The organism is Mesorhizobium subarcticum, assembly GCF_055456085.1.
In genome coordinates this window covers 3,570,909-3,626,378 of record NZ_CM144237.1, presented here as the reverse complement: position 1 = coordinate 3,626,378, position 55,470 = coordinate 3,570,909, and the positions used below count along the sequence as shown (strand labels likewise).

Here is a 55,470-nt window from a genome sequence, read left to right as displayed (position 1 = left end):
GGCGCCCGCGCCGTGGCGACGGCTTGCGCCGCCAATGCGATTGCACTCGGCATTCCCTGCCATCGCGTTGTCAGGGCCGACGGCACGCTGTCGGGCTACCGCTGGGGCGTCGAACGCAAGCGCGCGCTGCTGGACCGAGAGGCCGCGATATGAACGCCCACGCCAAGGTTGCCACGGCGGCGGTGGGAGCCGCCGAGACACGCGTCGCCGCTTACGACTGGCCGGCCCTTGCCGCCGAGCTTGACGGCTTCGGCTGCGCGGTCATGCAAAAGCTGCTCTCGCCTGAAGAATGCCGGCAGATCGCCGGCCTCTACCCCGAGGAAAAACATTTCCGCAGTCACATCCACATGGCCAGGCACGGTTTCGGCAAGGGCGAATACCGCTATTTCCGCTATCCCTTGCCCGACCTGCTTGGCGGGTTGCGCAGCGCGCTCTATCCGAGGCTTGCCGAGGTGGCCAACCATTGGAACGAACGCATGGGGATCGCCCTGCGCTATCCCGGCACGCATGCGGAGTTTCTCGACCAGTGCCATGGCGCCGGCCAGGTCAGGCCGACGCCGCTTCTGCTGCAATATGTGCCGGGCGACTTCAACTGCCTGCATCAGGATCTCTATGGCGACCTCGCCTTCCCGCTGCAGGTGGCGATCCTGCTCTCCGAGCCGGGCAAGGATTTCAACGGCGGCGAATTCGCGCTGACCGAGCAGCGGCCGCGCATGCAGAGCCGGGTCGAGGTGGTGCCGCTGCGCCAGGGCGATGCCGTCGCCTTCGCCGTCCACAACCGGCCGGTGCAGGGGACCAAGGGCAATTACCGCGTCAATCTGCGCCACGGCGTCAGCCGCCTGCGCTCAGGCATGCGCCACACGGTCGGCATTATTTTTCACGATGCGAAGTGAGGCGCCTCTTCCTTCTCCCCTTGCGGGAGAAGGTGGATCGCCGCGTAGCGGCGAGACGGTTGAGGGGTGTTCCAGCGGAGTGAGACATCGGTGTTCCCTGGAGCACCCCTCATCCGACCTCGCTTCGCGAGGCCACCTTCTCCCACAAGGGGGAGAAGGGAAGAGCGCGCTTCATCCTGCGTCGGCAGCCACCATCTCCAATATCCACGGGCACGCATAATAGTCGGCGATGCGGTCGATGACGCCGCCATCGGCATGGACGCGCACCAGATAGGCCGGCCGCCAGACCGCGTCTTGCCGCCTGTCGACAACCAGAACGCCCTCCCCTTCGACCATTTCTGGCCGTATGCGCCAGGGCTCGCCGCGCTCATATTCGACGAAGTAGGGCGAGGCCGACAGCAGGCCATTGTAGCAGTCCGAAACCCGCAGCCGCGCATCGGCGCTGGTCAGCGCCCGCACCCCGTCCCAGTCCCTGGCATTGAACAGTTCGACATAGCGGCCGAGCAGCCGCGCCAGCTCGGGGTCGTGTGCGGGCGCCCCGACAGGTTGCGCCGGCAGGGCGGCTAGCTTGGCGCGACCACGATTGAGCGCCGATTTGACACCGCCCGATGTCGAGCCGACCAGGTCGGCGATCTCCTCCAGCGAATGGTCGAATACATCCTTGAGCAGCACGCAGGCGCGCTCCTTCGGCGGCAGGTGCACCACAAGCCGCTCGATGGCGCGACCGGCGCCGGAACCGGCGGGCTCAATGGGCAGCACGATCTCGTCGCTGGCATAGCCTGCTTCGGCCTTGAGCCGCGTGCGACGGTTGCGGATGAAGTCGATGCACCTGTTATGCGCGATGCGAAACAGCCACGGCCGCAGCGCCTGCGCATCGTCGAGCAGCCCGATCTTGCGATAGGCCTCGAACAGCGCCTCCTGCATGATGTCCTCGCCGTCGAGGGCCGAGCCGGTCATGCGCGCGCAATAGCGGTGCAGCCGGACGCGCAGATGCGAGACCGTCTCCAGGAACGCCCTGTAGCGCAGGTCGAACAGGCCTTCGGGATCGAGGCGCGGCTCTATGCCTTGCCTCGTTTCATGGGGGTTGCGGATCTGCTGGTTCATCGCGGCACGTCGCTTAGAGCAATTCCAGGAAAAGTGTGTAGCGGTTTTCCGTTCGGAATTGCGTCAAAACAAAGAGCTAGAGCAGTTCGCCGTTTCCGTGAAACGGTGAACTGTTCAAGCGTCATCCCAGCATCGCGCAAGTGCCGCACATCCACAAGCACGAAGCTCGCCACGAAAAGCCGGCGCAAAGTCAGGCCGCCCTGTTGTCGGCAATTTTGCCGCCGGCATCCGGAAGCCCAAGCTTCGGCCGCACCCAGGCGGCGAGACGGCCGATCGCATCGTCGGCCTCCGGCGCCCGGCCGGCCATCATCTGGAAGGAGTGCAGCATGCCGTCGAAGACGTCGAGCCGCGTCTCGACACCAGCCTTTCTGGCACGCTCGGCGAACATGCGGCTTTCATCGACCAGCGCTTCGTCGGCGCCGGCCTGCAGGAAGACCGGTGGAAAGCCGCTCAAATCGGCATAGAGCGCGCTGACTTCCGGATCGAGCCGGTCGGCATCGCCGATGAAATTGGTCACCAGCCAGTCGACGGACTCCCTGGCGAAAGCCGGGTCCTTCTCGCGGTTGGTCTCGTAGCTGGCGCCGGTCAGCGCCATGTCGAACCAGCCGGAGATGATCAGCGTGCCGGCCGGCAGCGGCCGGCCTTGTGCGCGCAGCCGCTGCAGCACGCCATAGGTCAGCACCGCGCCGCAGGAATCGCCGGCAAGCGCGATCGCCTTGGCGTCAAAACCCTGGTCGACGAGCCAGTTCCAGGCCGCCATCGCCGCCTCGGTCTGGGCCGGGTGCTTCGCCTGGTGCGCCAGCGGATAGTTATAGAGCAAGGCCCGGCAACCGACGGCCTTGGCCAGATGGCCGACCAGCTTGCGGTGGGTGTAGATCGAGCCGCCGAGGAAGCCGCCGCCATGCGCGTAAAGCAGCACCCGCTGTTCATCCGCGCCCTTCGGCACGACCCACAGCGCCGGAACGCCGCCGGCATCCACCTCGATATAGTCGACGCCGCCGGGTTCGCCGGTCAGCGCCGTCCAGCTGGTGTCGCTGAAATCGATCATCGCCTGCGGGCTGGCAAACGTGCCGGTATTGGCGGTGATCGCCGCGTAATGGTTCCTGTTTGCCTCGCTCTCGATGCTCGCCATGATGCTCTCCTGGGTTTGCGGATCGCGGTTGCGCGACCTTCAAAAGCCAAGGACGGACGGGCTGAGAAAAAGGATACGTCAGACCAGGATTTTTCTCTCCCTCAACCCGCCGGCGCGTAGCGGTTGACCACCATGCCGCAGGCATAGGCCTTCGAGCCCAGCAGCCGCAGTTTGCCAAAACCGCCCTGGTCGAAGATACGGCGCCCCGCGCCCAGCACAGCCGGGTTGACGAACAGCTGGAATTCATCCACCAGCCCGGCGGCGATCAGCGCCGAGGCAAAGCCGGCGCCGCCGAAGACGACCATGTCAGCGCCCTCGCCCGCTTTCAGCGCGGCGACCTCACGCGGCAGGTCGCCGCTCACCACCGTCGTGCGCTCCCAGCGCGAGGTTTTCAGCCTGTCGCTTAGCACCACTTTCGTCGCGTCGACGATGCGCTGGGCAAAGGCATAGAACGGATCGCGCGGAAACTTCTTCGCCGCATTGCCCCAGTGGGTCAGATACCCCTCCTCAGCCATCTTGCGGCTGAGCAGGATGGTGTCGATGCCGGCGAAGACGGTGTTGAAATCCCGCTTCAGTTCCTCGTCCCAGCCGATGTCGTCGCCCCATTCCCAGAGCTGCCAGGAATGGTCCTCATCGGCGCCGACAAAGCCGTCGACCGACATCTGCATCTGAAGGATCAGCTTTTTCATGCGGTTCCTCGTTTCCCTGGCTCAAAGAAAATTGGTTTACTTTTGGAACCGTTGACGCAAGGGGAAAACGATGTCAATAGTAAAGTGATTTAAAAATGGAACCATAGACATGTCGACACGCGAGAGATCCGGCTGCCCGATCAGCATGTCGCTGGAACTGCTCGGCGACCGCTGGACGCTGCTCATCATCCGCGACCTGGTCTTCGCCGAAAAAAAGCATTTTCGCGAATTTCTGCAGTCCGACGAAGGCATCTCCTCGCGTACCCTGGCCGAGCGGCTGCAGACGCTGCAGGACGAAGGCATCCTTACCCGCAGCGACGACCCAACCCACGGGCTGAAAGCGATCTACCGGCTGACCGAGGCCGGCATCGACCTGTTGCCGGTGCTGGCCACGCTCGGCGCCTGGGGCAGCAAGCACCGCAAGGCCGACGACAAGCTCGCGCGCATCGCCGACGAACTGGCCGCCGGCGGCGAGCCGGCACTGGAACGGATGACGGCGGCGCTGCGGGCCGAGCATGTTATTCAGGCGACTGCGCCTGCTTGACAACAATCACTCTTTGTTCTCTATTTGTTCCCATCTATCAGCAACTGCGGATGAGCGGTCGGGATGGAAACGACAGCCACCATCCTGCATGCCGATCTCGACGCCTTCTATGCCTCGGTCGAGCAGCTTCTCGACCCGTCGCTGCGCGGCAAGCCGATCGCCGTCGGCGGCGGTGTGGTGCTGGCGGCCTCCTATGAAGCGCGCGCCTTCGGCGTGCGCGGCGGCATGCCGGGGCGCAAGGCGCGCGAGCTTTGCCCGCAATTGATTTTCGTCGGCGGCAATTTCAGCCACTATCAGCGGCTGGGCGACGCTGCGATCAAGGTGCTCGACGATTTCACGCCGGTGGTCGAGCGCATTTCCATCGACGAAGCCTTCGCCGATGTCGCCGGCTGCACGCATCTGTTCGGGCAACCGGAAGAGATCGCCACGACAATCCGCCGCCGCGTGCGGGCCGAACTCGGCCTGCCGATCTCGATCGGCGTTGCCCGTACCAAGCATCTGGCCAAGATCGCCTCGCAGGTCGCCAAGCCCGACGGGCTGGTGGTGGTCGAACCCGGAACCGAGCTTGCCTTCCTGCACGACCTGCCGGTCGGCCTGATGTGGGGCGTCGGCCCGGTAACCCGGGCGCGGCTGGCCGAAATCGGCATCGAGACCATCGGCCAGTTGGCCAGGACACACAGTGGCGCGCTGACCCGTCTGCTTGGCCCCGCCGCCGGCGAAAAGCTGTCGGCGCTGTCGTGGAATCGCGACCCGCGCAAACTGGAGACCAAGCGCCGGGCGCACTCGGCCGGCGCCCAGTCGGCGCTCGGCCAGAAACCGGCCGTGGCTGATGTCATCGTGCCGACGCTCCTGCATCTGGCCGACCGCGTCGCCAGCCGTCTGCGCGCCAAGGCACGGCCAGGCCGCACGGTGACGGTGCGCGTTCGCTTTGCCGATCTCAGCGCCGTCACCCGTTCCATCACCCTCGACCAGCCGATCTCGGCAACCACCATGCTGGCCGAAATCGCGCAAGACCTGGTGCGCGGCGTGCTTGCCGATAACCCGCATGAGAGAACCATCTCGCTGCTGGCGATCTCGGTCTCGCATCTCGAGGAAAGCGCCGAACTGCAGCTCGACCTGCCGCTCGGCCTCGCCGACGAGAAACACCGGCCCGGCAGCCAGAAAGGCCTCGCCCGCTTTGGCGCCGACCGCGCCATCGACAAGATCCGTGAGCGCTTCGGCAAACAGGCGGTCGGTTACGGCACGGTTGCGCTGGAAGCGGCCCGCTCGGTGCCCGACGAATTCAGAGAACTGGCGGAAAAAGAGTTGTAGGGCTGGTTCGTTCAACCCAAAACGGCATCGCTCTGTCCGGCGTGAGGTGGGGCATAGAGATCAGGAGCCGAGATCAGCGGCGCGCAATATGGCGTTGAGCTTCACCGAGGCAGAGGCGAAGTCTCGCCAAGGAGCCGCATCCGTGATGCGGCTTCACTCGCTCGGCAGACTGCACCTGGCAACCACAGTCTGGATCTCTGGCGTCGACAACAGGAGGAACCATTCTGCTTCCGTGAAGAATGTGCCGGAGTTTCCCGTTTCGTGCGAAATTACAAAACACAGCCCTTTGACATGCGGGGCATTGCCCGGGATGGTCGCGCTGACGGTGTGATCCTCTTCGGATATTTGGCAATTCGTGCCGCCGCCAGCCTCAATCGCGCGGCACAACTTCTCCGCTGACGCCATGTCGTCCGCATAGGCCGATGTGAGAGAGCAAAGCACCAGCAAGCCGGCGATCGCAAGAAGCCGCATAATCAAACCCCCATTCCTGTAACCCCGCTTCGAGGGAACCACAGATGACGCCTGGCTACAAGCAAACCAGCCATCCCTGCCGTATGCAGCCGCAAATGCTTGCCAAAGCCCGCTGTGCCGCCCATACAGCGGCTTGGGCTGATCGCCTGTCCGTGCGCCGAGAGGCCTCAGCTCACACTTCTTGTCAGGGACATTGTCCATGTCCGCGACGCCACACCCTTGGTCAAAGCCATGACGTCCCTTGCACCGACAATATCCCTCGCAAGCCTTGGCTGGACGGATTTCTTTGGTGATCAGCTTGAGCCCGATGACGCAGGCCTGATCCCGACGCGCATTGCCATGGTGCATCGCGATCGCCTGAGTGGCCTGTCCCAGTCCGGCCAGATCGACCTGACATTGCCGCCGAATGCCAACACCGGTGACTACGCCGTCGGCGACTGGGTGCTGGTCGAGCCGCAGGATCAGCTTGTGAAGCGCCGCCTGACCCGCAAGACGGTGCTGGAACGCCGCACCCAGGGCGGCAGGGTGCCACAACTGGCCGCGGCCAATGTCGACACGCTGTTCATCGTCACCTCCTGCAATGCCGACTTCAACATCGCCCGGCTCGAGCGCTATCTGGCGCTGGCCAACGAAGCCGGCACGACACCGGTTATCCTGCTGACCAAGGCCGACACGGCTGAAGACGCCGAGACATACCTGAAGCAGGCCACCGCCCTGCAGCGCGGACTGGCCGTGGTGATGCTGAACCCGCGCACATCAGATGCGGCGACCATGCTCGCCGCCTGGTGCGGTGCTGGCCAGACGGTGGCGCTGATCGGTTCCTCCGGCGTCGGCAAATCGACGCTGGTCAACACGCTTGCCGGGTCAGGCCAGCAAGCGCCACAGCAGACCGGCGCTATTCGCGAACACGACGCCAAGGGGCGCCACACCACCACGGCGCGCTCGCTGCATGCCATTGCCGGCGGCGGTTGGGTGATCGACACGCCGGGCATGCGCACTTTGCAGGTCAGCGATGTCGGCTATGGCATCGACACGCTGTTTGCCGAGATCACCGAGCTTGCGCCGCTGTGCAAATTCCGCGACTGCACGCATGTGCACGAACCGGGCTGCGCGGTGCAGGCTGCCATCAAGGCCGGCACGCTCGACCCCGAGCGCCTTGCCCGCTGGCGCAAACTGTCCGACGAAAACCAGCACAACACGCCGGTGGTGAGCGGGCCGCGCGGTAGCAAATCACCCGGCGGCCGCGGCAAGCGGCGCTGAACCGCTGCCCTACTGCCCTACTGCCCTACTGCCCTACTGCCCTACTGCCCTCAAAGCCGCGCCGTGCGGAAAACCCTATCCCAGAATATCGACGTCACGCCGAAATTGGCGTCGTCGTCGATATGGTGGTGCACTGCGTGGCGGCGCTTGAGCGTGTAGAGATAGCTGGGATGGCTGGGGTGCCAGTGGTGGATCATGTGGTGGACGCTGACGTACCAGAGATATCCCAGCATCAGGCCGCAGCCGACCGCGCTCGCGATCGCGAAATCCGAGATCAGCCAAACGGATACCGCGATCAGCGCATGCACGCCCAGGCTAAGCCAGGTCGGCGTACCCACCGGACTGCGCTCCTCGACATGGTGGCGATCGTGCAGATCCTTGATGTAGGGAACGTGATGAAGGACGTAGCGGTGCAGGACGTATTCGATCAACGTCCACAGGCCGAGACAGACAAGCACGGTGCCGATCCAGCCCGGCGAACCCTCTTCACCGGCTTCGATCAGCCCGGCTACCCCCAATATGGCAATCACCAGCGGATAGACCACGAAGTCGCTGTAGTAGCCGATCAGACTGAGTTGCATTCGGACGCCCCAACTGGCTTTCGACGCCGCCCCAAAACGATTCTATCAGATTGCCGAACTCTGCGGTGAGGTGCAATGCAGATGCATCAGACATAGCGTCGCAATTTTTTGGTGCAAGATCGGCGCTTGTTATCCCTGAAGAATCAGGTGCGGTCGACTTCGCATCAACGCCGCAAATGGACATGCAAAAATGGCAAAACGCAGTGTGGGCTTGCTGATTTATCGTCGAAGCGACAGGGAAATCAGGGTGCTTCTGGTTCATCCCGGCGGCCCGTTCTGGGCGAAGAAGGACGACGGCGCCTGGTCGATCCCGAAGGGCCTCGTCGAGGAAAACGAGGACGAACTGGCGGCCGCACGGCGCGAGACCGGGGAAGAGCTCGGCGTCACGGTCGACGGCCCTTTCGCGCGCCTCGGCGACTACAAACAGCCGGGCGGCAAGATCGTCATCGCCTGGTCCGTCGAGGCGCGAGCCGAGATCGATGTCGCCAACATCAAAAGCAACAGCTTCACCATGGAGTGGCCGCCACGCTCCGGGTCGATGAAGGAATTTCCGGAAGTCGACAGGGCCGGCTGGTTCACCTTGGCCGAGGCAGAGGTGAAGATCCTGATTGGGCAGCGGCCGATGCTGGCGGATTTGGCGGAGCGGCTGGATATTAAGTGATCTCCCTCCTCGTGGGGGAGATCGGCTCATCCTGCAAACCGCGCAGCCGTCCAAGCCCCTCCGGCCGCATTCGACTCCACCGCCGCCGCGACAAACTTCACACCCCGCGCGCCATCGACAACATCCGGCACCTGCGCAGCGCGTTCCGGATCGACCACGCCACCTGACCGATGCGCGCGGATGATGTCGGCGGCGTCGCGGTAGAAATTGGCGAAGGCCTCGATGTAACCCTCGGGGTGGGCCGCCGGCATGCGTGACACACGCTGGGCTTCCGCCGTCGAACCACGGCCGCCGCGCACCAGCGTGCGGGTTTCCTCGCCATAGGGCGAAAAGCGCAGTTCCTCCGGCCGCCCGCCCGACCATTCGAGGCCGGCCTTGTCGCCATAGAGGCGCACGGACAGATCATTGTAGTGGCCGGGCGAGGTCTGGCTGGCCAGGATCGTGCCACGCGCGCCGCCTGTCCAGCGCACCATCACATGCGCATTGTCGTCCAGCCGCCGCCCGGGCACGGCGGTGAACAGGTCGGCCGACACCGCCTCGGCCTCGCGGCCCGAAATGTAGCTCGCCAGATTGAAGGCATGCACGCCGATATCGGCCAGCACCGCCGACTGCCCTGCCCTGGCCGGATCGGTGCGCCATTCCGCCTGCTTCTGGCCCTCGGCGTCAATCGGTTTGGTGAGCCAGTCCTGGATGTAGGCGCCATGCACCGACACGATGCGCCCGAGCGCGCCCGCGGCCACCATCTCGCGCGCCTGGCGCACCATGGCATAGCCGGTGTTGTTGAGGGTGACGACGAAGCGGCGCTTCTTCGCCTTGGCCAGTGCCACCAATGCCTCGGCGTCGCTGAGCGTCGTCGACAGCGGCTTGTCGCAGATCACGTCGATGCCGGCTTCGAGAAAAGCGGTGGCGATCGGCGCGTGCAGATGGTTGGGGGTGACGATGACGACGGCCTCGATGCCATCCGGCCGCGCGGCCTCGGCCAGCGCCATGGCATGGTAATCGGCATAGCTGCGCTCGGGCGCGATGCCGATCTCGGCGGCGGAAGCCGCTGCGTTCTCCGGATCGGACGACAGCGCGCCGGCGACCAGCGCGATCTGGTCGTCAAGGCGCATGGCCAGGCGATGCACGGCGCCGATAAAGGCATTGCGGCCGCCGCCAACCATGCCGACCCTCAGCCGCTTGCCCGCCGACCCGTCCGATGTTGCGTAGACCATGTTTTCTCCTCCAACCACGTGCGAGCGCCAGTGCCAGGACGCGGCTAGCACTTTCGAACAAGATTTCCAATTTTCATATTGTAATACAATTGTGCCACGCTAGCCTGAGGCTCATGAGTGGGGCAAGCAAATCATCCGGACGATCCCGTGCCGACGAGGCGGCGACGCGCAAGCGCGGGCGCTCTCTTGCCGCGCTCGGCTACATCCAGCCGCAGACCTATGAGGAGCTGCGCGCCGTGCTGTCATCGGGCACCGTGCATTTCCCCAAGCGGCTTCGGCAGGTCGCGATCTTCCTGTGGCAGCATCCGAGCGACGTCGCGCTCGGCACCATCGCCCAGGTGGCGGCACAGGCGGGCGTGCAGCCCTCGACGCTGGTGCGCTTCGCCCAGATTTTCGGCTATTCCGGCTTTTCGGATTTCCAGGGCCTGTTCAAGGAACACATCAAGGGATCGTGGCCGGACGGGCGCGGCGAGCCGCGTGCCGAGGCCGAGCCCAACGCCGCCACGCATTTCCTGCACGGCATGGTCGGCGCCTCGCAGGCCTCGCTCGGCCGCATCGAGGCGGGCTTCGATGTCGAGAGCTTCGAGACGATGGTGGCGCTTCTGGCCGACGCGGACCTGATCTATGTCATCGGCTCCAAGCGTGCCTTCCCCGTCACAGCCTACCTGTCGCTGACACTGTCGCAGCAGGGCGTGCGCAACGTGCTGGTGGACAATGTCGGCTCGTCAGCACTCGACCAGGTCGGCTGCATCGGCGCGCGCGACACCGTGCTGGCGGTTTCCTTCAGCCCCTACAATTCAATCACGCCCGACCTGGTCGCCGTGGCGCATGAGCGCAAGGCACGCATCGTCACCCTGACCGACAGCACCTTCAGCCCGCTCATCCCTTTGTCGGACAGCTGGCTGGAAGTGGTTGAATCGGACTTCGGCGGCTTCCGCTCGCTCGCCGCGTCGCTGGCGGTCGGCATGGCGCTGGTCCAAGGCGTAGCGGCAAAGCGTGGCGCATGAGGTGTTGCTGGCACAATTGACTATCGGGAATTGCCGTTCCATATTTTAGAAAATAGAAACTTTGTTCCGGGAGGAGGAATGGAGATCAGGCTCGACGGCAAGGTGGTGCTGGTCACCGGCTCGACGCAAGGCATCGGCCGCGCCATTGCCGAGACCTTGGCGCGCTCCGGCTGCGCTGGCCTGCTGGTGACCGGCCGCGATAAGACGCGCGGCGACGCGGTGGCAGCGGAGCTTTCCGCCATCGGCACGCCGACCATCTTCGTTGCCGCTGATCTCGGAGACCCGGCCGCCCCTGCCCTTTTGGCGCAGGCCTGCATCGAGCGCTTCGGCCACATCGATGGCCTGGTCAACGCCGCCGGACTGACCGACCGCGCCTCCTTCCTCGATGCCGGCCTCGACGACTGGGCCTCGCTGTTCGCCGTCAACGCACGCGCGCCGTTCTTCCTGATGCAGGCGGCGATTGCCGACATGCGGAAGCGCGGACAACCCGGCGCCATCGTCAACATCCTGTCGATCAACGCCCATTGCGGCTCGCCGGAGCTCGCCGTCTACTCCGCCACCAAGGGGGCGCTGGCGACGCTGACCAAGAACGCCGCCAACGCCCACCGCTTCGACCGCATCCGCGTCAACGGCATCAATGTCGGCTGGACAGACACGCCGGCCGAACGCGTGATGCAGGCCGAGACGCTGGGTCATGGCCCCGGCTGGCTCGACGCCGCGAACGCCGCGCAGCCATTCGGCAGGCTGCTGACGCCACAGGACATCGCCAACCTCGCCGTCTTCCTGCTGTCCGACGCAGCCGGCCCGATGACGGGTGCGGTGATCGACCAGGAACAGTCGGTGATCGGAGCAAACCGGTGAACGCTGGTTCGACATCGCTGGAGACACTCGGGCCAGCCTTGCTTGGCCGGCTTCCGGCCCTTGTCCAGACACCGGCCTATGAACGCGCAGCCCTTCAGCCCGGCATGGCGCATCTCGGCGTCGGCGCCTTCCACCGCTGCCACCAGGCCGAATACACGGATGATCTGCTGGCGCTCCGGCTCGACCGTTGGGGCATTGTCGGCATCAACATCCGCCCGCCTGCCCTCGCCGATACGCTTGGCCGGCAGGGCGGCCTCTACACCAGGCTGATCCGCGAAAACAGCCATGTCGACGCGCGCGTCATCGGCAGCATCGTCAAAGTGGTCGACAGCCAGGAAAGTGCCGCACCCGCGCTCGATGTGCTCTCGTCACCTGACATCGAACTGGTGACGATGACGGTGACCGAAAAGGGCTATTGCCACATCCCGTCCAGCGGCGCGCTTGATCTCGATCATCCCGACATCGTCCATGACCTTGCCAACCCGGAAACACCGCGCAGCGTGCCCGGTATTCTCACACGGGCGCTGGAGTCGCGCCGGGCGAGCCATGGCCAAGCGCTGACGCTGCTCTCCTGCGACAACATCCCGACCAACGGCGCCATCCTCGGAACTGTCGTGCGGACGTTCGCCGAACGGCGCGGCAATGGTCTTGCCGACTGGATCGCAGCCAACGCCGCCTTTCCCTCCGCCATGGTCGACCGCATCGCGCCGGCGGTGACGCAAGATGATTTCGACAGCGTCGAGCAATGGTTCGGCTACCGCGATGGCGCCGTTGCCGTCTGCGAACCGTTCCGGCAATGGGTTATTGAGAAAAAGTTCGCTGGCCGCATGCCGCGCTGGGACCTCGTCGGCGCGACCTTCGTCGACGATGTCACGCCGTTCGAGCATCTCAAGATGCGGGTGCTGAATGGCGCCCAGACGACGCTCGCCAAGCTGGGCGTGCTGGCCGGGCTGGAGCACACATCGGATGCCATCGCCGACCCGCTGCTGTCGGCCTTCGTCAGGCGCATGCTGGTCGAGGAAACGCTGCCGACGCTGATGCCGGTGCCCGGCATGGATCCATTAGCCTATGTCGAACAAAGCCTTGGCCGGCTGAAGAACACCGCGATCCGCCACCGCAACCACCAGATCGCCACCGATGGCTCGCAGAAGATCGTCCAGCGCCTGCTCAACCCGATCCGCGACCGCTTGAGCCAGGGCGCCAGTATCGGCCTGCTGTCGGTGCCGGTCGCCGGCTGGATGGCCTACCTCATCCAGGCCTCGGCCCGCTTCGGCAAGCGCTGGCCGGTATCCGATCCCTATGCCGCCAAGGTCGCCGCAATCGCCGACGCGACTGGCCACGATGCGCGGGCGCTGGCTTCGGGCATCCTCGCCATCGATACGATTTTCGAGGGCGGCCTCGCCGCGAACGCTGCATTTCGCGCGGCCGTCACATCAGCGCTTGATGAGTTGCTTTCGGGCGATCCGATGGCGGCTATCAGGCACAGTCTCGAACAAGATGAGGTCGCGCGGTTGAAGCGATCCAAACAATCGGCATTATAGACATTGGGAGGCACTATGAAACTTGGACTGCTCACCGCGCCGTTCGCGGAGACGCCGCTTGCCGATGTCGCCGGCTGGGCAAGCTCTGCCGGCTTCGAGGCGCTGGAAATCGCTTGCTGGCCGAAAACGTCCGGCGCGACCCGCCGCTATGCCGGCACCAGCCATATCGACGCCGACGGCACCTCCACCGCGCAGGCCAAGGAGATCGTTGCCTCGCTGGCGGAAAAGAACCTCAGCGTTTCCGGCCTCGGCTACTATCCCAACCCGCTGCATCCCGATGCCGCGCATCGCGAGGCGGTCATCGGCCATCTGAAGAAGGTGATCGTGCTGGCCGCCAATATGGGCGTGTCCGTCGTCAACACCTTCTGCGGCGGCGATGCCTCGAAGACGGTCGACGTCAATTGGCAGGACGCGCTGAAAGTCTGGCCCGAGATCGTCGCTTATGCACGCGGCCACGGGGTGAAACTCGCCTTCGAGAATTGCCCGATGATCTTCAGCTATGACGAATGGCCGGGCGGGCACAACATCGCCTATTCGCCGCAGGTCTGGCGCCGCATCCTGGAAGCCTGGGGCGGCGAGGTCGGCATGAATTTCGACCCCTCGCATCTGGTCTGGCAGATGATCGACCAGGCCCGCTTCATCAGGGAATTCGGCCCCTACATGCTGCATGTCCACGCCAAGGACCTGATGATTGATCATGATGGTTTGTACGAGCGCGGAGTCCTCTCTTCTGGGATAGGCTGGCAGGTGCCGCGCATGCCGGGGCTGGGCGATGTCGACTGGAGCGGCTTCTTCTCCGGCCTCTACCGCGCCGGCTATGACGGTTCCGTCATCATCGAACACGAGGACAGGCGATTTGAAGGCAGCGACGATCAGGTCAAGCGCGGTTTCCTGCTCGCCCGCGACGTGCTGCGCCCCTTCGTCAAGTGAATTAGAGCGCGCCGTTGACTCACCTTGTCAGCGACGCGCTTTAACGGGTTGGAACTGAAACTGAAAAACAATGTGGAGGAAGTCTGAAATGAAGAAAATACTGACCATGGTCCCGCTGCTTGCGGGTTCTGCCTTGCTGGCCTCTGTGGGCGTATCGGCCGCCGCCGGCAAATACACGATCGGCATTTCCAACACCGTCCAGGGCAATGGCTGGCGCGAGGAGATGGTGTGCGCCATGAAAGCGCAGGCGCTGGCTTCCGGCGAAGTGACAAAACTCAACATCGCCCATCGCAACACCGATGCCGCCGGCCAGCTCGAAGACATCCGCAACCTGATCAGCGCCAAGGTCGACGCCATCGTCGTCAACCCCGCTGATCCGGCCGGCATCAAGGCGGGTCTCGAGGAAGCCACCAAGGCCGGCATTGTCGTCGTCGCCGTCGACCAGGCGGTCACCGAGCCGTCGGCCTACATCATCTCCAACAACCAGGAACAATATGCTTATCTCGGCGCCAAGTGGCTGTTCGGCCAGATGGGCGGCAAGGGCGAGGTCTTCTACATGCGCGGTGCCGCCGGCGCTTCGGCCGATAGCGATCGCGACAAAGGCTTCAAGAAGGCGTTGGCCGAATTCCCCAATGTGAAGGTCGCGCAGGAAGTCTTCACCGGCTGGCAGCAGGACCAGGCCAAGCAGCAGATGCTGTCGTTCCTGGCCACCGGCACGCCGTTCAACGGCGTCTGGACGTCGGGCATCGACAACGTCATCGTCGACGCGCTGACGGAATCGCAGGCCCCGCTGGTGCCGGTGGTGGGTGCCGACAATGCCGGCTTCGTCGGCCAGCTGAGCTCGGTCAAGGGCCTCGTCGGAGCCGCCGTCACCAACCCCGGCTCGATCGGCGGTGCCGGCGTAACGCTGGCACTGCAGATCCTCGACGGCAAGAAGCCGGCCCAGCAGACCGTGCTGGTCGACCCGCAGCTGTGGGACAACGCAACCGACGAAGGCAAGGCCAAGCTGAAGGCCGCCGCGGACCCGTCGCTGAGCCCCGAATGGCCGGTCTCGATCTCGATCCCCGGCTGGACGACGTATACGAAGGACCAGATCGTGGCGTGCAAGGGTCCGGGGGAGTAAGTTGGACTTTCGCTGACCACCATTGGTCGGCGCCGCCCCTCACCTGCCTGCCGGCATCCTCTCCCCGTATAGTGACGGGGAGAGGGACGCTGTCGTCTCCGGTTTCGCCAATCTTCAACGTGGCAGGAAGGGCACCGGCGCCGCAACAGCTTCTCTCTCCCCGTTTACGGGGAGAGATGTCCGGCAGGACAGTGAGGGGCGGCGCCGACATTCGAAATGATTTGAGCACACAAACCGAGACCCAAACCATTTGACCACCAGCCCCCTCCTGGACGCCACCGGCGTCGCCAAAAACTACGGCGCGGTCGCGGCCCTGCGCAGCGCGTCGCTGTCCGTCCTGCCTGGTGAAGTGCACGCGTTGATGGGCGCCAATGGTGCCGGCAAATCGACGCTGGTGAAGATCCTGACCGGGGCGATATCAGCCAATGCCGGACGCATCCTGATCCGGGGCGAGGCCCGCGACATACGCTCGCCCGCCGCCGCCCGCCGCGCCGGGCTGCTGCCCGTCTACCAGGAGCCGTCGCTGATCCCCGATCTCGACATTCTGTCCAATCTTCGGCTCACCGGCACGCCGGTCGAGCCGTTCCGCGCCTGGGTGCGCGAGCTCGGCATTCCCGACCTCGATATCCGCGACACCGCGCGCGACATTCCGCTGGCCGTGCTGCGCGTGCTCGACCTGGCGCGCGCGCTGGCCGTCGAGCCCGACGTGCTGCTGCTCGACGAGATGACCGCCGCATTGCCCGCCAACCTCGCCGAAAAAGTGCTGGAAGTGGTGCGCCGCCAGGGCGATGCCGGCCGCGCGGTGATCTTCATCTCGCACCGCTTCGTCGAAATATCGGCACTGTGCGACCGCGCCACCGTGCTGCGCGACGGCGAGACCGTCGGCGTCGTCGACATCGTGCCCGGCGTCGAGGAGAAGATCGTCGAGCTGATGCTCGGCACCCGCATCGTCAAGACCCATGTCGCCGCCCGCAGCGCTGCGGAGAAGGCCACGCCCGCATCCACACGGCCGCGGCTTTCCGTGCGGAACCTGCGCGTCGGTACCAAGCTCAGCGACGTCTCCTTCGATCTCGCCGATGGCGAAGTCGCCGGCGTCGTGGCGCTCGAAGGCCAGGGCCAGGATGAGCTGTTCGCGGCCCTTGCCGGCTCGATCAAGCCGTCCGGCGGTACGATCGAGGTCGACGGCCAGCCAGTAAAATTCTCGCACCCGATCGACGCCATCAGGTCAGGCATTGCCTATGTGCCGGGCGACCGTTCCGAGGCGCTCGCCATGCAGCGCTCGGTGCGCGAAAACATCGCGCTGCCCTTCAGTGCCGCGCTGCGCAACTGGGGCCCTATTCCCATGCGCCGGGAACGCGCCAAGGTGCTTAGCGCCATCGAGCGGCTGCAGATCGACACCCGCGCGCAAGGCGAGGTGCAGCGCCTGTCCGGCGGCAACCAGCAGAAGGTCACCATTGCCCGCTGGATCGCGGCCGACGCCCGCACCATCCTGTGCTTCGACCCGACGCGCGGCATCGATGTCGGCACCAAGCAGGAGATCTATAAATTGCTGCGCGAGCTCGCCGGCAACGGCAAGTCGGTGCTGTTCTACACCTCCGAGCTTGAAGAGGTGCAGCGTGTCTGCGACCGCGTCATCGTCATCTTCGGCGGCAGACTGGTCGACATCTTTCCGGTCGAGGAAGCCGATGAGCCGGCCCTGATGCGCGCCGCCTATGGCCTGCCGCGCGGCGCCAAGGCTGATATCGGTATTCTGGCCGACCCCACGGCCAACGCTTCCGATGCGCCGGAGGCGACGCCATGAACCACTTCCTGCGCCGCCAGGGCTGGGTATCAGGCCTGCTCGCACTACTGGTCGTGCTGTTCATCGTGACAAAACTGATCCAGCCGGCCTATGGCAGCAATGATTTCGGCTCGCTCGCGCGCGCCGTTCTGCCCTACGCTTTCGCCGTCGCCGCGCAGACAGTGGTGGTCATCGCCGGCGGCATCGACCTGTCGGTCGCCGCCATGATGGCGCTGACCAGCGTCACCGCCGCCTCGATGATGGCGGGTGCCTCCGAGGAATACGCGCTGTTCGTCGTCCCCTTCGTGCTGGCCATGGGTTTTGCCCTGGGCGCGCTCAATGGCCTCTTGATCGTCGTGACCCGCGTGCCCGACATCGTTGTCACGCTGGCCATGCTGTTCGTGCTGCAGGGGGCTGCCCTGCTGGTGCTCGACGCGCCGGGCGGTGGTGCGGCCGAATGGCTGAAGGCGCTGATCTCGGGCACGGTGCCCATTCCCGGCCTGCCGGACGCCATCGATGCCTGGCTGCCCAAAGCGCTGCTGGTGTTGGTCGTCTGCCTCTGCATCATCTGGATACCGCTCAGGCGCTCACGCCTCGGCCTCTCCATCTACGCCATCGGCTCGAGCGAACTGGCGGCGTTCCGCTCAGGCGTGCCGGTCAAGCGCACCCGCATCATCGCCTATGCGCTGTCTGGCCTGTTCGCCGCCTTTGGCGGACTGGCGCTGACGCTCAGCACCGGCATCGGCGCCCCCATCCCCGGCCCCTACCTGCTGGCCAGCGTCGCCGCAGTGGTACTGGGCGGCGTGGCGCTCGGCGGCGGCAAGGGCGGCCTGCTCGGCCCCATCGTCGCCGTCTTCGTGCTGCGCCTGGTGCGCACGGACCTGACCCTGCTCGCCATCGACCCCAACGTCACCGCCATCATCGAGGGCCTGATCATGGTGGCGGTGGTGATGTTGGGCGCGTTTATTACGATGCGGGGGCGGCAGTGATGGGGGAGAGTAGCGCTCTACGAGGCCCCCCTCTGTCCTGCCGGACATCTCCCCCTCAAGGGGGGAGATTGGCAGCTTCGGCGCCTCGCGCATTCTTGCAACGCCGACAATTGGCGAAAGCCGTCGCGCCATCCGATCTCCCCCCTAGAGGGGGAGATGGCCGGCAGGCCAGAGGGGGGCGCCGTAGGGCGCAATCCTCAGAGAACATCGGACCCACCCCATGAGCACTACCGCGATCACCCCCTCGCCCATCCCCCTCGGCCGTCGCGTAAAACGCTTCATGGCCGACCGGCCGCTCGTCCCGCTGATCATCCTGCTCATCATCCTGGTGGTGATCCTGCAGATCCTGCGCCCCGGCATCGTCAACGAGCGCTGGATCGGCAACACGATCAAATTCGCCATTCCGCTAGCGATCCTCGCCGGCTGCCAGACCATGACCATGCTGACCGGCGGCATCGACCTGTCGGTCGGCACGGTGGCGACGATGAGCGCCTTCATCATGGCGACGCAAGTGGTCAACCAGGACCCGGCGGTGGCTTTCCTGCTGGCGATGATGCCGGCTGTGCTGATCGGCCTCGTCAACGGCATCGGCGTCGGCGTCTTTCGCGTCCACCCGCTGATCATGACGCTCGGCACCAGCCTGATCGGCACCGGCTGCCTGCAGGTCTACCAGCGTACGGTGATCGCATCGGGCGCCAAAATCCCCGACTTCCTCGCCTGGCTCGGCACCGGCGTCACCTCAGGCTTCCCAAACGCTTTGCTGCTGTTCGTGCCGCTGGCTGCCCTCATCGTCTTCACGCTGGCCCGCACCGGCTTCGGCCGCCTGCTCTACGCCGTCGGCGACAACGAACGCGCAACGCGCCTCTCCGGCGTGCAATACTGGCAGGTCATCACTGCGCTATACATCACCTCAAGCGTGCTCGCCGGCATCACCGGCCTGCTCTATATCGGCCTGATCAAGGCCCCGTCGCTCTCGCTGGCCGAACCCCTGGTGCTGCCCTCGGTCGCCGCCGCCGTCATCGGCGGCACCTCCATCTTCGGCGGCCGCGGCGGCTACACCGGCACCATCATCGGCGCCCTGATCCTGACCGTGCTGACGACACTGCTGACGATTTTGCAGATGCCGGAGGGAGCGAGGCGGATATTGTTCGGGCTGATCGTGCTGTTCGTGACGGCGGCTTATTTGCGGATTGTGGAGGAAAGGTAAGTCGCCGAAAAGGGGCGAGCCATGCGCCCGGCCATTGCGGTAAACGTACGGCCTTTCGTTTCGGGTCGGAACGTCGACCCTTAAGCCGGCCGCTGCGGCGGCTAATCCGGAACCATCACAAACGCACACGAAATGAAGAGAGTGCGCTAGGCCAGTTGCGCTTGCTTCTGGTCTCTCCATCGTGCCGGAGGGAGGCCGAATTCCCGCTTGAAGGCCCGACTGAAGGCCTCTTCCGAATCGTAACCAATCGAATAAGCCACTTGGCCGATTGTCTTCTGGCTCTCCCGCAGCTGCGATTTCGCCGCCTGGAGACGCCAAATCGTCAGATAGCGGATCGGCGGCATGCCCATCAGATTGGTAAAGCGCTGAACGAAAGCACTACGTGACATTGAGACTTCCCTCGCAAGTGCTTCGGCGGACCAGGAAGTGCCCATGTCTCCGTGCATCAGTGCCAGCGCTCGCCCAATGCGAGGGTCTGCGAGACCCCTCAACCATCCTGCATCGAGATTGTTTGGCGCCGCAGCATAATGGCGTACGGCCTCGACAAAGAGCAGTTCCGACAACCGTGACATGACGCTCGACGAGGCAAACTTGCCACGCGTCAACTCGTTGGCTGCGAACCTCACCGAAGCATCGATCCACTCACCTGACGCCCCTTCGCGGACGTCCAGTTTGAGGATGCTCGGCAAGGCTGCGATGACAGGATTGTAGAGGTCCTGGCTGCCGAGGAAGCCACATACGATGTGCGTCGTTTCACCGCCGCCGCCATGCGATACCCGCGCTAGGCCGCCGTCATCCGATGGCTGGATAAGAGCGTGCGCGCTGACCGGATCCAGTCCGTCTTCACTGCCCAGCACGTGCAGGTCATTGCGCGGCAGGAGCACCACCTCACCGGCCCGCACCTCGATCGCCGGCTCACCTTCGACGCTTACAAGCAGCCTGCCCTCGACGACGAAGTGATAGGCGATCAGTAGCGACGGATCCGTCATGTACTGTCCGCAATCCTCGGCGGAAAGCCTGGTGACAACGCACCATGGGGCCGTGAAGCGAGCCTCCAGAAACACGCCGCCTGCCAGTCGAAATGACCTCAGAACGTCCGAGAGTGGGTCCATGGCGGTCTTCCTGATTTGGACGATTGGTCAGTTGTTTCGGCCGCGCGATCATACGCACCGGCAGCGTCGGCTTCTATACACCCCCACCAAGACGGCCGCCATTCACACCTCATGGCCAGGCTCTCGTCATCTGGTGATCCAACTCTGAAAGGTAACACTATGCTTGATACAAGCAAAACCACTTCCCCGACCGTCATGCCCGACCTTCCTGCGATCAAGGCACGCCAGCAGGCTACCTGGGCCGCCGGCGACTATGCCGTGGTCGGCACCACTCTGCAGATCGTGGGCGAGCGCCTATGCGAAGCCGTCGACCTGTGCGCGGACGAGCGGGTGATCGACGTTGCTGCCGGAAACGGCAATGCCACACTTGCCGCCGCGCGGCGCTTTGGACAGGTGACCTCGACCGATTACGTCGACGCCCTTCTGCAACGAGGCAAGGAACGCGCCGAAGCCGAACGCCTTTCGGTCACTTTCAAGGAGGCCGACGCCGAGGCGCTGCCCTATGCGGATGCTTCTTTCGACGTCGCACTGTCGACCTTCGGTGTCATGTTCACCCCAAACCAGGAAAAAGCGGCCGCCGAGCTCACGCGTGTGGTTCGCCAGGGCGGGCGCGTCGGCATCGCCAACTGGACACCCAACGGCTTCATCGGTCAGCTGTTCAAGGTCATAGGCAAGCATCTTCCTCCGCCGGCCGGCGTCAAATCGCCAGCGCTTTGGGGAACGCAGGCGCGGCTCGCCGAGCTCTTCTCCGGGCATCATGTCAGAAGCTCCAGCCAGATCTTCAACTTTCGGTACAAATCCGCCGATCACTTCTTCGCTGTCTTCAAGACCTACTACGGCCCGACGAACCGTGCCTTTGCGGCTCTCGATACGGATGGGCAAGCTGCTCTGAAAACCGACATCTTTGAGCTTCTGGACCGCATGAATCGCGGCGGAAGAGGCACGCTCATCGTGCCAAGCGAATACCTCGAAGCCGTCATCACGAAGCGCTGACGATCAACGGCGCCAAAGTTTCATCACCTTTCGCGAGGCCGCAACCAGGCTCGCGGAAGGCTGGCGGCATAGCGCCTTGAGTTCGGACAATCTGGAGTCAGGAAAATGAACGTTCAAACTGCAATCCCTCACAGGAGCCAATATGTCGATTTCTGGAATACGGTCCTGGTTCCCAAGTTCAACGCATGGCGACACATTCTCGTCGGAGGGTTGGGCCAGCACAGTGCGAAGGTCTTTCCTGCACTGCAGCTGCAAAGGGGTGACAACGTACTGGATGTCGGATGTGGATGGGGTGAAGCGACGCTCGAGATAGGCAAACGGGTCGGGCCAACTGGTCGTGTCGTTGGGCTGGATTGTTGCGATGATTTTCTCGAAGCCGGCCGCGCCGATGCCAAGGCGGCGGGGTTGACGAATGTGTTGTTCTTCGAGGCCGACGCGGAGACCTGCGCCTTCAGACCGTACTACGATGTCTGCTTCTCCCGGTTTGGAACGCAGTTCTTCGAAAATCCTGTCGCGGGGCTTCGCAACATGCGGCGGGCGCTTCGGCCCGGCGGCGCCATGACAATGATCGTTTGGCGCGGGCGGGCGGACAATCCCTGGCTTACGCTCTCCAGGGAAGTCGTGCTGCGCTATCTGCCGCCGGTGAAAGAACGCGCGGCAACATGCGGTCCGGGGCCATTCTCCATGGCCGACACCGAGGTGGTCGCCAAGCAGTTGGAGATCGCCGGTTACACAGACATCAATTTCGAGCGCATCGATGCCGACGTACTGGTCGGCCGCGACATTGACGAAGCCGTGGCCTTCCAGCTGGCGATAGGGCCAGCGGGCGAGGTCGTGCGTGAGGCCGGCGAGGAGGCCAAGCGGCGATACCCGGAATTGGTCACCGGCCTGAAGGACGCTTTGGCTGAATTCGTCCGCCCGGAGGGTGTGATGATGAAGTCGAGTTCCTGGCTCATCACCGCGCGAAACCTCCCAGACGTCCCCTCGCACTGAAACTGCGCCTCGACGAGCGGGGATCAAACCCGCGGCAAAGCTTGAGGTCTGACGACCTTTCGGCCGTAGGGGATATTTCACATCACGCGATCTGGATACCAAGCGTCCGCTTTGGTGGAACCTTCCAGATACAAATGTGGGGCATTCAACATTCGCCGAACGGCTGCCAGTGCACACCCAAGGCGTCCCAGAGTTCTAAAGGAGAACAAAATGTCGATGTTTGAAACGCTCGCCCGTTATGGGGCGGCCTTCAAAAACGCCCGCGAAGCACGAAAGTCGGAACGCGTTCTGAACAGCCTGCCTATGGAAATTCAAAAAGACATTGGCTGGCCGGTCACCCACCGCGCGAAAAGGCTCTCGTCAAACACCTGGGGCAGGATCCTCTAAACGGCCCAGCGCCGATTGCATCCACAATCCCCGTGCTTCGGCCTTAACGGACAAGAGCTAGGCATAACCTCCTTGTGAGCGATTCCACGCCCACTCCCATGCTGCGTACAACACGCCCGTGCCAAGGCAGTCCGGTTGCTGAAAGATTTGAACCCGTAACCTTCAACAGGAGTACGACATATGACCAAACATACCGAAACCGCCACCAATGGCGTCAACGTAGCCGCCCTGCTTGGGGCGCGCGAGGCTTTGAAGGACGCCCCGGAAGCCGCGCGCTTCAAATGGCGAGCCACCAGTGAATGGGTAAAAGGAACCCACAACCAAACCACGGTTGACGGATTTTTCGGCCTGGGAGCGGAACAGCAGCATCGCCAGACCTACAAATTCGAGTCCGATCACCCTGAAATCTTCGCATCGGAAGACAAGGGGGCGACGCCGGTGGAGTTTGTGCTGGTCGGCCTGGCTGGCTGCCTGACGGCTGGCATCGCGGCTGTCGCGCAAAACCGCAACATTCAGCTCCACTCGGTCAAGGCGACACTTGAGGCCGGCATGAACATCCAGGGCATCCTGGGCATCGATCCGGATGTGCGCAACGGGTTCGACGGGATCAAGGTGCACTACGATATCGACGCCGACGCTAGCGCGGAGGACATAGCCGCACTCGTCGCGCAGTCGCAAAAACGTTCGGCCGTCTTTGACGTTATCGCCAACCCGACCGATGTCACGGTTACGTCGAAAAAGTGCTGATGAGCGAAAGAACATCGCGCGGGATCGCCGGCACCGTTGACGTCGTCGTCATCGGTGCCGGTCACTCAGGCCTGGCGCTGAGCTATCTGCTCGGCCAGCGCTCGCTTAGCCATGTTGTTCTGGAACGAGGTGAGATCGCGAACAGCTGGCGCACGGAGCGCTGGGATTCGCTGCGCCTGCTCACGCCCAACTGGATGGCACGGCTCCCCGGCTATCCATACCAGGGTGACGACCGGGACGGCTACATGAGCGCCGGCCAGCTTGCTGATTTCATTTCCCGCTATGCCACATACATCTCCGCACCGGTTCTGACGAACACCCCTGTCAACAGAGTTGCGCCGAGCACCCACGGCTTTCGGGTGGAGACCCCAAATGGCGACTGGCTTTGCCAGACCGTCGTGCTGGCGACGGGCGCCTTCAGCAAGCCGGTCATACCGAAATTGGCCGAGGCGATGCCGGCCACGATCGAACAGCTGTCGGCCCACACCTACCGCAATCCGCGTCAACTTGCTCCCGGCGGCGTGTTGGTGGTCGGCGCATCGGCGACTGGCCTGCAGTTGGCGCAGGAGATCCAGCTAAGCGGCCGGCCTGCAACGCTGGCGGTCGGAGAACACGTTCGGCTACCGCGCGTCTATCGAGGTCGCGATATCCAATGGTGGATGCTCGCGACCGGCGTGCTCGACCAGCGTGTCGAAGACACGGATGACCCCGACCGCGCCCGAAGAGTGCCCTCGCCGCAGCTTGTCGGCACACCCGAGCGCGCCACGCTCGACCTCAATGTCTTGCAGCGACAGGGCGTGAAAGTGGTGGGGCGACTGATGGGCCTTCGCGGCTCCATGGCCCAGTTTTCCGGATCGCTGCGCAATGTGTGCGCGCTTGCCGACCTGAAGATGAACCGGCTGCTTGCGTCGATCGACGAATGGGCGGAGGCGAATGCACCGTCCGGCATCGGCCCCATCGAGCGCTTTGCCCCCACCGCAATCGGCGAGCCGCCACAACTGGAGCTTGAACTTGGCGAAGACATTCGCACGGTGCTATGGGCCACCGGTTTTCGGCCGGACTTTTCATGGCTGGACTTGCCGGTCTTCGATCGCAAGGGCGAGCTCAAGCACGACCGCGGTGTTGCCGACGTTCCCGGGATCTATGTGTTGGGCCTGCCATATCTGCGTCGCCGGAAATCGAGCTTCATCCACGGCGCCGAGGACGACGCCAGGGAACTCGTCACGCATTTGACCGGCTATCTCGACAGGACGGCCAGGCGTGACCCGCCACTGCGCGCCGCGATGCGGAGGTTGCCAGGCTGAACGTACTGCAGCAGGCCTGCGACCGCGCCGGGGCTGGAGGCGGCCCGGAGCAGGCCGGCCGACCAGGCGCGCGCCTGGCGGTGGTTGGCGACGCTGGGCGCGAAGGTTTCGAATGGCCGCCTTGCCAGTCCTGCCAATTCGAAAGTCCGCCCCCGCTAGGTCTTGACGAAAATCGGTGCGCCTGACACGAGGTCAAATAGGGCGTTCGCGCCATGGACGACGAGCAGACGGTGGGCAAGCTGTGAAGCGCTTTTTTCGATTGCTTGCCGCTGTGGTAATGGCGTCCGGCGTAGCCGGCTGCACCAGCGTTTCCTACTATGCGCAGTCGCTGGAGGGCCATGTGCAGATCATGGCCGCGCGGAAAGATGTCGGAAAGCTCATCCACGATCCCTCGACGCCTGTGGCATTGCGCACGAAGTTGACGTCGGCGAGCGCCATACGCCGCTTTGCCACGGATGAGCTGGCGCTGCCCGACAACAGCAGCTACCGCAGCTATGTCGACATCGGTCGAGATAACGTGACCTTGGCCGTTTTTGCCGCGCCGCGGTTCTCGCTCACGCCGATAACATGGTGCTTTCCGGTCTTCGGCTGCGTTCCGTACAAGGGTTACTTTTCCCAGAAATCCGCGGTTGAAAGTGCTGCCGAACTGCAGCGACAAGGGCTGGACGTCTACATCTCGGGCGTCACCGCCTATTCCACGCTGGGCTGGTTCAGCGACCCGCTGCTCAGCACCATGCTGCGTCAGGACGCCATGTATCTCGCAGGCCTCATCTTCCATGAACTGGCGCATCAGGAAATCTATGTGAACGGCGACTCCGCGTTCAACGAGGCTTTCGCGGTCGCCGTCGAAACCTCCGGGGTGAGGAAATGGCTGCGCGCCACCGGCAATCGCGCCGGATTGCGCCGCTACGAAGCCGATCGCAAACGCAGTGCCGACTTTCTCGGACTGATCGCGAAAACGCGCGACGAGCTGACGCAGATCTATGGCAGTCCCCGCGCCTCGCAGCAGATGGCTGCCGCCAAAACAGCCGCGATCGACAGGCTGCGGGTGCGCTACCGGCAAATGCGCGACAGGCGCTGGGCCGGATATCGCGGATACGATGCCTGGTTCAACAGCCCCATCAACAACGCAAAGCTCGCCGCGACGTCCGTCTACGGCGAACAGGTTCCGGCGTTCCTTCGGCTGTATGATTTGTGTTCGGGCGACTCTCCACGGTTCTATGCTTCCGTTCGGCGGATCGCGGCATTGCCACAGGCTTCCCGAGCGGAGGCACTGAGGAACGCGACGACTTGTGATTGACGATGACCAGCACGGCTTCCCCGCAAGCTCGGCCACGACCAACGCCGGTTCTGGCCGACAAGCGGGCGAGCGGCCAGCCTCACCGTCCGCTCGTCATCCCCCCAATCGCCTCCAGCAACACCCCCTGCTCGCCCACCCAGAACCAGTGATCCTCCCCCTCCACCTCGACAAACCGCGCGCCCGCAATCTTCGCCGCCAGGTACCGCCCGGCCTCGACGCGAACCGCCCGGTCATCCCTGCGGTGCAACACCAACGTCCTGGCCGAGACTTTTGACAGCAGTGGCCGCACATCGGTATCGCGCAGCGCCTGCAGCAGGCCGGCGACCGCGCCGGGGCTGGAGGCGGCCCTGAGCAGCCCGGCCCACCAGGCGCGGGCCTGGCGGTCGGCGGCGACGCTGGGCGCAAAGGTTTCGATTTCGGCCGGGCCGCCCCAGCCGGCGAGCAGGCGCTGCTGCCAGAGATCGTATTGCGCCGATGTCAGCGCGAAGGGATAGTCGTGCGCGTGGCTGCCTTTGGCCAGCGAACCCCACAGCACCAGGCCGGTCAGGCGGTCGGGGTGGTCGACGGCAAAGCGGATGCAGCCAGGCCCGCCCTCCGAGGCGCCAACCAGCACGGCGCGGCGGCTGCCGGCGGCGTCCATCACCGCCAGTATATCCCGCGCGGTGGCTTCGACGGTCGGGCGGGCGCCGACGCGGTCGGACAAGCCCATGCCGCGCCGGTCGAACAGGATCAGCCGGCCAAGCCGCGATACGGCATTGAGCCAAGCGCGGCAGCTCCTGTCTTCCCAGATGCGCTCGACATGCGAGATGAAGCCGGGCACCAGCACGATGTCGGCCGGACCGCTGCCTATGGTCTGGTAGGCGATATGGATGCCGTCCACCGCGACGTAGCGGGTTCTCGGCACCTCGGCATCGCTCGCGCGCAGCAGAGCGAGCGTGGCGGGGTCCGGCGCCACGCCGAGCTCGTCGCGCAGCAGCCGCGCAGATGTTTCGCCCTGGCGCTCGGCCGCCGCCCGGTCGCCAGCCGCCAGATGGGCGCGGATCAGATGGCGATGCGCGCTTTCGCTCAACGGGTCGAGCGCCGCAAGGCGCGTGGCATGCAGCACAGCGCCGCGCGGTTCGCCCCCGGCGATCCTGGCTTCCACCAGCCGCTCCAGCGCTTGCACCAACCGGCTGCGCAAGGCCTCGCGGCGGAAGAACACCCATTCCTCGAATTCGGGACAATCGTGCAGGGAGAAGCCGGCGAGATAATCGCTGGTGTAGAGGTCGGCGGCCTCGTCGAGACGACCGGAATCGCAGGCATGTTCGAAGGCGCTTGCGTCGGCCTCGACCGACAGCGCTGGATGCAGGCTGAGCGATGCCGCGCTGGCCGATATGATCTCCTCGCCGAACGCGACGTGGATCTTGTAGAGCGTGCGCCGCAGGCGGGCGCGGGCGGCTTGCGTGTCGGCCTCGGGCCACAGCAGCGTGGCGGCGATGTCACGCGCCACCGGCCCGCCGGCCTCGGCGAGGTAGATGACGAGCGCTGCCGCTTTGCGCAAGGCAAGCTCTATCGGCCGACCGTCCAGCCGGAATTCCGGAAAACCCAGAAGTCTGAGTTGTATCAGCTCCATCGATCCGCACGCGGCCGCGCAGCGAGAGGACGTTGAGGGGACGCCGGCCTTCTATCCATCCCCGCGAAGTCGAGCCGATCCGGCCCGATCAACTCCCTTGGAGCGAGAAATGTCACCGGTCAATACATCAAGCCATCGCACATCAGCGCCGCTTGCCAGCGCCCCTGTCGCCAGGCATGGAGGCTGAGCCATGTGCCAGACCTGTCTCTCCTGGTATGCGCGCTGCGTCGCCCCCTATTTCGTCCACGCCGGCTGTTCGGCTGGCGCTTTTTCGCGGATGCGCAGGCGCGTCATCCCGCTGGCGGAAGGTGTCGTCGTCGAGGTCGGTTTCGGCTCGGGCCTCAACCTTCCCTATTACAATGCCGCGAGGGTCAAGCAATTGATCGGCGTCGACCCCGACGGCACGATGCTTGGCCTCGCCGCACCGAAGAGCAGCACCTCGCCCTTCCCGGTCGAATGCATCCGGGCCGGCGGCGAAAGCCTGCCGCTGGCCGATGGCTGCGCCGACACAGTCGTCGTCACCTACGCCTTCTGCACCATTCCGGACCCTCAAGCAGCACTCAGCGAAATCCGGCGCATCCTGAAACCGACGGGCCGGCTGATCTTCATCGAGCACGGCCAAGCCGAAGGGCCGCGATGCCGCCGCTGGCAGGAGCGCCTCAACCGGCTGTGGGGATCGCTCGCCGGCGGCTGCCACCTCAACCGCGATCCGTTGCGCCTGATCGGCGGGGCGGGCTTCCGCTTGCTGGAGGTGCAGCACGGGCGGTTTCCCCTGCCCCTCTGGCAATTGGGCAGCCACCATGCCGGCATCGCGGCGGCAGGCTGACCGGCCTTCGCCGGCTCACCAAAACCCGACCAGCGACCTCAGCATCGCCTTGGCGCCAACAGCCTCCCGGCACGTCCGGCGAAACCCGGCCCGGCCCGTGGCATCGAGCACATCGTCGTCGATGCCGCGCAGGATGGTGTTCGCGTTGCGCCATCCGATCCTGGCCAGCGCCGATGCTAGTTCGGCGCGGGCGGGATCGAAGGTCTTTTCATCGCTGAGGCTCGTGGCCTGGTCGATGTCATTGCTCGCGTCGAGCGTTTGCCTGGGAATTTCGACCTGGCAGCGGACATCGAAAGGTCTGACACGGCCGAGGAAATGCGAGAGCATGTGCAGCGACAGGGCCGGTTCTGAAACAAGCGCCTCATAGCGCATGAAATGCACCGGAGCGCCGGAGCGGCGAAGTGCATCCATGGCGAAATAGAACTGGTTCCAGTAATCGGCCGGCGAGTGGAACCTGTATTCCATGCGCTTGGGCGCGGTGAAATCCTGCCTGACGTCGAAGGGCTGCTTGAGAAACGAGCCGAGATTGCCGTTCGGCTTGAAAATCGTGTCGTTCCTCGCCAGGCGGAACCACGACAGGATCTGGCTGACGGGATCCTTGCTCAGGACGACGATGGGCAAGCCGCCATGGTCGATCTCGCGCCCGTTCATGAGCGCCGGAAAGATGCCGTGCTTCCAGAAGCCGTGATCGAAGACGACCTGTACGCCGAGATAGCGTTCGAGGAGATACTTCGCCAGGTTGGTGCCGGATCGCGGCGTCCCCATCACCCGCACGGCGACATCGCCGGAGCGCTCCCGCGCCCCAGCGAGCATCGACATATCGACAATGCTTCCCATCACGCCCTGCGAAGAACGTCAGCTGCCAATGCGCTCGTCGCCCTGGCCTGCCCGGTCACCACCGGATGCGGCCCGTAAATCCTGGGCGCGAGATCGTCTGAAGCGATCCCTGCGACAGGGTCGGCTCCAGCGGCAGGGTTGTGTTCCGCGATAGCGTCGATTGCGGCGGCGTGGCCCACCATGGTCGCGAAAAACTCCCGCTCGCGAATGGGCCGGTATCGCGTCACGATGGTGTGGCGCAATTCGGCGAGCCAGACCGGATCGGTGCAGGCCTTGGCGACAGCGGCGCACCAGGCTTCGACGTCGTGCGCGGGAAGCGTCGGCATCAAGCCTTGCGTCGCTTCGGTCAGCGAGGGCGCGTCTGAAATCAGGACCGGCAGGCCGAAATCGAGGCACTCGGCAGCGCCCAGGCCCCAGCCTTCGACAGCGGACGGGTAGACGCTGAATTCGGCGTCCCGGTAGAGCTCTGCCAGCTCCCGGTCACTGAGGTTGGAGCGGAACTGGATATGCGGGGCAAGCTCCGGATGCTCAGCCATGAAGGCGGTGAGCTCCTCATACATCCAGCCCCATCGGCCGCACAGCACGAGCATCGGCAGCTGTTCACCCAGCAGCGGCAAAAGCCGGTACCAGACCTTGAGCAGAAGGATGTGGTTTTTCCGGATCTCGATCGTCGAGCAATAGAGGACGAACTTGCGGTCGCGTTTGTGCCGCTCGGTGGACATGCCGCGATCCGCGACGCCTTCCCGCAGGAAGGCGCCGGGCGATGCCACGGCCACTTGCGGTATCAGGCGAAGCCCTGAGGCCTTGGCATGGCATTTCACCCTGTCGGCAGTGTATTTCGACACGCAGACGAGCAGGCGGGCATTTTCCAGCTGCCATGCCGTGTTGCGGACGAAACCGCGCGCGTGATGCGGACCGACATATTGCGGGAAGTCGATCGGAATGAGGTCGTGCATCAAGGTGAAAATGCCGCATCTGGCTTTTGCCCTGAGCTTCCTGGCGGCGAGTTCGTGCACGCTTGCGCTGGACAGAAAGCACAAGGCGTTTTCGTTCTGCAGCGGATCTCCAGTGTCGAGCCGGCTTGGGCGGAGCGCCGACTTCACGATCTTGAAGAGCCGAATGGCCGTCTTGGACAGCTGAAACTTGACCCCGCGTCGCTTCTCGCAACCCGAGAGGAAGCCCGCCGCCACGCGATCGAACTCGCGTCCGCAGGCAAAGGGTGCCTCCCGCATGATCGACAGCACCTTCCACAGCCGCGCCAGGTAAGAGCTTCCCTCATCTCCAATCGGTTGCGGCAGATCACCGTTGACGAGCCGCCGGAGGTAGCGAAGTTCCGCTTCGTCGAGCCTTTGGCCCTGCCCCCATTTGTCGACGATGAAGAAGCCGACCGGCGAGGCCTTCCATCGCAGCGCCTGACGAATGAGTGCCGTTTCGACGCGCGGGATGCCGACGGGCGGATGCGGCCCCCAGCGAAATGGCAAGGATGCATCAATATACAATGTCTTCAATGGTTTACCTTCGACGTTGCTGCACCGAAATCAAATCGGTCCGGGGCAACAGAAATCCGCGGCGGCCAAAGCCGCATCATTTCAGATTTCGCTGCCCTTGTTCCGATTGAGGCCCCGGAGCTTCTTGTACGCTTTCCCGGGATGCTGATTTCATGTATGTGGGAAATTTACCCACGTCAAGAGCGAGCAGTTGACTTGTGGGTAAAATTCCCACATATGGAGTCCGTCAGCGACATCCGAGGACAAAAGACCAAGACATTTCATTGGATTTCAGCGGACCGTCCGCCCCCCGCATGGTCCGCGGAAAGCAGCCGTACGCGAAAAAAGCTCACCCCCCTACAACGAGCCCCCGTACGGCTGCACCGGCCGGTCCCGTCCATCGCAAAGGACGGGCCGGCCGGATCGTTGCAGCTGCCAGAACGCTGATCCATCCATCGCTTCGTCATCCTGGGGCGGAGCAAGGAGCGAAGCGACGCGGCGCAGACCCCAGGATCCATGCCGGGACTCGAAAGCGCTGCTACGGTGCAGAATTCTGCACCGCTGCACTCCACAATTAAGGTCACGGAATGGATCCTAGGGTCTCCGCGACGGAGCTTCGCCCAGGGATGACGACGCGATATGCGGCTTCCGAGAAACGATGAAGGCTCTAAGGCGCGCCCGGCCCACCGGCGCCACCAGGGCCACCCGGCCCGCCAGGTCCCCCCGGCCCCCCAGGCCCAGGCGGCCCGCCCGGTCCAGTCGGTCCGCCGGGAGGCGAACCCGGCGGCATGCCCGGCTGGTTAGGCGACGGCCCGCCGGCATCGCGACCGCGCGACGCCGACACGATATTGCCCGCGCGATCGAACCCGACCTCGATAAACGCCCGGACAGCAGCCGTCGATGTCACATCGCCGTTCCGATTGCCGACGGCGACGCCCAGACCCGATTCCAGCTTGCGTCCGCGGCGCTGCAGAAACGTCTCGTAGAGAACATCAGCGACATGGGCCTGCGGAACCGGCGCTTCCGCTTCCAGATGCACAACCTTGTATCCGCCGACGGCCTTGGCGAGGGTCAGCTGAACGCGCCGGTTTGCCAGCGGCGACGGTCCGGTCCCGATCTTGAGCCGCCCGACCAGCAACGCACCCGATCTCACCACCGCCAGGCCGCGAACCAGATAGTGCTGCTCATGCGCCCTCACCTCCACCAGGCTGGCGACGATTGTCCCGTCGGGCCGGCGAATGCCATGGACAGCAACGACATCGCCCGCCTTGACCTTCAATCCCTTCGCAAGCTGGCTGATGTCGACCTGCTGTCCCAGCACCCGCAGCGAGCCGGCTGTCTTGCGCTCGACCGGCCCCACCACCTCGCTGGTGACATGGATCGAGGAGGTCACCACGCGATCGGCCTCCTGGACCACCGCGAGGCGCACGACATGCCCGATCTTCAGCCTGTTGGCGGCAACGCGCACGCCGTCGATCCAGACCGGCACGTCAGGCTGATACTGAACCCGCACGCCATTGACGAAAATGCTGCCGAAACGCTGTATCGTCCCCACGATGCCGGTGCCGCCAATGCCCTGGTCGCCGTCGGTGCCCGCCGTCCAGCCGGTACCGCCAATGCCCTGGTCTTTCGACGCTTCACTCGCCCTTGCCACGATGCTGAAAAACACCGCCGGCATAGCGGCTGCGAGCGTCAGGAAACCCCGTCTCGTCGGCCTTCCGCTCATGCCGTCTCTCCGCCGGCATCCTTATTCTCGGGCGATTCCCCGGCAACCAGCGACGTGCCGTCGGCGGTGAGGATATAGACACCCCAGTTCCACCGGCTGGTGCCGCCCGGATCGCTTTGAATGGCCTGGTTGGCGTATTTGTTGAGGCGCAGCAGCGTTTCGACCGCGACCTCGCGGCTGTAGGCCTCGAGCGACCTGGCAAGGTCCTCGGAGATGCCGTCATAGTGGACGGCACGCTCGAGGAAGGGCGGCGCGTCGGCCAGGACATTCTCGACCGAAGCGGCCGCATGGTCGCCGAGATTTCGGGCAAAATAGTAAAGCCGGACTTCGCCATCGCCGCGCGGCACCATGGCCCCTTCCATCAGAACGATCCGGTCTTTGCTGTCGATTTCAACCAGCTTTCGGTCGAGCCAGTCGTCCAGAACGGCACGCGGCCTGAGATCGCGGGTCACCGATTCCACAAGCCCGGCAAAGGATGGCTCTCCCGCCTCGCTCGTGCGCGCCAGCGGCAGGGGCGTGCCCTTGGCGTCGACGAACAGCGGATCGGCAAGCCAGCGCGCGACGATGGCGCTCGTCCTGGAAACGGAATCGGGCACCACCCGCACCGGCGCGCCCGCTCCTCTGAGCCGGCTGACTTCCTTCCTGTGGACGCCCGTCAGCAGGCTGACCCTGGAGTCGGTCTGCTGCTTGTCGGGCAACGCGAATTCATGCTCGGCCACATTGACGTAGAGCTGACGCAGCAGATCGACGAAGGCTGGAAACGTCACCCCGCACTTGATGGCCAACCGCACCAACGGGCGAAGAACCCGGTTCAACGCGTTCTGGACGCCCGCGGCATCCAGATATTGTCCCGCCGATTTGCTCATCGTCGTCCTTCACTTGCCAATCGCGAAATACTGGCCAATCGCGAAATACTTGCCAATCGTGAAATCGGTCATCCATCCCTCGGAAATTCCTGACGAAAATAGCGCGTGGGAAATGCTTCCACAAGGGTGGCGACTGAGAAGCGACACCAGCAGCGCTTTCGTCGGCTCGGTTACCACACCCTGATCGGAGAGAAGTCCTGTCTTGGCCGGTGAAACAAAACCATCCTGGGCGATCAACTGCATTCCAGTTGACACGTGTGAAATTTTCCCACAACTTGCATCATCCAATAGCTACATCAGCCAGACTGTCCCAAGGAGACACCTTTGAAGAAGCCTTACGTTAGACCGACCATAGTCAGGGCCGGAGGAATGTTCGAAGAAACACCTGACGAAATCGCCGCTGCCGCCGGCACATCCAACGGCAATGGAAAGCAGATCGATCCCGTTATTTCCATAACCGCCGATATCGTGTCCTCCTATGTCTCGAACAACCCCATCCCCGCCGCCGAGCTTCCTGAATTCATAGGAAAAATCCACGCCTCGATCAGAAGCATTTCGGATGGCGTCGTTGATGGCGGACCCGACGAGATCAGATATGCCGTGCCCGTGAAAAAATCCGTCACGCCCGATTTCATCATCTGCCTGGAGGACGGCAAGCGTTTCAAATCATTGAAGCGTCACCTCGAATCCAACTATGGCCTGACGCCGGACGAGTATCGAAAGAAGTGGAACCTGCCGTCCAGCTACCCGATGGTAGCGCCGAACTATTCCGCCACCCGCTCGAAACTCGCCAAATCCATGGGGCTGGGCCGAAAGGTGAAGTAGTTTGTTTCGAGGCGGCAAAGGCATCTTGCCGCTTCGCCAGCACCAAGGCTACCCTGCTCCAACTTCTCGGCGTTGGGGTCGCCGGGTGCGGTGGCTAGGCGAGTTCGACCGGAGTCTCAACATCCCGGCTTATTAGCCTTCACTACAATATGGCGCGACGCACTGAAATCGGGCAGGAGTATCCCATGCCCCTGTCCAGTCGTAGCCTCGTCCGATTCACCTCCGCCGCCTTGCTGATCGGGTTCCTTGCCCTGACAGCCATCGTCGCCATGAACTTCTGGCTCGGCGAGCGGGCGCAATCCTATTTCGACGATGCGATCGCAGCGCGCGACACCCGCATAGCGGCGGTCGAGCTGCGAAATGCCTTGCAGACGGCTGAGGCCAGTCAGCGAGGCTTCATCATCACAGGAAACGAGATCTATCTGGCGCCCTATCAATCGGCCAAGGCTCAAGCCGAGCGGCGCCTGCTCGCGCTGGACAACCTTCTGCCGGCGTCGTCAGACTCCGACGCATCCTTGCAGCGCCTGTCCACGATCATCTCCAGCAAATTCGACGAAATGGACCAGACGATAACCCTCAAGCGCAACCAGCGCGACGAGGACGTGCTGGCCATCTTTCGCACGAACAAAGGCAAGGCGCTGACAGACGAAGCCAATGTGTTCTTCTCCGGCATCATCGTCAGGGCCGACGACAGGCTGACATCGGGCGTTGCCGAACAACGCGCCAACACCGCCTTGCTCAGGCTCGTGTCGGCCATCGGTGCACTCGTCATCGTGGCCGTGGTCAGCGGCGCGGCCTACGGCGTGGGACGCTACACCAGGGAGCTACGCGTCACCCGTGACGAGGTCAACACGCTCAACCGCTACCTCGAACAGCGCGTCGCCACCCGGACCGTCGACCTTGCGCATGCCCGCGACCGTGCCGAAGTGCTGTTGTCCGAGGTCAATCACCGGGTTGCCAACAGCCTCGCCCTTGTCTCGTCGCTGGTGAAACTCCAGTCGAAGGCGCTCGATGATCCCGCCGCCAAGGATGCCCTTGCGGAAACACAAGATCGTATCTTTGCAATCTCGCTCGTGCACAAGCGCCTCTATGGCGCGGGCGGCGTGCGTTCGGTCGCGCTCGACGAGTATTTGAGCGGGCTCCTCGACCATCTGCGCACCTCGCTGCGCAGCCAGGTTCACGGCGTCAACCTGTCCTACGGCATCGACCCGATAGAGCTCGAGACCGACATCAGCATCAACCTTGGCGTCGTGGTCACCGAGCTTGTCACCAATGCGTTCAAATACGCCTATCCCGACGCGGTTGGAGAAGTCCGGGTTCATCTCAAAAAGCTGGTGGATGAGCAGGCTGAACTGGTCGTGGAAGACGATGGGGTTGGCCGTGCCGAAGGCGCGCCCGCCAAGGGCACCGGCGTCGGCAGCAGGATCGTCAACGCCATGAGCATCAGCCTCGGTGCCAAGATTGAGTATCAGCAGCGTCATCCCGGCACGGCTGCCCGCCTGGTTTTTTCGACCAAACGCCGCAAGGGCGACCGGGCGGCATAGGGACGTCGGATACCACGAAAAACCCTGCTTCTCGCCAGTTCAAGCGACCGCTTGCGGAAAGTGCCACTCCCTGCTTTACCTCTGGCGGAAACGGGGAGGATTTTGGATGCCTTTCGATCGAAAGGATATCGGGAGAGGCTGGCCGGCGTCATTGCGCTTTTTTCCCTTGCTGCTGGTCCTGTCGATCTGTGGGCTTGACCTTGCCAGCGCGCAGGATGGCCCGCCGGGCATCACGCAACGTACCGTATTCCCCACCTTCGAACCGGATGCGCCGGCGTGCACGCCCCCACCGGGGCTCAACAAGCTGCTGGCCTACGTTCAGGAAAACGATCGTGATTTCCTGCAGGGCGTCGATCATGGCCTGGCCATGGCAGCCAGGGATCGCGGGCTGGAGTATCGCAGGCTTCTGATCCAGAACGATACCGCGAAGGCTATCGAGCAGATCCAATCCCTGCGCGCGGGCAAGGTTGGTGGCTTGGTCGCCACCTCGTCCGATCCCGCGGCGATCAGCCACGACCTTCAAAAAACGATCTGGTCGGGAGCGTTCGTCGGCACCATTGTTCCGCCACCGGCCACCTTGCTGCTCAACGCCCCACAATACGCGACGGGCAAGGTGCTCACCGACGCAGCCATCGCCCACATCGACGCCAGGCTGGGTGGCAAAGCGAATGTGGTGCTGCTGACGCAGGACTCGATGGAGTTTCTGGCCCCCCGCTTCGAAGCCATGCGGGACGGCCTCAACGCAATGCCCGGCGTGACGATCGTGGCCGACATCGCGCCCAGTCCGGTGACCAAGGAAGGCGGCTTCGAGACCATGAAGACGATCCTGCTGGCAAACCCGAAAATCGACGTCGTGCTGGGCGGCGACGCGGTGGTGCTGGGCGCTTTGCAGGCGCTTCGCGCGGCTGGAAAGGACCGGCCTGACCAGTTTCTTGGCGGCATTGACGGCGAGCCGGAGGCGGTGGGCGAAATCAAGAAGGGCGACAGCCCCTACAAGGCCAGCATTTCCCTGTCGTCCCCCGTCTTCGGCTATGCAATGGGCCAGTTTGCCGCCGACTGGCTGGAGGGGAAGAGTATCCCGCAGGCGATGGACATCCTGCCCATTGCGCTTACCAGCGGCAACATCGCCCAGTATGAGGCGGATCTCGCAAATCCAGCGCCCGTCTATGCCGATGCGGCCCGCAGGAACAGCTATCTCAAAATGTACGGCAACATCTGCTACAACACGCGCGATCGCTACGTGAATTTTCCATGGTCATCGGAGCGGAGGTAGGGTCCGCAACCCCTTCCGCTATCTCCACGCCACCACGCTTACAGCGCCAGGCTCCCCTGCTCCACCTCCTCGGCGTTGGGGTCGCCCGGTGCCGTGGCCCAGGCCAGTTCGACCAGCGTCACGGTGCGCCTTCCCGTGCCGTCGAGCTGGCACACGATGAGGCCCTGCTCCTCGATATAGGTCAGCAGTCGCCGCGCACGGCGCAGCGAGTGCGAGCCATAGGCGCGCGCGATCGCGGCGTCGCTCGGGCAAGGCCAGCCTTCCTTGGCCGCCCGCGCGATCATCATGAACACGCCCTGCATGTCGTCGGGCAGCAGCGAGGCGCGCACGGAAACGTCCCGCCACGCATCATCCTGCGTCGTCTCGGAGCCGAGACCGGCGCGGGCACGCGTCAGCATGCGGCGGAATTCGGCCAGGTCCGGCACCACAGAGGCGAGGCCCTCGATGCGGCAGCGCACCACGAATTCCTGGTAGAGCACGCCGATGACGCGGAAACCGGCGTCAGGCTGCGCCAGAATGGCGCGCAGCACGCGGTCCACCCGCTCATGCCGCTCCGCCAGATCCTCGGCGCTGATTTGCGGCTCCGCCGGTTCGGGGCGGATTTCCAGCGCCGCCGACTTCGCCGCCATCAGCTGGTCGAGCAGGTCCGGTGACGCCACACGGCGCGGCGTGCGCATCGTCTCGGGCGGCGGCGCCGCCAGGATGATCGCGCGGGCGTCCTCAAGTGCTGATTCCGGCATCGCCATCAGCCGCGGCGTGCCGTTGCGCGGGCTGGTGTCGGTCGGGCCGATGCGCAGGCCGAGCGGCCGGCGCGAAAGTGCTGGTCCCAGCGCCATGAACTGCCCACGCTCCAGATCGCGAAAAGCTTCCGCCTGGCGCCGCTCCATGCCGAGCAGATCGGCGGCGCGCGCCATGTCGATGTCGAGAAAGGTGCGGCCCATGAGGAAATTGGAAGCTTCCGCCGCGACATTCTTGGCAAGCTTGGCCAGACGCTGCGTGGCGATGATGCCGGCAAGCCCACGCTTGCGGCCACGACACATCAGATTGGTCATGGCGCCAAGCGAGAGCTTGCGCGCCTCGTCGGAAACCTCGCCGGCCACCGCCGGCGCGAACAGCTGCGCCTCGTCCACCACCACCAGCATCGGGTACCAGTGGTCGCGGGCAACCTCGAACAGCCCGCCGAGGAAGGCGGCGGCCCGCCGCATCTGGTTTTCGGCATCGAGCCCTTCGAGGTTGAGCACCGTGGAGACACGGTGGATGCGGGCGCGCTCGCCGGCCGCCTGCAGGCCGCGCTCGGTGTGCTCCTCGGCATCGATCACCAGATGGCCGTAGCGGTCGCCCAGCGAGACGAAGTCGCCTTCGGGATCGATGATGGTCTGCTGCACCCAGGGCGCGCTCTGCTCCAGCAGCCTGCGCAACAGATGCGACTTTCCGGAGCCCGAATTGCCCTGCACCAGAAGGCGGGTCGCCAGCAGCTCCTCGAGATCGAGGTTGGCTGGGGCGCCCGCCGTGGTGTGTCCCATCTCGATCGCAACGGTCATGTCTCGACTCAAAAAGGTCTCCTGCGCGGCTTGGGGCTTACCAACCCGGGTGCTCCCCGTCGAGCACCGATGGCCGTGCGCGCTGCGTTGCGCACAGATGTAAGCAATAGCGACGCGCTGCGTTGCGCACAGATGTCGGCAATAGCGAAACGCGCCGTCCGGCTTTGGCCCCGCAGGAATGGTCACGGCAAACTGGCCTGTGGATAGTAACCACTTGTTCACCATGGGCAGGCGTTCCGATTGAAGATGCCGGCCATCCGCTTAGCCTGACCCTGCATCGCGCCCCAATGTGATGCACCCCAACGCCCCAAATGGCGGCCGGCGTCTTCAAGTTCCCTTTGTGTATACGCCGGTCGTCAGTTCTTTCCGCCAGTCGGCAAACCCCAATTCTTCATTGAGCCGCCACTTTATGCCGGCTAGCATGGGGCTGGGTCTATCGGGGTTGTGCATGGCGGGTTGGCATCGCGTCACCGTTTTCGCCGCAGTGCTGCTGGTGCTGCAGGCCGTGATGCTGGCATGGCCGGCACGGGCCGATGATGCCAAACCGTTGCGTGGCGTGGCACTGGTCATCGGCGAATCCCACTATTTGTCCCTGCCGGCACTTGCCAATCCGGCCAATGACGCGCGCGCCGTCGCCCAGCTTTTGACCAGCCTCGGTTTCGAGGTCAGCTCCATCCCCGATGGCGATGGCTCCCGCCTGGCGCGCGGCCTCAAGCATTTCGTCGAGGACGCGGCCGGCGCCGACGTCGCCCTGCTGTACTACTCCGGTCACGGCATCGAGGCCGCCGGCGAAAACTATCTGGTGCCGGTCGAGGCGGATGCCTCCTCGCTGACGGATCCAACCAACCGGCTGGTGCCCGTCTCAGCTTTGCTGGCACAGCTCAAGGCCAGCGTTCCCATAGCGATCGTGCTGCTCGATGCCTGCCGCTCGAATCCGTTTCCGCCAGGTGCAATGGTTGCCGCCCCGTCCGGCGCCTCGCCCGTGGCCGCCACCGGCCTTGATCCCGTCAAGGGCGCGGCACCCCTCGCGGACGCATCGGGCGCGCCGCAAAGCCTGGGCCAGGTCATCGGCTTTGCCGCTGAGCCCGGCCATGCGGCGCTCGACGGCGAGTCCGGCGGCAACAGCCCCTATGCCGCGGCCCTGCTGAAACACCTCGCCGCCGGCGGCTTCGCCTTCGGCGATGTCATGACCATGGTTGCCGAGGAGGTCTATGTGAAGACCGGCGGCCGGCAGCTGCCATGGACCAATGCCAGCCTGCGGCGCCTGCTCTATTTCGGCCAGGCACCGGAAGAAACCGGCAGCGACGAGGCCTCGATCCGTTCGGCGCGGCGCAAGCTCCTGCTGACCATCGCCGCGACACCGGCCGAGCAGCGCTCGATGGTCGAGACCGTGGCGGCGCAGAACGAAGTGCCGCTGGACCAGCTCTACGGCATGCTCGGCGCCTTGCAGGTCGACACCTCGGCGGGCCCCGCCGGTTTGCAGGCACAGCTCCAGGCGGGTGCGCAAAAGCTGCGCGAGATCCTCAACCGCCACGACACCGAAACCCGGCAGGACCCGGAATTGATTCGGCTTTCCGGCCTCGCGGACCGCGCGCAATCGGAAGGCGCTATCCAGCTCGCGCTGACGTTCCGCGCCAAGGCGAGCGCTCGCGCCGAGGTGATCGACAAGCAACTCGATGAGGCAGAGGCCGATATCAGGCAGCGGCGGTTGGAGCTGGCTGATATTTTTGCCGACCATGCCCGCACCGCGATCCTGAATTTCGACTATCGCACCGCAGCGGAGCGCTACGAAGACGCCTTCCGGCAGTCCGAGCGCTGGGATCCGAAGACCGCCTTCGTCTACAAGATCTTCGAAGGCGACGCGCTGACCGATCAGGGCATGATCAAGGGCGAGAACGGCGCGCTGTCGCAGGCGGTCGACGTCTACGAGGCGGCAAAGCTCCTGCCGGGGGTCACCGTCTTCACTGGCGGCCCGGCCGGCGTCGCCATCAACGAAGGCATCACGCTGACAGCGCTGGCCGCGCGCGAAAACGGCACGGAGCGCGTCGAGCAGGCGATCAAGGTCTATGAGGACGCGCTGAAAACCTTCACCCGTAAGCGCACGCCGGCGTTGTGGGCCACCGTGCTGATCAATCTCGGCAACGCCTATGACCTGATGGGCCAGCGCGCCGGCGGCACGGTCTATTACGCCAAGGCCATGGATGCCTTCCGCCAGGCAACGAAGGTCTACACGAAAAAGACCAATCCCGATGAATGGGCCGGGCTGCAGAACAACATCGGCAATGAATTCACCGCGCTTGGCGACTCCGGCGATGCCAGGAAGAGCTACGCCGCGGCGATCGATGCCTTCCATGGCGCGCTGACCGTCTGGACGCGCGACAAGGTGCCGGTGCAATGGGCGATGGCGCTGGCCAACCTGGCCGTCGCCTTGCAGAGACTAGGCGAGATCGAGGGCGGCACGGAGAAACTGGAGGCGTCGCGGGCCGCCTTCCAGGACGTGCTGGAGGTGCGCAGCCGCCAGACCCAGCCGGTCGACTGGGCCAACACGCAGAACAATCTCGGCGCCGTGCTGCTGTCGCTTGGCCAGCGCGACAAATGCCCGGACTGCTTCACGCAGGCGCTCGCCGCCTTCGACCAGGCCCATGAGGTGATCACTCGCAAGCTTGATCCCTTCACCTGGGCGACCATCACCTACAATCAAGGCCGCGCCTACCGCTACATGGGCGATGCCGAAGACAGCGTGCCGCACTACCGCAAGGCGCTGGAGCAGATGGACCTGGCGCTCACCGAACTGAAGCGCGACAAGTCACCGGTCATCTGGGGCAAGACCCATTTGGTGCGCGGCGAGATCCTGCTCGCCATCGGCACCAGGACGCATGACAAGGCCAGCCTGCTGGCAGCCCGCGACGCCTTCATCACCGCCCGCGATATCTTTCGCGAGCAGCATTATTCCTCAGGCTTCGAGGGTTTCTACGTCAAAGAACTCGGCCTGGTCGAACAGCAGCTGGCGCAGGCCAAGTAGGCCGGCCAAGCAAGCCCAGGCCGATCCGGTCATCATTGGCACGGCACGCTTTCGCAAGGCGCCTCAGGCGGGTCTGACCGGCGGCAGTTCGGGCGCGTCCAACCCGGCGAACGGGTCGCGCCAGGCCTCGATGGCTTCGAGCCGGCGATACCAGCTGCTGAGCGCCGGATAATCGCCGAGCGGCAGGCCGACGACATCGTTGAAAGGCAGGAAGGTCGCCATGCGGAAGTCGGCGTAAGAGAGCGAATGTCCCACCAGCCATTGCCGGTTGGCCAACTCCACCTCCAGGATCGCCGCCGTTTTCTTGAACAGCGCAAGCCCCTCCTCGACCAGCAGATGATCGATCGGACCCAGATGATAGCGCTGCTTGGTGCCGCGCTCGAAATGCACCATGTCGCAGGCCCTGGCGAAATTCTCCTTGCCCCAGCTTATCCAGCGGATCATGTCGGGCTCGTCATCGCCGGTGCGCCAGAAATCCGACCCGACATCACGCGACAGACGGCAGGCTATGGCGTCGGTCTCCCACAGGCTGCCGCCCGGCCACGCCAGAATCGGGATGGAAAGGTTGGGATTGAGCGGCCGGAACCGCTCCGCTTGCCCCGGCGCGAACGGTGAGGCGAATTCGAAGGTCATCCGGGCCTTGAGGTGGCGCGCCACCGCGACCGACAAGCGCGGATTGGGATTGCGGCTGAAATACAGTTTCATCTCGCCAGCCGCCATCGGCTCGACCTTGTCACGCATGAATGCCTCTCCTCTCCCTGGCGAACATCGCCAGACCTAGGACGGAGATGGCCGATGTAATCCGACAAAGTGTGGGTTGACCACCATCAATGGCGAGGCGACACTTCACCCCGCACAAAGGCAGGAGGAAAAGCGATGGACGAGCCCGAACGGTGGCGCCACATGTCGACGGCGCCGAAGGACGGCAGCCGCATCCTGGTCACGGTGCGCCCGTCCGAACAGGGGCCGGCGGAAGTCGACCTCGCCTACTGGGCGCGCGGCGACCAGTTCGCCGGCGAAGGCTGGCGCGCGTCGGATTCCTCGCCCGGCCGCGTCGTCGAGTATGCCGACCCGGAGCTGAAGTGCTGGATGCCCCTGCCCTCGGCCAACCTCAGCCGCGGCGGCGCGCTGCCGGCGCCTTGGGAAGGCGAGGACGCACAGCAGCTGGATGGGTCAGGGATCTAGCGATCGCAATGCCTTGATTGTATCGCATTTGAGATACATATATTGGTGACGGTTGGCGGATACGTCCGGCCATTCTCCGGTTAGGAGTCTTGATATGGCTACGAACACCAAGATGATTCATGTCCGGGTTGACGACGAGATTCGGGAAGAGGCTTCCTCGGTTCTCGGGTCGCTCGGTCTTTCTGTTTCAGATGCCGTTCGCGTATTTCTCCACCGTGTTGTCGCCACCCAGAGTTTTCCACTTGAACTGAAGGTTCCCAACGAGGTGACCTTGGCAGCTCTCGCGGAGGCCCGTGAACTCAGGAAGGCTCGCAAAGCCCGATTTGCGACACCTGATGAGCTTTTTGCCGACCTGGACAGCAAGCATTAAGCTCAGCAGAGGCGTGCGATTTGAAAAAGCCGAGCGCCGACAGGAGAGCCTCGCTTCCGAGAGCATCGGACTACACCAGGCAATTTCGAAAAGACTGGGAACGGTACACCAAAGCTGGCAAGGCCGATATGAACCGCGCCATCGAACTGATGACGCTGATTATCCTGAAAAAGCCTTTGGGCGCCGAATGGGCCGATCATGAGCTTTCAGGCAAGGAATGGAAGGGGGCCAGGGAAGCCCATATCGGTGGTGATTTCCTCCTTGTGTACAGCGCCGATGACGAGTTCGTCGAATTTGTCAGGCTCGGCTCACACTCCGAATTGTTCGGGCGCTGAAGCGCTCATGTCGGCACCGCCTATGGCGGAAGCACCGAGAGGAAGAGGCGCGATCGCGCCTCTTCCTCAAAACAAAAACGAAGCCGTGGCGGGGTTCGGGCCGCCGCGTCCGTCAGCCGAATCCATGCCTGCGATCGTCTTCAGGTCCTGCGCGTCCAGTTCAAAATCGAAGACGTCGAAATTGGCCGCGATGCGGTCCTGCTGGATCGATTTTGGAATGACGATCAGCCCTTCCTGGAGGTGCCAGCGGATCATGGTCTGCGCGGCGGATTTGCCGTGTTTTTTGGCAATGCCCGCGATGGTCGGGTCACCGAGCAGCCGGCCGCTGCCAAGCGGGCTCCAGCTTTCGGTGTGGATGTTGTGCTTGGCATGAAACTCCCTGAGCTCGCGCTGCTGGAAGCGCGGATGCAGCTCGATCTGGTTGACGACGGGCGTCACGCCAGTCTCTCCGATGATCCGCTCCAGATGGTCCCTGTTGAAATTCGACACGCCGACCGACTTGATGCGGCCTCCCTTCTGCAATTCGACCAGCGTCTTCCAGGCCTCGACATATTTGGCCTGGCTGGGCACCGGCCAGTGGATCAGGAACAGATCGATCTGGTCGATGCCGAGTTTTTTCATCGTGTCGTCGAAGGCGCGCAGGGCCGCGTCGCGCTGGTGGGCGCCATTGCGCAGCTTCGAGGTGATGAACAGCTCGCTTCTCGGCACATCGGCAGCGCGGATCGCCTCGCCGACCCCTTCCTCGTTCTGATAACCCTCGGCGGTATCGATCAGCCGGTAGCCGGCCTTGATTGCCCAGCCCACCACATCGGCGGTGATGTCATGGTCGACCTGCCACACGCCAAGGCCAAGCTGGGGAATGGTGGCGCCGTCGTTCAGCGTGATCTGTTCTGGCATGTCAGGTCCTTTGCGAAGAGATGTCCGGGCGATCGCCCATCGCAGCCTATCTAGGCACGACCTTGGGCGACGACCAGTCGCGGCGGACAAATTCGCGAGGCTCGACCCGATGTCTGCGTCATAAGACCCGGCTCATTTCGGCCGGCGCACCGCCCGCACCACACCATCGGATGTGCTGCCGCAGAAGAGGCGATCGCCGCCATCCGATTCCATCCCCGAAACGCCGATGCCATCAGGCATGTCGAGCTTCTCCAGAACCTTGCCGGTTTTCGGGTCGACGCGCCTGATATCGCTCTCGTCGCCTTCCCAGGTGGCGTGCCACAGCTCGCCATCCACCCAGGTCACCCCGGTGACGAAGCGGTTGGATTCGATGGTGCGCAGGATTTTCCCGGTCTCGGCATCGATCTGGTGGATCTTGCGCTCGCGGTACTGCCCCACCCAGAGCGTGCCTTCGGCCCAGGTCAGCCCGGAGTCGCCTCCACCGCCGGGCGCCGGGATGGTGGAAAGCACCTCACCGGTATCGGGATCGATCTTCTGGATGCGATCATTGGCGAGCTGGAAGAAATGCCGGCCGTCATAGGCAGTGCCGGCATGTGCGGCGACATCGATCGACCGCAGCTTCTGTCCGCTTTGCGGGTCGAAGGCGTTGAGCTTCTCGCCAGAAGCAAACCAGACGTTCTCGCCGTCAAAGCTCACCCCATGCACCCGCTCCACACCCGGAAAGGGCCCGTATTCGCGCAGGATTTCGGCCGCTGCATGTTTCATGTGTTTGTCCTCGCCAAGATGATCGAATGATCTATTCCTACTCATTCGGCAGCGGCGCCGGGAGTAACAAGGTGGTCGTGAATCCCGCCATCGGCGGCGTCATCCAGCGGCGCGCCCGGCCGTGGCCGAAGGATTGCACCTTGCCGGCCTCGGCAAGCAGCTCGAGCGCGCGCTGCACGCTGCGCTGGCCGGTGCCAAGCGCCAGCGCCAGGGCGGAGGTTGACCAGGCTTCGCCGTCGGCGAGCAAGGCAAGCACGGCAGCGTGCCGTTCCTCGATCGGCCGTGCCAGCACCAGCACCGCGCGCGCCTGGCGCGGCGCCAGCGTGAAACCGCGCTTGGTGGCGCTGATGTCGGCCAGCGCGCCAAGTTCGGCGCGCAACCGGCCGATCTCGACGCGTAGCCGCGCGCGGTGCGATTCATCGACATGCTTGCCGCCAAAGGCCCGCGCCACGAGTTCTTCACGCGACACATCCCCTGGCCACGCCTCGGCAAGCGCACGCGCCAGCGCAAACAGCACCGGCCGGCTCGCCAGCGAGACGGTCCTGTCCCCGACGCGCACGGCGTAGCGGAAGGCATCGACGACAAGCGCCGGCGACGCCTGCAGCGCCTCGACCTCTTCGAGCAGCAACGGCCGCTCCGAGCCTTGGCTGATCAGCCGCGCCGCCGGTGTTTCCAGCGCCAGCGATGCGCTGTCGACCTCCGCCATGAGGCCCGGAATGCCGGCCTGGCGGGCGGCGTGGCGTGCCCATTCGAGTGCCGCGCGCGCCGGCCGGGTTCTGAGGCGGCGCATGGCAATGCCGGCGACGGCAAGCTCATGCGCGGCCCGTGCTGCCGGCGGCAGCGGTGTCGGGTCGAGCCCGGCCAGCACATGCTCGGCTTCGTCGAGGCGGCCGATCAACAGCAGGCGCCGCACCTTGAGATGGCCGGCATGCGCCGCGTTCAGCCGGTCGCCATGCTTTTCCAGCGTCGTGCGCGCCGCGTCGAGCGCCTTGGCCGGCCAGCCCAGATCACGCGAGACCAGCGCGATCTCGGCCTCGGCGACGACGCATCTGGCACGCGCGATAGCCTCTTTCGGGCTGAACGCGCGGGCCGCCCGCCGCAAGAGCAGCTTGGCGCGGTCGAAATCACCGAGCTGCGCCATGGCAATGCCGCGCAGCGCCAGCGCCGGCGCATCCTCGCGCAGCGCAACGCGGTCGAGCGCTGCGAGCGGATCGCCCGCCGCCAGCGCCAGCGCTGCCGCAGTGATCAGCGAGTCCATTCAAATCCCGTCACACTTGTAACTCCCACCCCTCGGCCTGACCGCCCTAACTTAAGTCACCACCACAAAGCAGCAAGCCGCATCACCGAAGCGGCAAGCCAAGGAGACCTGAGATGCCCACCGACACGCCCTCCCACGACACGGCCGAACCTGCCCAGCGGATGCGCCATCCCTGCTGCGCCGGGCCGGCCGATTCAAATCCCGTCGCTGAAGTAGTGCACCCCGCCCCGCTTCACCGCCCTACCCTGGATCCCCGGGAAGCAGCAGGCCGCAACGGCCCCATCACCGGCAACCAATGACTGGCAAAGGAGAAGACCAATGACCAAGCACTTGACGATAAAGACCCCACCGGTCGTTTCACAGCAGGAATGGCAGGCAGCGCACGAGAAGATGCTGGTGAAGGAGAAGGCGACGCTGCGCGCCAAGGATGCGCTCGCCGCCGAGCGCCGGCGCATGCCGTGGGTGGAAGTGGACAAGGCCTATGAGTTCGAAGGCCCCAATGGCATGGCGAGCCTGCTCGATTTGTTCGAAGGCCGCCGCCAGCTGATCGTCTACCGCGCCTTCTTCGAGCCCGGCGTCTATGGCTGGCCCGAACATGCCTGCCGCGGCTGTTCGCTTGGCGCCGACCAGGTCGGCCACCTCGCCCATCTCAACGCCCGCAACACCACGCTTGCCTACGCCTCGCGTGCGCCGCAGGCCGACATTGTCAGGCTGAAGGCGCGGATGGGCTGGGAGATCCCCTGGTATACGATCACTGACAGCTTCGACAAGGATTTCGGCGTCGACGAATGGCACGGCCACAACGTCTTCATCCATGACGGCGACCGCGTCTTCCGGACCTACTTCATCAACAGCCGCGGCGATGAGGCGATGGGCACCGTCTGGAGCTATCTCGACGCCACCCCGCTCGGCCGCCAGGAGATCTGGGAGGACTCGCCCGAGGGCTATCCCCAGACGCCGCTCTACAGCTGGTGGAACTGGCACGACAATTACGAAGCCGGAGCCGACAAGAAATGGGCCGAAGTCTCCGCTGCCGGCGAAGCCGCGTTCCGGGACAAGGGCGAGTAGCAACGGCTGTCCAGCTCGGGTTCCTCGCGCCACTTTCATGGGAACGAGGAACTCAAGTCCTGACGGGTCGCAGCCATCAAGGGAAGAAGACCGTGAGCGACATCCACACAAGCGCCGGCGGCGCCGTGCCCGAAAATACGAGAACTCCCACCCTTGGCATCGCCGACTGGCTGTGCCTCGCGGCCGCACCCACCTTCGCCCTGATGGCTCTTCTTTCCTGCCTTCAGGGCAGCGAAGCCTCCATGTCGTGCATGGGCGCCTCGCCGCTCACCGGCATGGCCGCAATGTATCTGCTGATGAGCGCCTTCCATCTCACACCCTGGCTGCGCGTGATTTCAGGCCGGCAGGTCCAGCGGGATTCGCGCTAGCTGGCTGGAACGTTTCGACCATGAGGCCGTTTCAGGGAACGTTTGAGGGCTCCCTGAATGTCGTTTCGATCGCCTGCGTTCTTCTGGACGATTGCCATCGTTGCGGTGGCAGGTCTGGCGGCTTTCTGGTTCCAGAGAGAACATTCAGGGTTCGGCACCGATGCCAATGCAGCTTCCGCGACTGCCCCCGCGCCTGCCGAAGCGGTGCCCGTTACGACCGTAATCGCCAAGGCGGGTTCCATCCCGCGCATCATTGCCGGCATTGGCGTCGTCGCCCCGCTTCAGTCGGTAACGCTCAGGCCGCGCATTGACGGGCAGGTCGAAGCGATCAATTTCGCCGAAGGCGATATCGTCAAGGCCGGCGACGTGCTCATCCGTCTCGACGCGCGCGCGCTCCAGTCGACGCTGGATGGGACGAAAGCCAAGAAAGCCCAGGACGATGCCCTGCTGGGCAATGCCCGCGCCGATCTCGACCGCTACGCCACGCTGGCGGACAAGAAGGTCGTCTCGTCGCAGGACCTCGACGCGAAGAAGGCGACCGTCAAGCAACTGGAGGCGACCATTTCCTCCGACGACGCATCGATCCGCAGCGCCGAAACCCAGCTCAGCTATGCCACCATTCGGGCGCCGATAAGCGGCCTGACCGGTTTCAAGACGGCGAGCATCGGCAGCATCATCAGCCAGAGTTCGACGGACGGCCTCTTGACCATCACCCAGCTCGATCCGGTCAGCGTCGTGTTCGTCGCGCCCGGTGACCGGTTCCGCGAAATCCGTGGCGCGCTGAAGGGCGACACTGCCGATGTCGAAGCCATCGCCACCGACGGCTCCAAGGTGCTGGCGCGCGGCAAGCTCACCTTGATGGACAACAGCGTCAACGCCTCGAATGGCTCGATCCGGCTGCGCGCGACATTCGACAATGGCGCGGGCGCGCTCTGGCCCGGCCTGCCGGTCGCCACGCGCCTCACGGTCGCCAACGAAACCGGCATCGTCGTTCCCGACAAGGCCCTGGCGCGCGGCGCCGACGGCCTTGCCGCCTACGTCATCGGCCAGGATGGCAAGGCGACAAGGCACAAGGTGATGGTCAGCGTGACGACCGACGGCATGGCGCTGGTGACTTCAGGACTCTCCGACGGCCAGACCATCGTCTTCGACGGGCTCGGCCAGATCGCGGACGGCTCGACGGTGCATGTGCTCGGACCAGGCAACACGCAGCCTCCGGCCGACCAGGCAGTGGCCGCGTCCGGATCGGCGGGCGCACAATGAGCACGACGTCGGGGGGCCAGAAGCAATCGCCAGTCAAGCAAGGCGCACAGGAGCGCCTCTCCGGCCTGTCCGCCTTTTTCATCGTACATCCGGTCGCCACCACCCTGCTGATGGTCGGCATCCTCTTCCTGGGCGCCGTGGCCTACCCCTTGCTGCCGGTTTCAGCGCTGCCGGAAATCGCCTTTCCCACCATCCAGGTCGCGGCGAAACTGCCTGGTGCGGCGCCTGACACGATGGCCTCGTCGGTCGCCCAGCCGCTCGAAACGCAGCTGTCGAAGGTGGGCGGCGTCACCGAAATGACCTCGTCGAGTTCGCTGGGCTCGACCGAGATCACCGTGCAGTTCAACCTTGACCGCGACATCGACCAAGCCGCCAGCGATATCCAGGCGGCCATCACCGCCGCCAGCGGCCAATTGCCCAAGGACCTGCCGGCGCCGCCGACCTTTCGCAAGGTCAATCCGGCCGATGCCCCGGTGCTGCAGCTTTCGGCGACATCGGATACGCTGTCGCTGATCGACGTCGACGAACTGATCGAGACCCGCGTCGCCCAGAAGATCAGCCAGATGCAGGGTGTCGCCCAGGTCAACATTGGCGGGCGGCAGAAACCGGCCGTCCGCATCTCCGTCGATCCGGGCCGGATCGGGGCTGCCGGCGTTACCCTCGAAGACGTCCGCTCGGCCATATCGGGCCTCAGCGTCTCGAGCCCGAAAGGCAATATCGACGACGCCACCCGCACCTTCCCGATCTACAACAATGACCAGATAACCGACGCCGCCGGTTGGAGCGATGCGGTGGTGGCTTATCGCGATGGCGGACCGATCCGCATCCGCGACATCGGCCAGGCGGTGATGGGTCCGGAAGACGCCAAGATGGCGCATTGGACCAATGGTGTGCGCGGCATCGCCGTCGACGTCTTCCGCCAGCCCGGCGCCAACGTCATCGAGGTCGTCAACCGGGTCAAGCAGGCGCTGCCCGAACTGCAGGCCTCCCTGCCCGCCTCGGTCAAGCTGGCGCTGGTCACCGACAGGACGACCACTATCCGCGCCTCCGTCAGCGACGTCCAGGTCACTCTGATGATCACCATCGCGCTGGTGGTGATGGTGATCTTCATCTTCCTGCGCAATCTCAGGGCGACGCTGATCCCGGCGATCACGCTGCCGCTGGCCTTGCTGGGTGCCGCGGCCCCCATGTACCTCCTGGGGTTCAGCATCGACAATCTGTCGCTGATGGCGCTGGTGGTGGCGGTCGGCTTCGTCGTCGACGACGCCATCGTCATGCTGGAAAACATCAGCCGCCACATCGAGGCCGGCGAGGAGCCGCTGGCAGCCGCCTTGCGGGGCTCACGCGAGATCGGCTTCACCATCATCTCCATCAGCCTGTCGCTGATCGCGGTGCTCATCCCCATCCTGCTCATGGGCGGCATTGTCGGCCGCCTGTTTCGTGAATTCGCCATGACGCTGACGCTGAGCATCATCCTGTCGACGATCGTGTCGCTGACGCTGACGCCGATGATGGCCGCACGCATGATCAAGCCGGCGGACCCCGCCAGGCAAAGCCGCCTGTTTCGCTGGAGCGAGCGCGCCTTCGAGGGCCTCCAGAACGCCTACGGCCGGAGGCTCGATGCCGCCTTGAAATACAGCGGTCTGACGCTTGCCGTCTTTGTCGCGACGCTTGCCGCGACCGCTTGGATGTTCGTCGAGATCCCCAAGGGGTTCTTCCCCGACCAGGACACCGGCTTCATCGGCGGCCAGTCGCAGGCAGCGCCCGAAGTCTCCTATCCCAAGATGGTCGAGCTGCAGGAGCGGATCAGCGCGGTGGTGATGAAGGATCCAGCCGTCTACAGCGTGTTCATGGACATTGGCGGCGGCAATGGCGGCAACGCGCTCAACCAGGGCCATGTCAACATCACCCTGAAGCCGCTTGCCCAGCGAGACGTGTCCGCCCAACAGGTCATCGCCCGTCTGAAGCCGGAGCTGGCCAAGGTGGAAGGCATCCAGCTTTTTATGCAGGCCGCGCAGGACATCAACATCGGCGCCCGGCCATCCCGCACGCAATACCAGTTCACGCTGGAGGACAGCGACGTCGCCGAGCTCGGCGCCTGGGCGCCGAAGGTCGTCGAGGCGCTGAAGACGGTGCCTGAAATCACTGACGTCGCCAGCGACCAGCAGAAGGTCGCGCCGACGCTGTCGCTCAAGATCGACCGCGCCGCCGCTTCTCTGTTCGGCGTCGCGCCGCAGACGATCGACGACACGCTCTACGATGCCTTTGGCCAGCGCCAGGTGGCGCAGTTCACCACACAGACGGATACGTTCCATGTCGTGCTCGAAGTGCTGCCCAAGCTGCAACACGATTTGTACACGCTGGACCGGCTGTCGGTGAAGGCCGCCGACGGCACGCTGGTGCCGCTGGGCAACATTGCCCATTGGACGACGGAGACCGTGGCGCCGGTCTCGATCAATCACCAGGGCCAATTTCCGGCGACCACGGTCTCCTTCAATTTGAAGCCCGGCGCCTCGCTCGGCACGGCAACAGCCGCCGTGACCAAGGCGTTTCAGGGTCTCCAGCCGCCGGCCACATTGACCGGCGCTTTCGCCGGCAGCGCGCAGGCCTTCCAGGATTCCCTGTCCACGGTTCCGCTGCTGATCGCGGCATCACTGGTGGTCGTCTATCTCATTCTGGGGATCCTGTACGAAAGCTTCATCCACCCGCTGACGATCCTGTCGACCTTGCCGTCGGCGGCCCTAGGCGCATTGGCGGCCCTGATGCTGGCCGGCCTCGATTTCAGCCTCGTCGCCATGATCGGCGTCATCCTTCTGATCGGCATCGTCAAGAAAAACGGCATCATGCTGGTCGACTTCGCCATCACCGCGGAGCAAGCAGGCGCGACCAGCCTGGAGGCCATCCGCGAGGCGGCGCTGCTGCGCTTCCGGCCAATATTGATGACGACGATGGCCGCCATCCTCGGCGGCATCCCGTTGATGCTCGGCCATGGCTCAGGCGCAGAAATCCGCCAGCCGCTCGGCTATGCCATTGTCGGCGGCCTGATCGTCAGCCAGATCCTGACCTTGTTCACGACGCCCGTCATTTATCTCACCCTGGATCGGCTGCGGCAGCGTGGACCCCGGGCAAGCCCAGTTCAGGCGAGCGAACTTCCGGCTTCATGACGGCACGCCGAAAGCTCGAACGCCCGCCACGCGTTGGCGGCCCTCACCCCTGGGTGATCCGGCCCAACAACATCTATTAGCAATAACTAATTGACAGGCCAAACGAAACGGCGCTCACTGCCCCGCACAGGTGGATCGCAGCAACGGGCGGGCGACATCGGCCGCCGGCGTCACCTTGGGGAGGGATGCCATGCCGACAGTCATTGGCCATCACAACATCTCGAAAGACACCAAGCACTGGCTCAGTTCACCCAAGCGCAAGGAGCTTTTCGGCTCGCTTGGGATCACCAATATCCGCACCTTCGTCGACCCGCAAAATCCAAAACGGGTTGCCGTGATGATGGACGTGCCTGACATGGATAAGATGGCGGCACTGATGCAGAGCAAGGCGGCCGCCGACGCCATGGCGCATGATGGCGTGGTGCCGGAATCGCTGGTGATCCTGGTGGAAACGAAGGGCTAGCCGCTCGAACCGGTCAGATACTGGTCGAGCGTGTCAATGAACGCATCGATGTCAGCCACCGTCGTGCGATGGTTGACGATAGCGCAGCGCACGACCAGTTCACCGTTGAGAGTTGTCCACGAAGGCGCGGCCAGGCCGGACTCCTGAAGGTCCAGCACCAGTTTGCGGACAAACTCGGAATCCGTCCCGCGAATGCCGAAACAGACGATGTTGAGCGCCACGGGCGCTTTCAACTCAAAGGACGGATGGCGTTGCAGGCGTTCGGCGAGATGGCCGGCGAGCCTGCATGTGTGGGCGATCGAGCCGCCGATACGGTCCGCTCCCAGCGCTTCGATCGTCATCCAAGTCTTCAAGGCGCGGAAGCCGCGCGAGAGGTCCGGACCAAGATCGCAAGGCCAGGTTTCGCCAGCGGCAAGCCCGCGATCGGCGCGCTGCAGATAGGCGGCCGGCTGCGCGAATGTCCGCTTCTGGGCATCGCCGTCGCGCACCAGAAGGAACCCGGCATCATAGGGAACCTGGCCCCCCTTGTGAAAGTCGAGCGCCACCGATGCCGACTTTTCGATGCCCTTGAAAAGCCCCCGCAACGTATCGGACAGCACGGCGAGCGCACCGATCGCGCCATCGACATGGAACCAGATTTTTTCCATGGACGCGATTTCGGCGATCTCAGCCAGCGGGTCGATGGCGCCGGTGTTCACCGTTCCCGCGGTTCCTACGACGAGAAACGGCAGGAATCCGCTGACGCGATCCTGGTCGATGGCTGTGCGCAACGCGCCGGGCAGCATCCGTCCCGCATCGTCAACCGCGACGGTCCTCAGATTGGCCGATCCGATGCCGGACAGCTGCATGGCCTGCGCAATGCAGGAATGGGCCTCGCTGGACGTATAGGCGACAAGTTGGCGGTCAGCGCCGCGCAGGCCGGTTTCCCGGACCGACTGCCCCAGCGCTTCGGTTCTGGCGATCGTCAACGCGACGAAGTTTGCCATCGAAGAGCCGGTGAGGAACAGGCCGCTCGCGCCATCGGGGTAGCCGAGCGCCTCGCTCATCCAGCGCACGGTCTGCTGTTCGACCACGAGACCGGCATGGTCGCGGCCGCCGCAATTCATGTTCAGGCCGCCGGCGACAATTTCGGCCACCATGCCGATCGGCGTACCGGCGCCATGAACCCACCCCATGAACGAGGGATGCAGATTGCCGGTCGCGAACGGCATGATGTGCGTGCGCACATCATCGACGACATCGCCGAGGTCGCGGGGTCGGTGCGGCAGCGGTCGGGTAAACCGGGCACGCGCTTCATCGCTTGGCCGCTGCCACACCGGCCTCTGCCGGATCGTCTCGATGTGGGTGATCATGTCATCCAGCAGGCGGTGCGCGACCGCGCGGAACTCGTCCCAGTCCGCCGGATCAAGGCTGGTCTCGCCCGCGTCATTCTGCTCGACAGGCAGCGGCATCAGGCTTCTCGTGGCTGTTGCAGGACAACAGCCAATTTCTGGAAGAAAACGTCGAGCCTGGATTCGATCGGACCAAACGCCTGCGCCAGCGACTGGCCGGCCGACATTCGTGCGGAAACGCCGATCACATCGGGAGCGGAGGCGGCAACGCGCAGCACCGTGCGCGAACCCAGGCGGACGGCTTGCCCGATATGGCAGATCGGCCCGCCATTGAGGCCGCGCATCGAGTGCTGGACAGCCTGACACACCTCTAACGAAGCGAAAGCGCTGGCGCCGTCGGTGATCGTCAACGGCACCATGGCGCTGGCGCCGAGATGGTCGCCTTCGTCATCAGGATGGAGGACGATGCCTTTGACGGCGCCGATGCGAGACAGCACCAGACGGACGAACCCGTCCTTCAGCAGGCCTTGCCGGGATTCATCGATCGCGGCATAGCGGTCGAGATGGGCGAGCGCCGCGACCCAGCGCAAACCCAGTCCAAGGTTCATTTCCGACTTGAACGAGAAGTCCATGCGCTGGCGAAGGGCCACCGGCCAGTCCTGCGCCGCCGTGTAGTCCGCCAGCCCTGCCGGAATGGCGGACCTGGCGGCAAGCGCCTCGGCCAGGGTCTCGGGTATGAGGAGCGCGCCCGAAAAAGGGGGGCCGGCAATGAACTTGGATCCAGTCAGGGCCACAAGGAAACCATCCGCCAGATCTTGGCGCAGCCGCGAAATCGAGCCGCGGAACTGGCAGGCATCGATGACGACATGCACCCGTCCAGGAGCAAGGGCCGCGACATGGCGCGCGGCCTGCCGGGTCACCGCCGGCAGGCCGGTTTTCGAAGCATCAAGCACATGGACGAGCACATCGCGATCGCGCTTCAATTCGAGCTCGACGGTGGCGATGATCTCGGCATCGATTTCATGCTGATAGCGAGGCTCGCCGGTCTCGTTGCGGATGGCGATGGTGCGCACGTCTATACGGTCCGGCGCCAGGCCTTCAAGCGGCGCACCTGCCTCGACGGCGCTGCCCAGCGCGGTCAGATCCGAGTAGTGACACCCCGCCGCCGCGCGTGGCACGCCATTGCCCGTTTCGTCCGGCGCGACAAGGACATTGGTCAAGGGGCGCCCGGAGACGCCGGCAATCATGCACAACGCGAGAAGCTCCGCATCCGTCCCGGACGCGGCAAGCACGACCTGCGCGCCCGCACA

General features: G+C 64.4%; 53 protein-coding genes (2 of these 53 running past the window's edge). 33 read left to right on the top strand and 20 right to left on the bottom strand.

Annotated elements, in window-relative coordinates:
- Together ACZYHG_RS17710 and ACZYHG_RS17705 are read left to right on the top strand one after the other, a co-directional pair.
- On the top strand, positions 1–153 hold the final stretch of the coding sequence (locus ACZYHG_RS17710; protein WP_464609656.1) for a methylated-DNA--[protein]-cysteine S-methyltransferase. Its footprint begins 393 nt before the window's first position; 153 of the gene's 546 nt are visible here — the last part of the coding sequence; its start codon lies off the left edge, out of view; its stop codon occupies positions 151–153.
- Positions 150–893, top strand: coding sequence for a 2OG-Fe(II) oxygenase (locus tag ACZYHG_RS17705; RefSeq protein WP_464609655.1), 744 nt, complete (start codon positions 150–152; stop codon positions 891–893). The genes ACZYHG_RS17710 and ACZYHG_RS17705 overlap by 4 nt, the downstream gene beginning before the upstream one ends.
- Before the next feature lie 171 nt (positions 894–1,064).
- On the opposite strand, the gene ACZYHG_RS17700 is transcribed toward ACZYHG_RS17705, so the two are convergent.
- The 3 genes from ACZYHG_RS17700 to ACZYHG_RS17690 form a co-directional block, all read right to left on the bottom strand.
- Entirely contained in the window at positions 1,065–1,997 is a 933-nt protein-coding gene (locus tag ACZYHG_RS17700; RefSeq protein WP_464609654.1) for a sigma-70 family RNA polymerase sigma factor, read from the bottom strand.
- Positions 1,998–2,187: 190 nt separating this feature from the next.
- On the bottom strand, positions 2,188–3,129 hold the full coding sequence (locus ACZYHG_RS17695; RefSeq protein ID WP_464609653.1) for an alpha/beta hydrolase: 942 nt from the start codon (positions 3,127–3,129) through the stop codon (positions 2,188–2,190).
- Positions 3,130–3,230: 101 nt separating this feature from the next.
- On the bottom strand, positions 3,231–3,818 hold the full coding sequence (locus tag ACZYHG_RS17690; RefSeq protein ID WP_464609652.1) for a dihydrofolate reductase family protein: 588 nt from the start codon (positions 3,816–3,818) through the stop codon (positions 3,231–3,233).
- Between the two features lie 109 nt (positions 3,819–3,927).
- On the opposite strand from ACZYHG_RS17690, the gene ACZYHG_RS17685 reads away from it, so the two are divergent.
- Positions 3,928–4,362 (top strand): winged helix-turn-helix transcriptional regulator, encoded by a 435-nt coding sequence (locus ACZYHG_RS17685; RefSeq protein WP_464609651.1) that lies wholly within the window; start codon positions 3,928–3,930, stop codon positions 4,360–4,362.
- 63 nt (positions 4,363–4,425) lie between these two features.
- Complete coding sequence (gene dinB / locus ACZYHG_RS17680; RefSeq protein ID WP_464609650.1) at positions 4,426–5,673, top strand: DNA polymerase IV; 1,248 nt, start codon at positions 4,426–4,428, stop codon at positions 5,671–5,673.
- A 153-nt stretch (positions 5,674–5,826) separates the two neighbouring features.
- On the opposite strand, the gene ACZYHG_RS17675 is transcribed toward dinB, so the two are convergent.
- On the bottom strand, positions 5,827–6,144 hold the full coding sequence (locus tag ACZYHG_RS17675; RefSeq protein ID WP_464609649.1) for a hypothetical protein: 318 nt from the start codon (positions 6,142–6,144) through the stop codon (positions 5,827–5,829).
- A 231-nt stretch (positions 6,145–6,375) separates the two neighbouring features.
- Between ACZYHG_RS17675 and rsgA the strand changes: the two genes are divergently transcribed.
- Positions 6,376–7,404: a ribosome small subunit-dependent GTPase A gene (gene rsgA / locus ACZYHG_RS17670; protein WP_464609648.1), complete on the top strand. Its 1,029-nt coding sequence runs from the start codon at positions 6,376–6,378 to the stop codon at positions 7,402–7,404.
- A 50-nt stretch (positions 7,405–7,454) separates the two neighbouring features.
- On the opposite strand, the gene ACZYHG_RS17665 is transcribed toward rsgA, so the two are convergent.
- Positions 7,455–7,985 carry a sterol desaturase family protein gene (locus tag ACZYHG_RS17665; protein WP_464609647.1) on the bottom strand — a complete coding sequence of 177 codons (531 nt, stop codon included), beginning with the start codon at positions 7,983–7,985 and terminating at the stop codon, positions 7,455–7,457.
- A gap of 190 nt (positions 7,986–8,175) precedes the next feature.
- Between ACZYHG_RS17665 and ACZYHG_RS17660 the strand changes: the two genes are divergently transcribed.
- Complete coding sequence (locus tag ACZYHG_RS17660; protein ID WP_464609646.1) at positions 8,176–8,646, top strand: NUDIX hydrolase; 471 nt, start codon at positions 8,176–8,178, stop codon at positions 8,644–8,646.
- A gap of 26 nt (positions 8,647–8,672) precedes the next feature.
- Here ACZYHG_RS17660 and ACZYHG_RS17655 read toward each other — a convergent pair whose 3' ends face one another.
- A complete protein-coding gene (locus tag ACZYHG_RS17655; protein WP_464609645.1) occupies positions 8,673–9,860 on the bottom strand; it encodes a Gfo/Idh/MocA family protein in 1,188 nt (395 codons plus the stop codon).
- Positions 9,861–9,973: 113 nt separating this feature from the next.
- Here ACZYHG_RS17655 and ACZYHG_RS17650 point away from each other — a divergent pair, with 113 nt between their 5' ends.
- The 8 genes from ACZYHG_RS17650 to ACZYHG_RS17615 all read left to right on the top strand — a co-directional run bounded on the left by ACZYHG_RS17650 (position 9,974) and on the right by ACZYHG_RS17615 (position 19,298).
- Complete coding sequence (locus tag ACZYHG_RS17650; protein ID WP_464609644.1) at positions 9,974–10,867, top strand: MurR/RpiR family transcriptional regulator; 894 nt, start codon at positions 9,974–9,976, stop codon at positions 10,865–10,867.
- 78 nt (positions 10,868–10,945) lie between these two features.
- Entirely contained in the window at positions 10,946–11,728 is a 783-nt protein-coding gene (locus ACZYHG_RS17645; protein WP_464609643.1) for an SDR family oxidoreductase, read from the top strand.
- The gene (locus ACZYHG_RS17640) at positions 11,725–13,269 is read left to right on the top strand and encodes a mannitol dehydrogenase family protein (RefSeq protein ID WP_464609642.1); all 1,545 of its coding nucleotides are present in this window, start codon (positions 11,725–11,727) and stop codon (positions 13,267–13,269) included. The genes ACZYHG_RS17645 and ACZYHG_RS17640 overlap by 4 nt, the downstream gene beginning before the upstream one ends.
- 15 nt (positions 13,270–13,284) lie before the next feature.
- On the top strand, positions 13,285–14,199 hold the full coding sequence (locus ACZYHG_RS17635) for a sugar phosphate isomerase/epimerase family protein (RefSeq protein WP_464609641.1): 915 nt from the start codon (positions 13,285–13,287) through the stop codon (positions 14,197–14,199).
- 88 nt (positions 14,200–14,287) lie between these two features.
- Positions 14,288–15,322 (top strand): ABC transporter substrate-binding protein, encoded by a 1,035-nt coding sequence (locus ACZYHG_RS17630; RefSeq protein ID WP_464609640.1) that lies wholly within the window; start codon positions 14,288–14,290, stop codon positions 15,320–15,322.
- 250 nt (positions 15,323–15,572) lie between these two features.
- Positions 15,573–17,123 carry a sugar ABC transporter ATP-binding protein gene (locus tag ACZYHG_RS17625; protein ID WP_464609639.1) on the top strand — a complete coding sequence of 517 codons (1,551 nt, stop codon included), beginning with the start codon at positions 15,573–15,575 and terminating at the stop codon, positions 17,121–17,123.
- The gene (locus ACZYHG_RS17620; RefSeq protein WP_464609638.1) at positions 17,120–18,091 is read left to right on the top strand and encodes an ABC transporter permease; all 972 of its coding nucleotides are present in this window, start codon (positions 17,120–17,122) and stop codon (positions 18,089–18,091) included. Before ACZYHG_RS17625 ends, ACZYHG_RS17620 begins: the two co-directional genes overlap by 4 nt.
- A gap of 220 nt (positions 18,092–18,311) precedes the next feature.
- Positions 18,312–19,298: an ABC transporter permease gene (locus ACZYHG_RS17615; protein WP_464609637.1), complete on the top strand. Its 987-nt coding sequence runs from the start codon at positions 18,312–18,314 to the stop codon at positions 19,296–19,298.
- Positions 19,299–19,444: 146 nt separating this feature from the next.
- Here ACZYHG_RS17615 and ACZYHG_RS17610 read toward each other — a convergent pair whose 3' ends face one another.
- Positions 19,445–20,410 carry an AraC family transcriptional regulator gene (locus ACZYHG_RS17610; protein ID WP_464609636.1) on the bottom strand — a complete coding sequence of 322 codons (966 nt, stop codon included), beginning with the start codon at positions 20,408–20,410 and terminating at the stop codon, positions 19,445–19,447.
- A 159-nt stretch (positions 20,411–20,569) separates the two neighbouring features.
- On the opposite strand from ACZYHG_RS17610, the gene ACZYHG_RS17605 reads away from it, so the two are divergent.
- From ACZYHG_RS17605 to ACZYHG_RS17580, 6 genes are all read left to right on the top strand, one after another.
- Complete coding sequence (locus ACZYHG_RS17605; protein ID WP_464614715.1) at positions 20,570–21,403, top strand: class I SAM-dependent methyltransferase; 834 nt, start codon at positions 20,570–20,572, stop codon at positions 21,401–21,403.
- Positions 21,404–21,508: 105 nt separating this feature from the next.
- Entirely contained in the window at positions 21,509–22,396 is an 888-nt protein-coding gene (locus ACZYHG_RS17600; protein ID WP_464609635.1) for a class I SAM-dependent methyltransferase, read from the top strand.
- A gap of 210 nt (positions 22,397–22,606) precedes the next feature.
- The gene (locus ACZYHG_RS17595) at positions 22,607–22,783 is read left to right on the top strand and encodes a hypothetical protein (RefSeq protein WP_464609634.1); all 177 of its coding nucleotides are present in this window, start codon (positions 22,607–22,609) and stop codon (positions 22,781–22,783) included.
- Positions 22,784–22,963: 180 nt separating this feature from the next.
- Positions 22,964–23,530 carry an OsmC family protein gene (locus ACZYHG_RS17590; protein ID WP_464609633.1) on the top strand — a complete coding sequence of 189 codons (567 nt, stop codon included), beginning with the start codon at positions 22,964–22,966 and terminating at the stop codon, positions 23,528–23,530.
- Entirely contained in the window at positions 23,530–24,834 is a 1,305-nt protein-coding gene (locus ACZYHG_RS17585) for an NAD(P)-binding domain-containing protein (protein ID WP_464614714.1), read from the top strand. Before ACZYHG_RS17590 ends, ACZYHG_RS17585 begins: the two co-directional genes overlap by 1 nt.
- A 277-nt stretch (positions 24,835–25,111) precedes the next feature.
- The gene (locus ACZYHG_RS17580) at positions 25,112–26,134 is read left to right on the top strand and encodes an aminopeptidase (RefSeq protein WP_464614713.1); all 1,023 of its coding nucleotides are present in this window, start codon (positions 25,112–25,114) and stop codon (positions 26,132–26,134) included.
- 79 nt (positions 26,135–26,213) lie between these two features.
- Here ACZYHG_RS17580 and ACZYHG_RS17575 read toward each other — a convergent pair whose 3' ends face one another.
- Entirely contained in the window at positions 26,214–27,746 is a 1,533-nt protein-coding gene (locus ACZYHG_RS17575; RefSeq protein ID WP_464609632.1) for a bifunctional AfsR/SARP family transcriptional regulator/alpha/beta hydrolase, read from the bottom strand.
- Between the two features lie 190 nt (positions 27,747–27,936).
- Between ACZYHG_RS17575 and ACZYHG_RS17570 the strand changes: the two genes are divergently transcribed.
- Entirely contained in the window at positions 27,937–28,572 is a 636-nt protein-coding gene (locus ACZYHG_RS17570; RefSeq protein WP_464609631.1) for a class I SAM-dependent methyltransferase, read from the top strand.
- Between the two features lie 15 nt (positions 28,573–28,587).
- Here ACZYHG_RS17570 and ACZYHG_RS17565 read toward each other — a convergent pair whose 3' ends face one another.
- The 5 genes from ACZYHG_RS17565 to ACZYHG_RS17545 form a co-directional block, all read right to left on the bottom strand.
- Positions 28,588–29,409, bottom strand: a complete 822-nt coding sequence (locus tag ACZYHG_RS17565; RefSeq protein ID WP_464609630.1) for a hypothetical protein — start codon at positions 29,407–29,409, stop codon at positions 28,588–28,590.
- Positions 29,409–30,890 carry a glycosyltransferase gene (locus ACZYHG_RS17560; protein ID WP_464609629.1) on the bottom strand — a complete coding sequence of 494 codons (1,482 nt, stop codon included), beginning with the start codon at positions 30,888–30,890 and terminating at the stop codon, positions 29,409–29,411. Before ACZYHG_RS17560 ends, ACZYHG_RS17565 begins: the two co-directional genes overlap by 1 nt.
- Before the next feature lie 673 nt (positions 30,891–31,563).
- A complete protein-coding gene (locus ACZYHG_RS17555; RefSeq protein WP_464609628.1) occupies positions 31,564–32,622 on the bottom strand; it encodes a DUF5666 domain-containing protein in 1,059 nt (352 codons plus the stop codon).
- Entirely contained in the window at positions 32,619–33,488 is an 870-nt protein-coding gene (locus ACZYHG_RS17550; RefSeq protein ID WP_464609627.1) for a DUF6502 family protein, read from the bottom strand. The genes ACZYHG_RS17555 and ACZYHG_RS17550 overlap by 4 nt, the downstream gene beginning before the upstream one ends.
- Positions 33,489–33,497: 9 nt before the next feature.
- The gene (locus ACZYHG_RS17545; RefSeq protein ID WP_464609626.1) at positions 33,498–33,731 is read right to left on the bottom strand and encodes a hypothetical protein; all 234 of its coding nucleotides are present in this window, start codon (positions 33,729–33,731) and stop codon (positions 33,498–33,500) included.
- A gap of 126 nt (positions 33,732–33,857) precedes the next feature.
- Between ACZYHG_RS17545 and ACZYHG_RS17540 the strand changes: the two genes are divergently transcribed.
- The 3 genes from ACZYHG_RS17540 to ACZYHG_RS17530 all read left to right on the top strand — a co-directional run bounded on the left by ACZYHG_RS17540 (position 33,858) and on the right by ACZYHG_RS17530 (position 37,130).
- Entirely contained in the window at positions 33,858–34,313 is a 456-nt protein-coding gene (locus ACZYHG_RS17540) for a Ros/MucR family transcriptional regulator (RefSeq protein ID WP_464609625.1), read from the top strand.
- Between the two features lie 185 nt (positions 34,314–34,498).
- Complete coding sequence (locus tag ACZYHG_RS17535) at positions 34,499–35,857, top strand: sensor histidine kinase (RefSeq protein WP_464609624.1); 1,359 nt, start codon at positions 34,499–34,501, stop codon at positions 35,855–35,857.
- A gap of 166 nt (positions 35,858–36,023) precedes the next feature.
- Entirely contained in the window at positions 36,024–37,130 is a 1,107-nt protein-coding gene (locus ACZYHG_RS17530; RefSeq protein WP_464609623.1) for a sugar ABC transporter substrate-binding protein, read from the top strand.
- 38 nt (positions 37,131–37,168) lie between these two features.
- Here ACZYHG_RS17530 and ACZYHG_RS17525 read toward each other — a convergent pair whose 3' ends face one another.
- On the bottom strand, positions 37,169–38,671 hold the full coding sequence (locus ACZYHG_RS17525; protein ID WP_464609622.1) for a helicase HerA domain-containing protein: 1,503 nt from the start codon (positions 38,669–38,671) through the stop codon (positions 37,169–37,171).
- A gap of 448 nt (positions 38,672–39,119) precedes the next feature.
- On the opposite strand from ACZYHG_RS17525, the gene ACZYHG_RS17520 reads away from it, so the two are divergent.
- Entirely contained in the window at positions 39,120–41,693 is a 2,574-nt protein-coding gene (locus ACZYHG_RS17520; RefSeq protein WP_464609621.1) for a caspase family protein, read from the top strand.
- A 63-nt stretch (positions 41,694–41,756) separates the two neighbouring features.
- Here ACZYHG_RS17520 and ACZYHG_RS17515 read toward each other — a convergent pair whose 3' ends face one another.
- A complete protein-coding gene (locus tag ACZYHG_RS17515; protein WP_464614712.1) occupies positions 41,757–42,398 on the bottom strand; it encodes a glutathione S-transferase family protein in 642 nt (213 codons plus the stop codon).
- Positions 42,399–42,569: 171 nt separating this feature from the next.
- Between ACZYHG_RS17515 and ACZYHG_RS17510 the strand changes: the two genes are divergently transcribed.
- The 3 genes from ACZYHG_RS17510 (at position 42,570) to ACZYHG_RS17500 (ending at position 43,583) form a co-directional block, all read left to right on the top strand.
- On the top strand, positions 42,570–42,878 hold the full coding sequence (locus ACZYHG_RS17510) for a hypothetical protein (RefSeq protein ID WP_027030030.1): 309 nt from the start codon (positions 42,570–42,572) through the stop codon (positions 42,876–42,878).
- Positions 42,879–42,972: 94 nt separating this feature from the next.
- Complete coding sequence (locus ACZYHG_RS17505) at positions 42,973–43,248, top strand: type II toxin-antitoxin system RelB/DinJ family antitoxin (protein WP_464609620.1); 276 nt, start codon at positions 42,973–42,975, stop codon at positions 43,246–43,248.
- Between the two features lie 20 nt (positions 43,249–43,268).
- A complete protein-coding gene (locus ACZYHG_RS17500; protein WP_464609619.1) occupies positions 43,269–43,583 on the top strand; it encodes a type II toxin-antitoxin system YafQ family toxin in 315 nt (104 codons plus the stop codon).
- Positions 43,584–43,649: 66 nt separating this feature from the next.
- Here the strand turns inward: ACZYHG_RS17500 and ACZYHG_RS17495 are convergent, their stop codons facing one another.
- The 3 genes from ACZYHG_RS17495 to ACZYHG_RS17485 form a co-directional block, all read right to left on the bottom strand.
- Entirely contained in the window at positions 43,650–44,480 is an 831-nt protein-coding gene (locus ACZYHG_RS17495) for an aldo/keto reductase (protein WP_464609618.1), read from the bottom strand.
- A gap of 132 nt (positions 44,481–44,612) precedes the next feature.
- A complete protein-coding gene (locus ACZYHG_RS17490; protein WP_464609617.1) occupies positions 44,613–45,245 on the bottom strand; it encodes a Vgb family protein in 633 nt (210 codons plus the stop codon).
- 37 nt (positions 45,246–45,282) lie between these two features.
- Positions 45,283–46,503 carry a helix-turn-helix domain-containing protein gene (locus ACZYHG_RS17485; RefSeq protein WP_464609616.1) on the bottom strand — a complete coding sequence of 407 codons (1,221 nt, stop codon included), beginning with the start codon at positions 46,501–46,503 and terminating at the stop codon, positions 45,283–45,285.
- 318 nt (positions 46,504–46,821) lie between these two features.
- Between ACZYHG_RS17485 and ACZYHG_RS17480 the strand changes: the two genes are divergently transcribed.
- The 5 genes from ACZYHG_RS17480 (at position 46,822) to ACZYHG_RS17460 (ending at position 52,829) form a co-directional block, all read left to right on the top strand.
- Positions 46,822–47,571, top strand: coding sequence for a DUF899 domain-containing protein (locus ACZYHG_RS17480; protein ID WP_464609615.1), 750 nt, complete (start codon positions 46,822–46,824; stop codon positions 47,569–47,571).
- A gap of 92 nt (positions 47,572–47,663) precedes the next feature.
- On the top strand, positions 47,664–47,939 hold the full coding sequence (locus ACZYHG_RS17475; protein ID WP_464609614.1) for a hypothetical protein: 276 nt from the start codon (positions 47,664–47,666) through the stop codon (positions 47,937–47,939).
- A 57-nt stretch (positions 47,940–47,996) separates the two neighbouring features.
- The gene (locus ACZYHG_RS17470) at positions 47,997–49,202 is read left to right on the top strand and encodes an efflux RND transporter periplasmic adaptor subunit (protein ID WP_464609613.1); all 1,206 of its coding nucleotides are present in this window, start codon (positions 47,997–47,999) and stop codon (positions 49,200–49,202) included.
- A 110-nt stretch (positions 49,203–49,312) separates the two neighbouring features.
- Positions 49,313–52,366 (top strand): efflux RND transporter permease subunit, encoded by a 3,054-nt coding sequence (locus tag ACZYHG_RS17465; protein ID WP_464614711.1) that lies wholly within the window; start codon positions 49,313–49,315, stop codon positions 52,364–52,366.
- Between the two features lie 190 nt (positions 52,367–52,556).
- Positions 52,557–52,829, top strand: coding sequence for a hypothetical protein (locus tag ACZYHG_RS17460; protein WP_464609612.1), 273 nt, complete (start codon positions 52,557–52,559; stop codon positions 52,827–52,829).
- On the opposite strand, the gene ACZYHG_RS17455 is transcribed toward ACZYHG_RS17460, so the two are convergent.
- Positions 52,826–54,280 (bottom strand): pyridoxal phosphate-dependent decarboxylase family protein, encoded by a 1,455-nt coding sequence (locus ACZYHG_RS17455; RefSeq protein ID WP_464609611.1) that lies wholly within the window; start codon positions 54,278–54,280, stop codon positions 52,826–52,828. The genes ACZYHG_RS17460 and ACZYHG_RS17455 overlap by 4 nt on opposite strands.
- A protein-coding gene (locus ACZYHG_RS17450) for a hypothetical protein (RefSeq protein WP_464609610.1) crosses the window boundary here: on the bottom strand, positions 54,280–55,470 show its 3' portion. It continues 402 nt past the right edge of the window; only the last 1,191 of its 1,593 coding nucleotides appear in the window; its start codon lies beyond the right edge, outside the window — the gene reads right to left on this strand; its stop codon occupies positions 54,280–54,282. The genes ACZYHG_RS17455 and ACZYHG_RS17450 overlap by 1 nt, the downstream gene beginning before the upstream one ends.

What these genes read in the sequence shown, in the direction of transcription:
- ACZYHG_RS17510 (WP_027030030.1), top strand. Translation starts at nt 42,570, where the DNA reads ATGGACGAGCCCGAACGGTGGCGCCACATGTCGACGGCGCCGAAGGAC.
- ACZYHG_RS17580 (WP_464614713.1), top strand. Translation starts at nt 25,112, where the DNA reads ATGGCGTCCGGCGTAGCCGGCTGCACCAGCGTTTCCTACTATGCGCAG.
- ACZYHG_RS17485 (WP_464609616.1), bottom strand. Translation starts at nt 46,503, where the DNA reads ATGGACTCGCTGATCACTGCGGCAGCGCTGGCGCTGGCGGCGGGCGAT.
- ACZYHG_RS17460 (WP_464609612.1), top strand. Translation starts at nt 52,557, where the DNA reads ATGCCGACAGTCATTGGCCATCACAACATCTCGAAAGACACCAAGCAC.
- ACZYHG_RS17690 (WP_464609652.1), bottom strand. Translation starts at nt 3,818, where the DNA reads ATGAAAAAGCTGATCCTTCAGATGCAGATGTCGGTCGACGGCTTTGTC.
- ACZYHG_RS17630 (WP_464609640.1), top strand. Translation starts at nt 14,288, where the DNA reads ATGAAGAAAATACTGACCATGGTCCCGCTGCTTGCGGGTTCTGCCTTG.
- ACZYHG_RS17685 (WP_464609651.1), top strand. Translation starts at nt 3,928, where the DNA reads ATGTCGACACGCGAGAGATCCGGCTGCCCGATCAGCATGTCGCTGGAA.
- ACZYHG_RS17695 (WP_464609653.1), bottom strand. Translation starts at nt 3,129, where the DNA reads ATGGCGAGCATCGAGAGCGAGGCAAACAGGAACCATTACGCGGCGATC.
- ACZYHG_RS17490 (WP_464609617.1), bottom strand. Translation starts at nt 45,245, where the DNA reads ATGAAACATGCAGCGGCCGAAATCCTGCGCGAATACGGGCCCTTTCCG.
- ACZYHG_RS17495 (WP_464609618.1), bottom strand. Translation starts at nt 44,480, where the DNA reads ATGCCAGAACAGATCACGCTGAACGACGGCGCCACCATTCCCCAGCTT.
- ACZYHG_RS17505 (WP_464609620.1), top strand. Translation starts at nt 42,973, where the DNA reads ATGGCTACGAACACCAAGATGATTCATGTCCGGGTTGACGACGAGATT.
- ACZYHG_RS17525 (WP_464609622.1), bottom strand. Translation starts at nt 38,671, where the DNA reads ATGACCGTTGCGATCGAGATGGGACACACCACGGCGGGCGCCCCAGCC.
- ACZYHG_RS17565 (WP_464609630.1), bottom strand. Translation starts at nt 29,409, where the DNA reads ATGGGAAGCATTGTCGATATGTCGATGCTCGCTGGGGCGCGGGAGCGC.
- ACZYHG_RS17635 (WP_464609641.1), top strand. Translation starts at nt 13,285, where the DNA reads ATGAAACTTGGACTGCTCACCGCGCCGTTCGCGGAGACGCCGCTTGCC.
- ACZYHG_RS17595 (WP_464609634.1), top strand. Translation starts at nt 22,607, where the DNA reads ATGTCGATGTTTGAAACGCTCGCCCGTTATGGGGCGGCCTTCAAAAAC.
- ACZYHG_RS17555 (WP_464609628.1), bottom strand. Translation starts at nt 32,622, where the DNA reads ATGAGCGGAAGGCCGACGAGACGGGGTTTCCTGACGCTCGCAGCCGCT.
- ACZYHG_RS17605 (WP_464614715.1), top strand. Translation starts at nt 20,570, where the DNA reads ATGCTTGATACAAGCAAAACCACTTCCCCGACCGTCATGCCCGACCTT.
- ACZYHG_RS17610 (WP_464609636.1), bottom strand. Translation starts at nt 20,410, where the DNA reads ATGGACCCACTCTCGGACGTTCTGAGGTCATTTCGACTGGCAGGCGGC.
- ACZYHG_RS17550 (WP_464609627.1), bottom strand. Translation starts at nt 33,488, where the DNA reads ATGAGCAAATCGGCGGGACAATATCTGGATGCCGCGGGCGTCCAGAAC.
- ACZYHG_RS17570 (WP_464609631.1), top strand. Translation starts at nt 27,937, where the DNA reads ATGTGCCAGACCTGTCTCTCCTGGTATGCGCGCTGCGTCGCCCCCTAT.
- dinB (WP_464609650.1), top strand. Translation starts at nt 4,426, where the DNA reads ATGGAAACGACAGCCACCATCCTGCATGCCGATCTCGACGCCTTCTAT.
- ACZYHG_RS17645 (WP_464609643.1), top strand. Translation starts at nt 10,946, where the DNA reads ATGGAGATCAGGCTCGACGGCAAGGTGGTGCTGGTCACCGGCTCGACG.
- ACZYHG_RS17665 (WP_464609647.1), bottom strand. Translation starts at nt 7,985, where the DNA reads ATGCAACTCAGTCTGATCGGCTACTACAGCGACTTCGTGGTCTATCCG.
- ACZYHG_RS17540 (WP_464609625.1), top strand. Translation starts at nt 33,858, where the DNA reads ATGTTCGAAGAAACACCTGACGAAATCGCCGCTGCCGCCGGCACATCC.
- ACZYHG_RS17620 (WP_464609638.1), top strand. Translation starts at nt 17,120, where the DNA reads ATGAACCACTTCCTGCGCCGCCAGGGCTGGGTATCAGGCCTGCTCGCA.
- ACZYHG_RS17650 (WP_464609644.1), top strand. Translation starts at nt 9,974, where the DNA reads ATGAGTGGGGCAAGCAAATCATCCGGACGATCCCGTGCCGACGAGGCG.
- ACZYHG_RS17455 (WP_464609611.1), bottom strand. Translation starts at nt 54,280, where the DNA reads ATGCCGCTGCCTGTCGAGCAGAATGACGCGGGCGAGACCAGCCTTGAT.
- ACZYHG_RS17590 (WP_464609633.1), top strand. Translation starts at nt 22,964, where the DNA reads ATGACCAAACATACCGAAACCGCCACCAATGGCGTCAACGTAGCCGCC.
- ACZYHG_RS17675 (WP_464609649.1), bottom strand. Translation starts at nt 6,144, where the DNA reads ATGCGGCTTCTTGCGATCGCCGGCTTGCTGGTGCTTTGCTCTCTCACA.
- ACZYHG_RS17600 (WP_464609635.1), top strand. Translation starts at nt 21,509, where the DNA reads ATGAACGTTCAAACTGCAATCCCTCACAGGAGCCAATATGTCGATTTC.
- ACZYHG_RS17615 (WP_464609637.1), top strand. Translation starts at nt 18,312, where the DNA reads ATGAGCACTACCGCGATCACCCCCTCGCCCATCCCCCTCGGCCGTCGC.
- ACZYHG_RS17520 (WP_464609621.1), top strand. Translation starts at nt 39,120, where the DNA reads ATGGCGGGTTGGCATCGCGTCACCGTTTTCGCCGCAGTGCTGCTGGTG.
- ACZYHG_RS17535 (WP_464609624.1), top strand. Translation starts at nt 34,499, where the DNA reads ATGCCCCTGTCCAGTCGTAGCCTCGTCCGATTCACCTCCGCCGCCTTG.
- rsgA (WP_464609648.1), top strand. Translation starts at nt 6,376, where the DNA reads ATGACGTCCCTTGCACCGACAATATCCCTCGCAAGCCTTGGCTGGACG.
- ACZYHG_RS17705 (WP_464609655.1), top strand. Translation starts at nt 150, where the DNA reads ATGAACGCCCACGCCAAGGTTGCCACGGCGGCGGTGGGAGCCGCCGAG.
- ACZYHG_RS17545 (WP_464609626.1), bottom strand. Translation starts at nt 33,731, where the DNA reads ATGCAGTTGATCGCCCAGGATGGTTTTGTTTCACCGGCCAAGACAGGA.
- ACZYHG_RS17515 (WP_464614712.1), bottom strand. Translation starts at nt 42,398, where the DNA reads ATGAAACTGTATTTCAGCCGCAATCCCAATCCGCGCTTGTCGGTCGCG.
- ACZYHG_RS17655 (WP_464609645.1), bottom strand. Translation starts at nt 9,860, where the DNA reads ATGGTCTACGCAACATCGGACGGGTCGGCGGGCAAGCGGCTGAGGGTC.
- ACZYHG_RS17470 (WP_464609613.1), top strand. Translation starts at nt 47,997, where the DNA reads ATGTCGTTTCGATCGCCTGCGTTCTTCTGGACGATTGCCATCGTTGCG.
- ACZYHG_RS17585 (WP_464614714.1), top strand. Translation starts at nt 23,530, where the DNA reads ATGAGCGAAAGAACATCGCGCGGGATCGCCGGCACCGTTGACGTCGTC.
- ACZYHG_RS17480 (WP_464609615.1), top strand. Translation starts at nt 46,822, where the DNA reads ATGACCAAGCACTTGACGATAAAGACCCCACCGGTCGTTTCACAGCAG.
- ACZYHG_RS17660 (WP_464609646.1), top strand. Translation starts at nt 8,176, where the DNA reads ATGGCAAAACGCAGTGTGGGCTTGCTGATTTATCGTCGAAGCGACAGG.
- ACZYHG_RS17575 (WP_464609632.1), bottom strand. Translation starts at nt 27,746, where the DNA reads ATGGAGCTGATACAACTCAGACTTCTGGGTTTTCCGGAATTCCGGCTG.
- ACZYHG_RS17465 (WP_464614711.1), top strand. Translation starts at nt 49,313, where the DNA reads ATGGTCGGCATCCTCTTCCTGGGCGCCGTGGCCTACCCCTTGCTGCCG.
- ACZYHG_RS17700 (WP_464609654.1), bottom strand. Translation starts at nt 1,997, where the DNA reads ATGAACCAGCAGATCCGCAACCCCCATGAAACGAGGCAAGGCATAGAG.